Raw genomic sequence first — 57,199 nt, forward strand, 5'->3', positions numbered from 1 at the left:
GCCGAGGGCCTGACGGGTTGCCGTCGGAGGCTCGGTCGAGGGCTGCTGCAGGCTTGCCTGCTTCTCGGTGTCCTCGAGACGGCCCAGGGTGACCTGCTTGGTCATCTCCTGGCCCTTGCGGACGATCGTCACGTCGACCGCCTTGCCGACGGGCGAGGAGGCGACGATCCGCGGCAGGTCGCGAGAGTCCTTGACCTCCCTGCCGTCGAAGCGAACGATCACGTCCCCCACCTCGAGACCGGCCGGCTTGGCCGGTCCCTTGTCGTCGATGCCGGCCACGAGAGCGCCGCGCGCCGTGCCGAGATTCAGGGCCTCGGCGGTGGCGTCGTCCACGTTCTGGATGCGGACGCCGAGCCAGCCGCGGCGGGTCTCGCCGAACTGGCGCAGCTGATCGATGATCGGCACCGCCGTGGAGGCGGGAACCGCGAAGCCGATGCCGACCGAGCCGCCGGTGGGCGAAAGGATCGCCGTATTGATGCCGATGACCTCGCCATTCATGTTGAAGAGCGGACCGCCGGAATTGCCCTTGTTGATGGAGGCGTCGGTCTGAATGTAGTTGTCGTAGGGACCCGACTCGATGTTGCGGCCGCGGGCCGACACGATGCCGGCCGTCACGGAGCCGCCGAGGCCGAAGGGATTGCCGATCGCCATGACCCAGTCACCCGGGCGGATGGTTTCGGAGTCACCGAACTTCACGGCCCTGAGGGGCTTGTCGGACTTCACCTTCAGGACCGCGAGATCCACTTTGGAGTCCTTGCCGATGATCTCGGCCTTCAGTCGCGTCCCGTCGGGGAAGATCACGCTGATGTCGTTGGCGTCGCCGATCACGTGATTATTCGTCACCACGATGCCGGACGGGTCGATCACGAACCCGGAGCCGAGCGAATTCGAGCTGCGGGGACGCGAGGGGGAGTTTTCACCACCACCGGGTCCGCCGCCCTGGCCGCGACGGTTGAAGAACTCCTCGAAGAGGTCCTCGAACGGCGTGCCGGGCGGAAGCTGCGGCAGGGTGCGGTTGCGGGCTTCGACCGTGGTCGAGGCCGAGATGTTGACCACCGCCGGCGTGACCTCGTCAGCCAGGTCGGCGAAGGATTCAGGAGCCGAGCGGGCATAGGCCGGCAGCGGCATCGCCGTCGCCGCCAGGGTCAGGACCGCGAAGCAGGACGCGGCAAGCCGGCGCAGGGGACGCTGGGGCAGCACCGCCTTGGAAGGTGCCAGCGCGTTCGTGGCTGTGTTCATCGACAATCCTCTTTCGGAGTTTGTGGATATAGATTGGTTCTTGGCTCCGGCATTCAAGCGGGCTGGGCAGCGGACACTTGGCCGCCGTCTAGCCGAACTGACGCACAAGCCAGATTACCCCGAGGCCGAGCACAGCCGAAATGATGCCGACGATCCGCATCTGGTCGCTCGGGCTGTGAGCGGCCTCGTACATGGCCCGGCGCATCCCATCCGGGAAGGCTGCAAATAGAATGCCCTCGACCGCGAGAGCGAGGCCGAGGGCTGCAATCAAGTCCAGCATCAGGCAGGCTTATTGGGCCGGAGCCGGTTGAGCCGGCGCAGGCGCCGGTTGGGCCGGGGCTGGTTGCGCCGGCGAGCTTCCACGACCGCGCTGACCCGTCGGATCATTGAAATAGCGGAAGAAGTCGGAATCCGGGCTCAACACGAGGCGGGTGTCATTCCCCCTCAGTCCTGCCTCATAGGCCTGCATGGACCGGTAGAAGGCGAAGAACTCCGGATCCTGCCCGAACGCCTCCGCGAGGATGCGATTGCGGTCGGCATCGCCCTGACCGCGCAACTCCTCGGCCTGACGGTTGGCCTCAGCCCGGATGACCGTGGCCTCGCGCTCGGCTCGGGCGCGAATCGTCTGCGCCTGCTGCTGACCGTTGGCACGGATATCGGCCGCCTCGCGCTCACGCTCGGTGCGCATCCGCTGATAGACCGCCTGGCTGTTCGCGGCCGGCAGATCGACGCGAGTGAGGCGCACGTCGATCATCTCGATGCCGAGGCTTGCCGCCTGCCGGTTCACGTCATCCTGGATGCGGTTCATCAGAGCGGACCGATCCGTGCGCACGATGGCATCGCGCGAGGCGCTGGCCAGAACGTTACGCATGGCCGAGTTGGTGAAGCTCTGCAGCCGCTGGTTTGCCAGAGCGACGTTGCCGACAGCCTGATAGAAGCGCAGCGGATCGACAATCCGGTAGCGGGTGAAGGCGTCGACCTCCAGGTTCTGCCGGTCGGCCGACAGAAGGGTCTGGACCGGCAGATCAAGATCGAGCACCCGCTTCTCGAAATAGGTGACGTTGTCGATCAGCGGCATTTTGAACTTCAAGCCCGGCTCCGAGATCGCCGACTGCACGGCACCGAAGCGCAGCACCAGGGCATACTGGGTCTGCTGCACGATAAAGATCGAGCTGTAGAGGACGATGGCGATCAGGCCCACCAGGATGAGGAGGCCTGTGCGAAGAGTCGAACCGTTCATCGCGTGGCTCCCTGCTGCGGATTGGCGGCATTGCCTTGTGGCTGCAGCCGTTGCTGCATCTGGTTGAGCGGCAGGAATGGCACAACACCCTGCCCGTTCTGATCCACGATGATCTTGTCGACGCCGCCGTAAACGCGCTCCATCGTCTCAAGGAAGATGCGCTCGCGGCTGACGTCGGGAGCCTTGCGGTACTCCTCATAGACCTGACGGAAGCGGGCAGCCTGACCGGACGCGTCGGCAACCGACTGCTCGCGATAGCCTTCGGCCTGCTGCACGGTGCGGGCGGCTTCGCCTCGGGCCTCGGGAACGACGCGGCTGGCGAAGGCGCCTGCCTCGTTCTGCACGCGCACCGCATCCTGCTGAGCGGCGTTCACGTCGAAGAAGGCCTGCTGGACCTCCGACGGCGGCCTGACCGCCTGGAGCTGAACGACGTTGATCAGCACGCCGGCGCCGTAGGCATCCAGGGCTTCCTGCATGATCTCGCGGACTTCCTGGGCAACGCTGGCCTGCTCGGTGGTGAGAATGGCCTGGATGTTGCGGCGGCCGATGACCTCACGCATGGCGCTCTCAGCCACCGACTTGATGGTGCCGTCAGGGTTCTGCAGGTTGAAGACGTAATCCTGCGGACGAGCCGGGTTGATCTGCCAGACCGCATCGAAATCGATATCGACGATGTTCTCGTCTGCGGTGAGCATCAGGCTCTCTTCGATGACGTCGCGGGCACGCCCCTGGCCAGTCGGGGTGGAGCGGTATCCCACCTCGACCCGTTGCTGAGCGGTGACGTTGGGCTTCACCACGCGACCGATCGGGTAAGGCAGGTTGTAGCGCAGACCCTCGCCGGAGGTTCCCGTGAAGCGGCCGAAGATCATGTTGATGCCGACCTCGTTCGGCCGCACCGTGTAGAAGCCGGTGAGCAGCCAGACGGCAATGACACCCAAGACGAGAATGATCAGACCCCGGCCTCCCATGGAGCCGCCGGGGATGAAGTCCTTCAGCCGGTCCTGGCTGCGGCGCAGAATATCTTCGAGATCCGGGGGATTCCCGTTCCCCTGCGGACCGCCCGAGCCCCACGGGCTCTTGCCGCCCCCTGATCCACCACGCTGCCCCCAGGGGCCACCGCCGCCGCTTTGGTTACTCCAAGGCATAGGACGCCTTTCCTCACTTGCGAAGAGACCGGCCGAAACAGCCGATAAGAACTCGAGACGGTTGTGGGTGTTGCCTCTTCCGCCTGTCAAGCCTGCGAATTGGGGATTGTGAAGCGCTTCGTCAACCTTGAGGCGGCTCAACGACGCCTTTCGAGATCAATAAAGGTAAACGGATGCTCGTCATCCGGGCCTTTCGGATGGTCCTCGCGCCTCACCTCGCGAAACTGTGACCGGTCGAAGGCCGGAAAGACCGCGTCGCCCTCGGGCGCCGTATGGACCTGGGTCAGGAAGAGGGTCTGCACATGCGGCAGGGCCAGGGCATAGATCTCCGCCCCGCCGGCCACGGCAACCGCATCGGCTCCTGCCTTGGCGGCGAGCTCTTCCCCTTTGGCTACGGCCTCTTCCCAGGTGTGGGCCACATGTACGCCCTCGGCTGAGAATTCGCTATCGCGGGTCAGCACGATGGTCTCCCGGCCCGGCAGGGGTTTACCGATCGACTCGAACGTCTTGCGCCCCATGATCATCGGCTTGCCCATGGTGAGACGGCGGAAGCGTCCGAGATCCGTCTTGATGCGCCAGAGCAGGCGGTTGTCCCGCCCGATCACGCCATTCTCCGCCATGGCGACCACAAGAATGAGGGGAATGGTCATGGCTCCTCCGCCAGTCGTTGCAAGGCCTCGCCGGTCACGCGCTGCACCGTCCATTCGTCCATCGGCATCGCCCCGATGGCGCGGTAGACCTTGAGCGCCGGCTCGTTCCAGTCGAGCACCCACCATTCGAGGCGCGCCAGCCCTTCCGCCATGCAGCGGCGGGCCAGATGCCGCAGCAGGGCCCGGCCGATTCCCTTGGAGCGGAGCTCGGGCCTCACGAAAAGGTCCTCGAGATAGATCCCGTGGCGGCCGCGGAAGGTCGAGAAATTATAGAACCACAGAGCAAAGCCGGCGGGCTCGCCCTCCCACTCGGCAATGTCCGCGAAGACGCGCGGATTGGGGCCGAAGAGCGCCTTCGCAACGTCGGCCTCGGTCGCATCGACCTCATGCGCCAGCCGCTCATATTCGGCGAGTTCACGGATGAAGCGGAAGATCAGGGCCGCGTCGGACGCTATGGCAGGTCGGATCGAGAGGGTCATGGTTTGTTGTGACGATTCCAGCTGGAAGTGTCGAGCTTATTCCGTTTCGTCCTCGGCCTGAACGCGCCGCGGCGAACCCCACTCCTCCAGGACGGCGTTCATGTCGTCCAGCACGAAGAAACGGGCGCTCTCCTGATCGTAGCCGTCGTCCAGAAGGCTGTCGTAATCCGTCAGCCTGTGGCGGATATAGGCGGTGAGGGACAGCCAGGCTGCGGCCTCCGGCGAGGCGCCGTGCAGGCCGCGGCTGGCCAGCGCGTGATCGGTCACAGCCTCGAACTCGTGCCGCGGAATGCGCGGAGCGAGGATGCGGACGGCGCTCTCGATGGCCTCGCGCCTGTTCATGACGGTCAGACCGCGACGGGAGCCTTGATGGCCGGGTGCGGGTCGTAATCCTCGATGGCGATGTCGTCGTAGGTGAAGTCGAACAGGGACCGCACCGACGGATTGAGCCGCAGCTTCGGCAGGGATCTCGGCTCCCGGGAGAGCTGAAGGCGGGCCTGCTCCAGATGGTTGAGGTAGAGGTGCGCGTCGCCGAAGGAATGGACGAAGTCGCCGGGCTGGAGGCCGGTTGCCTGCGCCATCATGTGCGTGAGAAGCGCGTAGGAAGCGATGTTGAAGGGCACGCCCAGGAACACGTCCGCCGAGCGCTGGTAGAGCTGGCAGGAGAGCCGCCCCTCCGCGACGTAGAACTGGAACAGGCAGTGGCAGGGCGCCAGCGCCATCTTGTCGAGATCGGCCGGGTTCCAGGCGGAGACGATCAGGCGGCGGCTGTCCGGGTTGCGGCGGATCTCGTCGAGAACCCAGCGGATCTGATCGACCGTCCCGCCATCAGGCTTGGTCCAGGAGCGCCACTGCTTGCCGTAGACGGGACCGAGATTGCCGTTCTCGTCCGCCCACTCGTCCCAGATCGAAACACCGTTCTCCTTGAGGTAGCGGATGTTGGTGTCGCCCTTCAGGAACCAGAGCAGCTCATGGATGATGGAGCGCAGGTGCAGCTTCTTTGTGGTGACGAGCGGAAAACCCTCGCTGAGATCGAAGCGCATCTGGTGGCCGAACACGGAAATCGTGCCCGTTCCGGTCCGGTCGTCCTTGCGGACGCCCTCGTCCATGATGCGGCGGATAAGATCGTGATAGGCCTGCATGCGGTACTCCTCCCCCAATCATAGGGCAGCGACAACCGCCTTCCGAGTCGCCTGTTCGCTATTCCTGTGAATCGGTTAATCCCCGGAGCTGACGGCCGAACGATCGCTTCTTGACCAATGGGGCATCTCCCCGGTGGTCATATTTGATTGCCACCCAGGCGCACCCCGCTCTTTCAAAATCCGTCCGCCCTGCCTATATTGGGGGTGCCGGTCGCAAGATCGGCTATGGCGATAAACGGCTATCGGAATAAACCCATCGGACCCGGGGGCGGTACCCGGCGCCTCCACCAAAATCCAGGCAGGATCTGGCTTTCGGCGGGGGCGAAATAGGATCGACGAGGGCGTAAAGGGTAGACTTTCGCTCGGCATGGTTCCGCCGTTATCGGGCCGAATCTATAGTTGCCAACGACAACTATGCTCCGGTTGCAGTGGCTGCGTAAGCGGTCCCTAAAGCCGAATCAAAGCCCTTGCGGTTAGCACCGTAAGGCGGGGTCCGGAGGCACCTGGCAACAGAAGCCTCCACTTTTGTCTCTGCAAGGGCTCGCGCATGGCCGGTGGTAAAGACCTGATCCGCTACGATCTTCTGGTGCAGGACGCCCTCAAGGGTGTCGTGCGCAAAGTGCTGATCGATGCCAAGGACGGGCTTCCGGGCGAGCACCATTTCTACATCTCCTTCCAGACGGATTTTCCCGGCGTTCGCCTGTCGAACCGCCTGCGCGAGAAGTACCCGCAGGAGATGACCATCGTTCTCCAGCACCAGTACTGGGACCTGAACGTCACCGAGCACACCTTCGAGGTGGGGCTCTCCTTCTCCGGCATCCCGGAGCGGCTGCTGATCCCGTTCGATGCGCTCACGGGCTTCTTCGATCCGTCCGTCCAATTCGGCTTGAAGTTCGACAGCCAGGATGAGGACGAGGAGGAAGCCCCCGAGGCCGCACCCGCGCCTCAGCCGGCGCGCGGCCCCTCCGATCCTGTGGAACTGAAGCAGCCCCGCAAGGCGCTGCCCGCAGCGGAGAAGCCGGCAGCGGCCCCCAAGGCCGAACGGGTCGAGGCGCCTGCGGAGCAGGCTCCCGAGTCCGACGCCGCCTCAGGCACTGCCGAGGTGGTCAGCCTCGACGCCTTCCGCAAGAAGAGCTGAACCTACCCTCTACGCTTCGACCAAAGCCCCTTTGCGCACACGCTGCGTCACGCGCATGGGCAGGCCGCCGCCTGGCCTCAAGGTGATGCGTTGAACGGGTTCCACAGCGTGTCCCTCCACGAGATCGAGCCGCATGGACCGGGCGATGGCCGCCAGCACGATCACGGCCTCCTGCAGCGAGAAGCTCGCGCCGATGCAGACCCGTGGACCCGCTCCGAAGGGCAGATAGGCGAAGCGGTCGATCTGCTTGCGGTTCTCAGGAAGGAAGCGCTCGGGCCGGAAGGCATCGGGCTCGTCCCACAGCCTCCGGTGGCGGTGCAGCACGTATGGCGCGATCGCCACCATCGATCCGGCCGGGATCTCGAGATCCCCGATCCGATCGTCCGCGATGGCCGTGCGGCTCATATAGGGTGCGGGCGGATAGAGCCGGACGGCCTCGTCGATCACCGCGCGGGTATAGACGAGCCGCTCCAGGTGATGCGGCTCGATCGGCCCCTCACCCAGCACCTCGTCCACTTCCTGCTCGACCCGGGCGCGGGCGTGTTCGTCCTGAGAGAGAAGGTAAAGCGACCAGGACAGGGCATTGGCCGTGGTCTCGTGACCGGCGCCGATGAAGGTGACGATGTTCGTTCGCACCTCGATGTCGCTGAGACCCTTGCCGGTCTCGGGATCCGCCGCCTCGAGCAGAAGGGTGAGCAGATCGCGGGGAGCAGGCTCGCCGCTGGCGAGCAGCGCCTTGCGCGCGTCGATCAGCGCGTTGACGGTCTCCTCGAAGAACTGGATCGACGGCCTTGCGCGCAGGCGCCCGATCCTGGGCACCCAATCCGGGAAGCCGAAGATGTCGAGCGGATCGACGCGGCCGATGGAGTTGAAGTAGCGGGTGATCGCCCGACCCAGGGCATCCGGGTCCTTCGGCACCCCTTGAGTGAAGATGGTCCGCTCCAGCACGTCGAGGGTCACGCGGGTCATGTCGAGAGCCGCATCGACCACGCGTCCGTCGGGCCGTCTCTGCCAGCGCCTGACCAGACGATCCGCCGCCTCCACCATGGCCGGAAAGAAGCCCGTGACCGTGCGCGGGGTGAAGAGCGGCGCGAGGGTGCGGCGCTGGAGCCGCCATTCGTCGCCCTCGGCCGTCACGAGGCCGCGGCCCAGCCCTGGGGCCAGGATCCGGATCTGCAGGTCGTCCTTGCGGTAGTTGGCGACATTGTCCACCAGGATGTGGCGGATGCCGGCAGGATCGCTCACCACCGTCATGCGGCCCAGGGCTCCCTCCCCCGTGACCACCGGCTCCTCGAAATGCGCCTCCATCCACATGTTCAGGGGGTTCTCGCGCACGGCGCGCAGGAAGGCCACCATGCCGAGCAGCTCGGTGCGGGGCTTGGGGTGAGGCGGGCGGAAAAGGGGCGTTTCCAGGGTGTCGCTCATGCGAATTTCCAAGGCCTCCGATGCGCGTTCGCGGTTGCGAGCGCCATCATTTGAGATAAGAACACGCAACTCCATCGAAAGAGGTCAGGATGTCGCCCTCCACCCGCATCGAAACAGATACCTTCGGCCACATCGACGTTCCCGCCGACAAGTTCTGGGGCGCCCAGACGCAGCGTTCCCTCCAGAACTTCCGCATCGGGACCGACCGGATGCCGCTGCCCCTGGTCCATGCGCTGGCCATCGTGAAGCAGGCTGCGGCCCTTGTGAACAAGGATCTGGGCAAGCTGGAGCCGCGCCTGGCCGATGCCATCGCGGCCGCCGCCGCCGACGTGGTGCAGGGCAAGTACGACGACGAGTTCCCGCTCGTGGTGTATCAGACGGGCTCGGGCACCCAGTCCAACATGAACATGAACGAGGTTCTCTCGAACCTTGCCATCGAGCGCCTCGGCGGCGAGCGCGGCAGCAAGAAGCCCGTTCACCCCAACGACCACGTGAACATGGGCCAGTCGTCCAACGACTCGTTCCCCACCGCCATGCACATTGCGGTGGCCCGTGAAGTCCATGACCGCCTGTTGCCGGCCCTCAAGCACCTGCTGAAGGCCCTGGAGGACAAGCAGGAAGCCTTCAAGGATCTGGTGAAGATCGGCCGCACGCACCTGCAGGACGCCACCCCGGTCACCCTTGGCCAGGAATTCTCCGGCTATGCCGCGCAGGTCCGCCTCGGCATCGCCCGCATCGAGCAGACGCTGCCCGGCATCTATGCCCTGGCCCAGGGCGGCACCGCGGTCGGCACCGGCCTCAACGCCCATCCCGAATTCGCCGACCGCTTTGCCTCGAAGGTGGTTGAACTGACCGCCCTTCCCTTCACCTCGGCTACGAACAAGTTCGAGGCGCTCGCCTCCAACGACGCGCTCGTCTACACCCACGGCGCTCTGGCGAGCTTGGCGGCTGGCCTGTTCAAGATCGCCAACGACATCCGCCTGATGGGCTCAGGCCCCCGCTCCGGCATCGGCGAGATCTCCCTGCCCGAGAACGAGCCCGGATCGTCGATCATGCCCGGCAAGGTCAACCCGACCCAGGCGGAGGCCATGACGATGCTGTGCTGCCAGGTGGCCGGCAACCAGACCACCGTCACCTTCGCGGGCAGCCAAGGCCATTTCGAGCTCAACGTGTTCAAGCCGGTGATCGTGAATGCCGTGCTGCAGTCGATCCGCCTGCTGGCGGACGGCGCGGTCAGCTTCACGGACAACTGCGTGGTCGGCATCGAGCCGAACAAGGACCGCCTCAAGGAGCTGATGGAGCGTTCGCTCATGCTCGTGACCGCCCTGGCTCCGATCATCGGCTACGACAAGGCGGCCGCCATTGCGAAGTCGGCGCACAAGAACGGCACGACGCTCAAGGAAGAGGCCCTCAAGGCCGGCGTCTCGTCCGAGGACTTCGACGCCGTGGTTCGTCCCGAGACGATGCTGCAGCCGGGCGAATAAGGCAGCGCATCGTGCGGAAAAGTGGCTCCGGTTTTACGCACCGAACGATGCGCCGCTTAGAAAAGGCAGCATCGCCTGAGTCCCAAAAGTGCATTCCACTTTTGGGGCCGATGCTGGCGTCGCGCCATGGCTGAGATCATCAATCTGCGCCAGGCGCGCAAGAACAAGGCGCGGGCCGACAAGGAGGCCCGCGCCGAACAGAACCGTGTCAGCTTCGGCCGCACAAAGGCCGAGAAGACGCTGACCAAGGCCGAGCAGGACATGGCGAAGAGCCGCCTCGAGGCCCACAAGCGCGATCCCGACGAGACGCCGTGAATGGGCTTTGCGGTTCTCAAGCGCTCCGTCTCCATTGCCGGCCACCGGACGAGCATCTCCCTTGAGGAGCCGTTCTGGGAGGGCCTGAGGGAAATCGCCGAGCGGGAGACAATCTCCGTTCAGGCCCTGATCGGGCGCATCGATGCGGAGCGCGGCGAGCAGAACCTGTCCTCAGCCATCCGGGTCTTCGTGCTCAATGACGTGCGAAGCCGGTTGGAAGCCGCCGATCAGCGTACCGGCGGCGCCCCGTAGACCGACGGCGGGGGAGCCACTTCGACCGGCGGATTGAGGGGCGGCAGCGAGGTCTGCGACGGGGTCGGCTCAGGCTCCTCCGGCTGTCTCCGCTGCTCCGATTGCAGACGCTCCGCCTCCCGGCGCACCCGCTCCGCCTCGGCCCGAGCCCTGGCTTGGCGAAGCGCCTCCTCTTCGGCCGCCTTCACCCTCTGGCGCTCGGCCTCGCGCTGCGCATCGATCTGGCGCTGGCGCTCCGCGGCCGCGCGTTCAAAGGCCTCGATCTTCTCCAGCTCCCGCTTGAGCACGATGGCGGCCAACCCGTTGCGGAACGGTCCCGCGTCGATCTGGCGAACGGGAGCCGTCAGGGAGCCCTGCCAGTTCAAGCCGATCGACGGCGGGGCGCCGACCCATTCGGCAGGCGCCGTCTTGGCCGTGAGAGCCCCGCGGGCATCGAGTTGGAGATTCTTCAGGTCGTAGGTGATGCCGCCCTGCCAGACGGCCGGTCCGCTCTCGGCCACGAAGGGCGAAAGCCGCAGCACCCCGCTCACGAGGGCCGCCGAGGTTCGCACCAAACCCGTGCTCAAGGGTGCCCGTCCAAGCTCCATGCCGAGGATGGCCTCTGCCTTGCCCTCGACCAGGGGATCGGTCTCCGCGAGAGCACGCCTGAGCGCGCGGTCGAAGACGTTGGGGTCGGCCGCCGGGATGCGGAGATTGCTGACCTGCCATTCGCCGGCGCCGCCGAGATTCGCGACGAGCTCCGAGATGCTCGACCCCGCTGCCCCGAACCGGAGCGGACCGGATAGAACGGCCTCGAAAGGCGTGGATCCTGTCAGGGCCCACAAGGGGACCCTATCCAGGGCTCCCTCGCCCACGACGGTGGCAACCGCTCCCTGCCGGGTGATCGTTGCCGTGCCGGTGATCCTGCCTGGGCCGATCGTCGCATCCAGATTGCGGATGGAAATCCCATCCGGCTGGGCTCCGACGACGAACGCCGCCCGCGTGGCCTGGAGACCGCGGCCCAATTCGAGGGCCCCGACCCGGAAGGTGACCTGCCCGCCGGTGACGAGGCGCCCGCTCTGGCCGAACTGGGCCGTGGACCAGATCGCGTTTGTGGTTTGATCGCCCGGCACGTTGAGTGCCAGGGCCGCCGCCAGCCACGGCATGGAGAGACGGCCCAGGGAGACCTCGCCGCCGATCTCCGATCGCGAGGCGGCCACAAGGCGCGCCTGCACGGGTTCGTTGGAGACCTTGGCGTTGATATCGAAAAGGGTCGCGCCGCGCTCCCGGCCGAGGGTCACGCGCCCGCTCACCGGTACCGGCGGGGCCACGCCCGCCCCATCGCCAAGCAGGCGCAGGAAGGGCGTGATGTCGGGCGTTGCGATTTCCGCCTCGCCGCTGTCCACCACGTCGTCGCCCTCGCTCAGGGCGAACGGCTTCGTCGTCGCCACCTTCACGCCGGCGACATCTCCGGTAAGGGCAACGCTGAACCGGCCGGATCCGGCGCGGGAGCCGCGGAGATCGAGTTTAGACGGCTGGTTGAGGCCGGCCATGTTCGCGCGGTTCACCCATCGGCCGGTATTGTCGGTGGAGAGGCTGAGGGTCAGGCTCTCAGTTCGCCCGTCGATGGATTCGACCTGCCCCTCGAACGGCCCGCCGGCCATGCGGCCCGTAGCCGTCGTGCGCAGGCGCAGCTCGGTCGAGCCAGGGGCAGGCGCCACCCGCTCGGAAGCGACGTCGAGATCGAGCGCCCCTTCGCGAACGAAATGCGGCACGAGCTTCGAGATCCCGCCGATCCAGACGCTCCCGAGGAGATCGACCAGGGGATCGGCACGCTGAGCCGTGACCTTGCCGGAGATCCGACCAGAGCCGTCCGGGGCGATCCGCCCGCGCACCCGGGCATTAGCCCCGGCAAGATCCACGATGTCGAGGGTCTCGACCAACAGTGCCGGACCGTCGGAAAGGATGCGCGCCGTGATCCGCCCCGTGGCCGGGCTCTTGCCGGCGCTGACACCGCGCGCATCCAGGATGAACCCGATATCGAGTTTCTCGGTTGCCTGGAACATGCTCGAGACCTGGGGCAGATCGTCGAGATTCAGGCCTTGAAGGCCAACCTGCGCTTCAAGCCTGCCGCGCTCGTTCGCCTCCGGGGCCGTGTATCGGACATTGCCGGTGAGCGTGGACTCGCCCATCTTCAGCCGCAGCCGGTTGAAGGACAGAACGGGGTTGGAGAAGGCGACCTCTGAGGAGAGTTCCACGGGGCGCCCATCCAGGGCCTTCAGAAGCGGCGAGTTCAGGTTGATCTTGGCAAGGTAGCGCGCGAGACGGTCGGACGCTTTCGAGGCCAACGCCACCTTGCCGTTGATGCCGCCCCTCGTGGTCAGGCCGAGCTGGCCTTCGAGAGCCACCTTGGTGTCGCCCGGAGCCGTGAACTCGATGCGGTCGAGCCTTGCCCGCCCGGTATCGAGGGAAAGGCGCAGATTGGCATTGGTCAGATCCTCCTGGCCCAGGCCGATGCTGTCGATCTTGAGATCGAGATCGATGGGCACCCGGATCAGCGGCAGGGACCATTGCTGCATGCGGCTGGCAAAGTCCTGCCCGTTGCCGGACAGGATGAAGCTGTCCGCATCGAGCCTGCGCCCCTCGAGACGCAGCGATATGCGCGGATCGTTGAGGCCGACCCGTCCCTCGCCGGTCATCCGCAGGCTCGCCCCGCCCTCCCCCGCTTCCAGGCTGACGGGACCGAGCTCGACGGCGCCCGGCACAGTCTTGAACTCGGTCTCGACGGTGACCGGGATCGGGATGCCGGCCGCGGCAACCTGCGCCGGAGGGCCGAACAGGATCTTGGCCTTGCCCGAGACATTCGGGGTCGCAGCCTCGCCGGTGCCCCCATCCAGCCCGAGCCGGGCATCGAGATCGAAGCGCGGATAGATGTCGCCACCGCCGGAGAGCTTGACCTGGATGGTCTTGTCCTCGGCCAGTTCTCCGGTCACGAGCCGGAAGGGAACGCCGGATGTGGTCCCCTCGACGCGCCAGGGGCCGATGAGCTTCTGGCCCTCGATGAGGACGTTCTCGGCAAAGGCCTGATTGGTGCGGCCGGTGCTCGCGCTTTGCGTGGTCACCAGGAGCTGACCGACGGCAAGGTTCTCGATGGCCCATTCCCGGGCCCGGCCGCTGCCCGAGACCAGCTCCGGCGGCAGGCGCCACTCGCCGTCTCCGGAGACCGGGATGCGAATATCGGCGCGTCCCACCCGCGTTTCCGTGAACCGCACCTCGCCCCGCAGCAGGGGCGTGAGGGCAACCTCGGCCCACACGTTGTCGGCGGTCAGGACCGGGGAGTCCGGGGTCTTCCCGCCGAGCCTGAGCCGGTCGAGGATGATCCTCGGTTCAGGCAGCAGGCGAATGCCGATCTCGCCTTCGGTCTGCGCCTCCGTTCCCGACGCGCGCGCGATCATCTGGTCGATCGTATCGCGGTGGGCCTCCCAGGAGATGAAGGGAGGCGCCGCCACGGCAATCGCCAGGATCAGGATCACGATGGATGCGATGATCGTCAGGATATCGCGCAAGAAGCCGCCTTTTCTCCGTTACTCTGACACGTCCTTACCCCATGAAGGCAAGGACCGGGAGCGCTGTTCACCGTGTTCCACCGTCAAAGCGCGATGATCTTGCCCGGATTCATGATGTTGTGAGGGTCGATAGCCTGTTTCAAGACGCGCATGAGGCCGAGCGCCGCCGGTCCGTGCTCGATCTCCAGGTATTTCATCTTCTTCTGGCCGACCCCATGCTCGCCCGTGCAGGTGCCCTCCATGGCCACCGCCCGCCGCACGAGCCGGTCGACAAAAGCCTCGCAGGCCTCGATTTCCGCCGGATCGTCCGTGTTCACGAGGGGCTGGACGTGGAAATTGCCGTCGCCCACATGGCCCACGATGGGGGCGATGAGCCCGCTTTCGAGAATATCCTGCTTCGTGGCATCGACGCATTCGGCCAGACGCGAGATCGGAACGCACACGTCCGTAGCCACCGATTGAGCCCCCGGCCGCAGGCCCTTGGCGGCCCAATAGGCGTCATGCCGGGCCTGCCAGAGGCGCGAGCGCTCCTCGGGCTTCGTGGCCCACTCGAACGGCCCGCCACTGAACTCGGCCGCGATCTCGCCGAAGCGCTCGGCCTGCTCCTGCACCCCGGCCTCGGAGCCATGGAATTCCATGAGCAGCAGCGGGCTCTCCGGCAAGGTAAGCTTGGAATGAAGGTTGACCGCCCTCACCTGCACCTCGTCGAGCAGCTCGATGCGGGCCACCGGGATGCCGGACTGGATCGTCATGATCACGGCGTCGCAGGCTGCCTTCACGGATGGGAATGGGCAGATGCCGGCCGAGATCGCCTCGGGGATTCCATTGAGCTTAAGGGTGATCTCGGTGACGATGCCCAGCGTTCCTTCAGAGCCGATCAGAAGCCGCGTGAGATCATAGCCGGCCGAGCTTTTCTTGGCGCGGCTTGCGGTCTTCACGATCTCGCCATTGGGCAGCACGGCGGTGAGCGCCAGCACCACGTCCTTCATGGTCCCGTAGCGCACCGCGTTGGTGCCGGAGGCCCGTGTGGCGACCATGCCGCCGATGGAGGCATCGGCGCCGGGATCGATGGGGAAGAACAGGCCCTTGTCCCGCAGGTGCTCGTTGAGCTCCTTGCGGGTCACGCCGGCCTCGACCACGCAATCCAGATCCTCGTCATGAACGGCGATGATGCGCTTCATCAGGCTCAGGTCGATGGAAACGCCGCCGTACGGGGCGTTGACGTGCCCTTCCAGCGACGTGCCGGTGCCGTAGGGGATGATCGGGATCTCGTGCGCGGCGCAGAGCTTGACGACCTCCGCCACCTCTTCCGTCGTCCGAGGATAGACCACGATGTCCGGCGGCTGGTTCTTCACCCAGGTCAGGGAATGCCCATGCTGCTCGCGCACGACGGCCGAGGTGGCGACCCTGTCGCCGAGGCGCCCGGACAACTCTGACTGCAAGGAGGCAAGGGCGGTATCCGTCGCCTTCTGGCGGACGGCAGCGTGAGGCGCATTCATGGAGGCTTCAGATCCGGTTGTGATGTTCAGGTCACCCATAGCTACCAGAACCGTTGCAAAGGCAACACTGCGATGAGAAAGATGCCGCACCCCTCATGCACAAGCCGCCAGCTCGTGCTAACATTGTTTCTTCCGGCGCCAAGGGATGAGCCTCTGAGAAGCACCGAGGGACAAGACTGATCATGGAGAAGCGAACTCCCGTCTTTTTCTTCGCACCCTTCGTGTCCTCCACGATGCGGGTCGAGCCCGCTTGGATCGACTACAACGGCCATATGAACATGGCCTATTACCATGTGCTCTTCGACCGGGCGGTGGAGGAGGGCTTCAGCCTCGTCGGCTTGGGCCACGACTACCTGGAGAAGCGCAAGGCCTCCTTCTTCGCGGCCGAGATCCACACGGCCTACAAGCGAGAGCTGAAGATGCACGACAGCGTGCGCGTCACGCTCCAGCTGGTCGATTTCGACGAGAAGCGCATCCACTACTACATGGAAATCCGCCATGCGGGCGAAGGCTGGGTCGCCGCCACCATGGAGGGACTGTCTCTTCACGTGGAGATGGAGACCCGGAGGGTCAGCCCCTTCCCGGACGACATCATGGCCAATCTCACCGTGATGAAGACCACCCATGCCCGCCTGCCCCGGCCATCGGCCTTGGGGCGCGTGATCGGCATTCCGCATAAGGCAGAGGTTCAGGAGGCTCTGTCAGCCTCGGGCACCCGGCATTAGCGCAGGTAATGAGCATCGGATGAATCCCAAAAGTGCACATCCACTTTAGGGTCCGAGGCTCTAGCAGCTGATCGAGCCGCGCGGGCAGGCTCCGCGAGAAACAGGGGGCAGCGGACGGGGTGCAAAGAGGCGCTCCCGCTGGATGTCCTGGCGGATCTGGTTGTTGTCCATCCGGATCCGCTCCTCCAAGTTCAGCAGCTGCTGGTCCTGCCGGATTCGCCGGTTGATGTCCTTCGTGGCCCGCTCGGACGGGCTCACGCGGGGCAGGCGCGTCTGACCCTCCGCCGGCATGGATAGGGGCAGGACGAAGCTGGAGACGATGGCAAGAGCCACCATGAAACGCATGGCACATTCCTCTTCAGGCCAGTCATTCCCATATGGGAATGAGGCCTCCCGTCAACAATGACGGTTCAGGTTTGGAGTTCACGCCTGCGGCAGGAGCGACAGGCATTCCGGGCTCGACGCCGTTCGCCTTTTGATCCATGGTCCCGCGGATGAATCAGTCCGATCCCAGACCCGATCCGCAGGACAGCCTGGCCCATGAGCCGGCGTCCGGCTCGCTGAGCGCCCGCGCCCGTGCGGCGGTCGCGCCGCAATCCCCTTATCTGAACGGCCTGAACCCGGAACAGCGCGCCGCCGTGGAGGCGACCGAGGGCCCGGTTCTCGTGCTGGCCGGCGCCGGCACCGGCAAGACCCGCGTGCTGACGACCCGGATCGCCCACCTGATCGCTACCGGAAAAGCCTACCCGTCCCAGATCCTGTCCGTGACCTTCACCAACAAGGCCGCACGGGAGATGCGCGAGCGCATCACGGCCGTCATCGGCCCGGTGGCCGAGGGCATGCAGTGGCTCGGCACGTTCCATTCCATCGGCACCAAGATCCTGCGCCGCCATGCGGAGCTCGTGGGCCTGCGCTCCGACTTCACGATCCTAGGGACGGACGACCAGCTTCGCCTGATGAAGCAGGTGATCGAGATCGAGGGCATCGACGAGAAGCGCTGGCCGGCCCGGCAGCTCGCCGGCCACATCGACGGCTGGAAGAACCGGGGCCTTGGACCCGATCAGGTGCCGGCCGGCGAAGCCGGAGCGTTTGCCAACGGCAAGGGCGGCCGGCTCTACCGGGCCTACCAGGAACGCCTCAAGACTCTGAACGCCGTCGACTTCGGCGACCTCCTGCTCGAATGCCTGCGCCTGTGGCGCGAGCACCCGGACATTCTGGAGCAGTACCAGAACCGCTTCCGCTACATGCTGGTGGACGAGTACCAGGACACCAACGTCGCCCAGTATCTCTGGCTGCGGCTTCTCGCCCAGGCACGCAAGAACCTGTGCTGCGTCGGCGATGACGACCAGTCGATCTATGGCTGGCGCGGCGCCGAGGTCGACAACATCCTGCGCTTCGAGCACGACTTCCCGGGCGCGACCGTGATCCGCCTGGAGCGCAACTACCGCTCCACCGGCCACATCCTCTCCGCGGCCTCGGGCCTCATCGCCAAGAACCAGGGCCGCCTCGGCAAGACGCTTCGCACCGAGGACGAGCCCGGCGAGAAGGTGACGATCACCGGCGCCTGGGATTCCGAGGACGAGGCCCGGCTGATCGGCGAGGAGATCGAGGCGCTGCACGCCAAGAAGCATCCGCTCTCCGAGATCGCCATTCTGGTGCGCATCTCGGCGCAGATGCGCGAGATCGAAGACCGGCTGGTGACACTCGGTGTGCCCTATCGCGTCATCGGCGGCCCGCGCTTCTACGAGCGCGCGGAAATCCGCGATGCGCTCGCTTACTTGCGCGTGGTGAACCAGCCCGCAGACGACCTCGCCTTCGAGCGCATCGTGAACACGCCGAAGCGCGGCCTGGGCGATGCGACGATTCAGGTGCTGCACAATCATGCGCGCGCGGCCCGCGTGCCGCTGATGGAGGCGGCGCGGTTCATTGTCGAAACCGACGAGTTGAAGCCGAAGCCCCGCGGCACCCTGCGCGATCTGCTCATCTCCTTCGGGCGATGGGCGAAGTTGTCCGAGACCATGTCTCAGTCCGAAGTTGCCCAGACGGTGCTGGAGGAATCCGGCTACACGGACATGTGGCAGAAGGACAAATCGGCGGATGCTGCGGGACGGCTGGAAAACCTCAAGGAGCTCGTGCGCTCCATGGAGGAATTTCCGGACCTGCAGAGCTTCCTCGAACACGTATCGCTCGTCATGGAAGCGAACGAATCCGACACCGTCGAACGGGTGAGCCTGATGACGCTCCATGCGGCGAAGGGGCTGGAATTCGACACCGTGTTCCTGCCCGGCTGGGAGGAAGGCCTCTTTCCGAACCAGCGCGCCCTCGACGAGAGCGGCCGTGCCGGCCTGGAGGAAGAGCGCCGTCTCGCCCATGTGGGCCTCACCCGGGCCCGGCGCCGGGCAAAGATCTTCTTCGCCTCCAACCGGCGCATTCATGGCTTGTGGAACTCGACGGTGCCGAGTCGCTTCGTCGACGACCTGCCTGAATCGAACGTGGAGATTGCCGAGGCTCCGGCCAACTTCTCCTATGGCGGGTCTCGCTTCGACCGCATGCAGCCCTTCAGCGGCTCGTCCTACCAGACCCCTGGCTGGCAACGCGCCCAAGCCCATCGCGCAACAACCGACGACGGGGGCTACTCCGCTCGTCGTTCCGGCGAACGGCGTGGGTCCATGCTGATCGAGGGCGAACTGGTGGCGAAATCCACCGGCGGCTCGGGCTTCAAGCTCGGCGGACGCGTCCTGCACACCAAGTTCGGTCCCGGCACCATCGAGGCCGTGGACGGCAACAAGCTCACGGTCGAGTTCGACAAGGCCGGGCGGAAGATGGTGCTCGACAGTTTCGTGGAAGCGTTGGGCTGAGACACGACACACCTCGATTGTCATTCCGGGGCGAGCGCCAGCGAGAGCCCGACCCGAAGGGCCGCGTCGAAGGCGTGGAAATCCATAAACACGACGTCTCAGGAACGAGCAGCATTGCGCCTCTTCTTCCATTGTTGGCGGTTATAGATTCCGGGCTCGGCTCTTGCGAGCCGCCCCCGGAATGACAGTGGAGCGCATAAATGCAGATGGCCGGGGCAAGCCCGGCCATGACGTGATGTAGAAATCGAAGCGACTACTCAGCCGCAGCAGGCGGTACGGGAGCCGGCGGCGTGCCGTAGGTGCGGGGATCGACCGGGTTGAGGTTGCCCTCGTCCTCCGTGTAGGCCGGCGGGCGATCGATGTAGGTGAAGGTGCCCTTTCCGTCCGGGGCAGGTCCTTGAGCCCAGCGGCCCTGCTCGCTTTCCGTGCCTTCCGAGTGGTTGAGGAACTGGTAGGCGACTTCGCTCTTCTCCAGCTCCTGCGGGAAGTTCGACGGACAGGGCGTCATCTCAAGGCCGTCCTCTTCCAACTCGCGGATGGCAGCCAGCCACTGGTTCTGGTGCATGGTGTCTCGCGCGATGAGGAACGAGAGCATGTCGCGCACGCCCGTATCATTGGTCAGGTTGTAGAGACGGGCAACCTGCAAGCGGCCCTGGCTTTCCGCCGTCACGTTGAAGCGGAAGTCGGCCAGCAGATTGCCGCTCGCCGTCATGAAGCCGGCGTTCCAGAGATTGCCCGAGCTGTCGACCGGACGGGAGCCGGAACCGGCCACGATGACATGCTGCGGGTTCATACCCGCCATGATGGCATCCTCGACCCGCGCCCCGCCCATGATGGCGCCAACGAGGGAGTTCTGAGCCGCTCCTTCCTGAGTCTCGACAGGTGAGGTTTCGAGCAGGCGCGCGATCATGGTGGCGAGCATCTCGACATGGCCGATCTCCTCGGTGCCAATATCCATGATCATGTCCTTGTACTTCTGCGGCCCTCGGCAGTTCCAGCCCTGGAACAGATAGGTCATCATCACGCTGATCTCGCCCCATTGTCCGCCGAGGGGCTCCTGCAGCATCTTGGCGAAGTTCGGATCGGGTTTCTCGGGCTTGGCGTGATACGCCATCTGCTTCTGGCGGAAGAACATCGGCTGCTCCTGTCTGGTGGATCGAGTAGCGACTCTCAGCCCCGCAAGAGTCAGCCTTCCAACCGGAGCGTCTCCCGGTTGTTCCCAAATTAGGCTGTTTGTCCTGTACTTTAGACGAGTTCTGATCTGGCTTTTCTCCCCTCTAGCCACCCGCCCGCAACTGTGGAACCATCCGGCCCCGACGAATGACCGCGAGAGGTGCCGATGTTCCCCCTGTCCAACATGCTGAGATCCTTCATCCGCGCCGGAACCCTGAAGGTGATCGATGCAGAGGGCGGCACCCATACCTTCGGCGGGGAAAAGCCAGGACCGAGCGTCACCATGCGACTGACGGACCGGTCGCTCTATCACAAGCTCTTCCTCAATCCGGAACTGCACGCTGGCGAAGCCTACATGGATGGCCGGATGAGCTTCGAGGAAGGCTCGAGCCTGCGGGACTTCCTGAACCTGTTCTCGATGAACCGCTCATCCCTGGCGAGTTACCCGCTGCAGAGCGTGCTCAAGCGCATCTCGCGCGGGGTGAAGCGCTTCCAGCAGGCGAACCCCGTGGGCAAGGCGCAACAGAACGTGGCGCACCACTACGATCTGGGGAACGACTTCTACAAGCTCTTCCTCGACAAGGGCATGCAGTATTCCTGCGCCTATTTCGTCGACGATGATGAAACCCTCGAAGAGGCACAGCAGAACAAGCTGCGGCTGATCGCGTCGAAGCTCCGGCTGAAGCCTGGCATGAGGGTGCTCGACATCGGCAGCGGCTGGGGCGACCTCGCGCTATATCTCGCGGCCATGGAGGATGTGGACGTCACCGGCGTCACACTGTCCAAGGAACAGCATGAACTCTCCAACGAGAAGGCGCGGCGCGCGGGCCTGTCGGATCGTGTGCGCTTCGAGCTTCTCGACTACCGCAAGGTGGACAGAAAGTTCGACCGCATCGTCTCAGTGGGCATGTTCGAGCATGTGGGCGTGCATCATTACGGCGAGTTCTTCGCCAAGATCAACGCGCTGCTCGACGATGACGGGCTGATGGTGCTGCATTCCATCGGCAAGATGAGCCCTCACGGCACGGCAAGCCCATGGCTCAGGAAATACATCTTCCCCGGCGCCTACTCGCCTGCCCTCTCGGAGGTATTTCCCGTCGTCGAGCAGAACCAGCTCTGGGTGACGGATCTGGAATTCCTGCGCCTGCATTACGCGAAGACGCTCAACCATTGGCACCGTCGCTTCGAGGCCAACCGCGAGAAGATCGCCGCCATGTACGACGAGCGCTTCTGCAGGATGTTCGAGTTCTATCTCATCAGTGCCGAGACCATGTTCACCACCGGCAGCCAGCTGGTGTTCCACATGCAGCTTGCCCGCAAGCGCGATGCTGCACCGATCGTGCGCGACTACGTCACGGATGTGCAGCGTGAATACAAGGCGAAGGAGGCGGAGCGCCTCAAGGTTCTTGAGCCGGCAAGGGAGCTGACGCCGGTTTGAAGGATCGGCGTCAGCTCCATTTCAAGTCTCGATCAGCGTCGTTCGCCGGCGAGATGCCGCGACGTGATCGTCGGATCGACGGCACCTGAACGACCGCCGAACCAGCCCGCGAGAGCACCGACGATCAGACCGAGCGCACCGAGAAGTGCGGCAGTCGAGACACCCGTGGCAGCCGTGTCGGCCGCCTGCTTCGCGCGATCCAGGGTCTGGCGGTACTGCTGCTCGTACTGCGTGACCCGGTTTCGAGCTTCCTCGGGCGGAATGTTCTGCGCGCGCGCCAGAGCAGCTGTCGCACGCTCACGGGCCTGCTGGGCCTGCGCCTGATCGCCGGTCAGCATGGCACGCAGGCTCGAGATGGCCGTGTCCCGCAACTGGGCAGGATCGTTCCCGCCTGATGCATCACGCACTTGCTGCTCGATGGAGGCGAACGGATCCGGGTTCTGTGCCAGGGCCGGGGCTGCCGTCTGCACGGCCGTCCGGCCCAGGCCGCCCACAGCGCTGGACAGGGTGTTGTAGGCACCACCCAGCAGGCTGCCGAGGGTCGAGGTCAGCAGGTAGAAGATGATCAGAGTCGTTGCGGCCCAGGCAATCAGGCCATGAAACCCTGCCGTCGACTCCTTGGGACGTCCCGAGAGCCGGCCCGCCAGATAGCCGCCCGCGAAGGAGGCGATGATCCCTGACAGCGTCCACCAGATGCCGGCCGCGATGGAGAAGGTCGACGCCTGCGGGTTGTCGCCCGTTGCCGGATCGAGGGTCGCAACGCCGATGCCGATGCCAAGCATGTTGAGGATGAGCTGGGTCACCAGTGCCGTGACCACGCCGGCTAAGACCGCACCCCAGGAGATGCGGTTCAGCATGATGGTGCGTGCATCTTCGGCCGGAGTGACTGGAGACATGTGCGGCGCGTCTTTATCGCCAAGATTGCGAGGCGTCGCTGGGTGGTCCACCATGGTGTCCTCCTATGGCTGTCATGGCAAAGAGCAGCCCGTCGTGACACGGACTATTTTCACGCCCTTAACCAGAGGGTCAGCACATAGGTTCCATGTTTTTGCCATGAATCGAGAAGGCGGGGCGCGTTATCGCTTGAGCCAGGGTCTCGCAATCGCTGCTTTTACAAGCCATGCAGGCTGAAAATCCCCTGACGGGAAAAGTGCCGCGGCTGCCAAGCCGCCGAATAGCAGCTGACAAATGGGCCGCCTATGACGGTTCCAGCATTCCCGACCTTACAGACAGGTGACCTGCGCTCCGAGCAGTGATAAGGCGACCGCATGCTTGAAGGTCTGCACCCCAACCGCCCCACCCACGTCTTCCGCATCACCACGGACGAGCGCTCCGCACGCGCCATGACCGACATGATCGGCGAGATCTTCGATCCCGCCGAGACCGCCGTCGCGTCCTTCGAGACGGAGGACGACGGCCCCTGGATGCTGGAGGCCTATTTCGCGCACCAGCCCGATGAGGCGGCGATCCGCAGCCTGCTGCGGCCCATCGTGGGCGCCGAGGCCGACAAGGGTGTCTTCCTGCCCCTGGAGCAGAAGGATTGGGTGAAATCGTCGTTGGAGGGCCTCAAGCCGGTTCGCGCCGGGCGCATCTTCGTCCACGGCTCCCATGACCGCGAGCATCGCCTTCCCAGCGACATTGCCATCGAGATTGAGGCGGGCCTCGCCTTCGGCACCGGCCACCATGGCACCACCAAGGGCTGCCTGTTAGCCTTCGTGGATGAGCTGAAACTGCGCACGCCGCGCCATGTGCTCGATGTGGGCACCGGCACGGGCATTCTCGCGTTTGCTGCGGCGAAGGTTCTGAAGCGCCCCGTCGTGGCGGGCGATATCGACCCGGAGGCTGTGCGGGTGGCGCGGGAAAACGCGCGGCTCAACGGAATTGCGGCTTGGATGAAGCTCTATGTCGGCCCAGGCGTCCGCCATGCGGAGGCGGACCGTCCAGGACACTTCGACTTGGTCTTTGCCAACATCCTCGCCAAGCCCCTGCGGATGCTGGCGCCGGCACTGGCGCGGGTGGCGAGCGATGACGGGACGATCATTCTGTCGGGGCTTCTCTACCGCGACGTCCCTGGCGTTCTGTCAGCCTATGCGCACCAGGGCTGGTACCTGCAGCGCCGGTACAATCTGGACGGCTGGGCAGCCTTGGTCATGACGCGAGGCAGCGCGCGGGCGCTGCCTCAGCGATAATCCCTGTTACTCGGCCAGGACGCCCGGGTAACGCTTGGCGAGTTCGCGGCGGAGCTTGAGGGTCTCGGTCCAGACTTCGCGGATGGCCTTGAGGGCGGTGATGATGATCATTGTCTTATCTTTCTTCGCAAATGAAGTGATCAAAGCTTGAAGGGCAAATCGTCGGACTGGTCGAGGAACAGGGGCGAATGATCCTGCCGGCGGCCGAGATCGGACATGAGGGCCTCGTGGCGGCGCAGTTCCCGTGCGGCGCTCCGGGCGCGGCTCTCGATGAGAGCGTTCATCACGCGGGTCGCGACCTGCGAAAGCCTGGACGGGGCGGTCACAGGGGCGGCGAGGTGGGAGGAAAATACGGCTGCGGTCATGGGCTCATCTCCAACAGATCGGTGCTGAAACCCCTCAGCGCTCCTCCGTTCTTATGGTCAGGAACATAGGCCCTGTTCGACTTTGGTAGAAGTCATAGGATCACATGTGAGCCATGCACTGTCCGCAGAACGGCACTAACAATGATTAAGATCCAGTCATCTGACGCATAATGCTTAGGCAGTTCGCCCAGGGATGCGGCGCCCCTTTTTAGAAGCCGTTGGAGTTGCAGCCGCGCTCGCTCCGGTTTGGCGCATCGTGCGGAAAAGTGGTCCCGGTTTTCCGCTCAATGCGATGCGCCACTTCATAAACTGGAGCATCGGGTTGATCCCAAAAGTGGTTTCCACTTTTAGGCCCGATGCTCTAGCGTGCAGACCTCTCCATTTCCGATCTCCGGTGCTGCTTTCCATGGCTCAGTTCCAGTTCTTCGATGACACGACCTCCCCGGCCCAAGGCCCCAAGCATATCGCCAAGCTGCGGGATGAGATGGCCCGCCGGGGCTTCGACGGGTTCATGGTGCCCCGCTCCGACGAGCATCAGGGCGAGTACGTGCCGAAGAGCGCCGAACGCCTGGCATGGCTCACAGGCTTTACGGGCTCCGCCGGGACGGCCGTCATCCTCCAGAACAAGGCCGCTCTCGTGGTCGACGGACGCTACACGGTGCAGGCCGCCGAGCAGGTGGACACCTCCGTCATCACGCCGGTTCAGCTCGCCGACTTTACCCCCGAGGACTGGATTGCCGAGAACCTGCCGCAGGGCGGCACCTTCGCCTACGATCCCTGGCTGCATACCAGCGACGGTCTGAAGCGTCTGGAGCAGGCGGTCAGCCGGGCGGGCGGGCGGCTCGCCCCCGTCGACATGAACCTGGTCGACGTGATCTGGATCGACCGCCCGGCGCCTCCGCAGGCACCGGTGCGGCCGCATCCGCTCGACTATGCCGGCGAGACCGCGCCGGCGAAGCTCGAGCGCATCCGCCGCAAGATGACGGAAGCCAAGATCGACGCCCTCGTCATCTCCGACCCGCACAACCTCGCCTGGGCCTTCAACCTGCGCGGCGGCGATGTGGGGCATACGCCCCTGCCGCTGGGCTATGCCATCCTGCCTCGCGAGGGCCGCGCGAGCCTGTTCTTCGATCCCGCGAAGGTGACGAACGAGGCCGGCGACGCGGTCGGCGATCTCGCGGCGTTCGCGCCGATCAGCGGCTTCCAGGGCGCCCTCGACGAGCTGGGGCAAACGGGCGGCAAGATCCGCATCGATTCCGCCACCGGCGCCGTCGCCCTGATCCGCCGCATCGAGGCAGCGGGCGGCAAGGTGGATGTGGGGGCCGATCCGATCGCTCTCATGAAGGCCGTCAAGAACGAGGCCGAGATCGCAGGCTCGCACGCGGCACATCTGCGCGACGGCGTGGCGGTGGCCCGCTTCCTCGCCTGGCTCGACCGCGAGGCGCTCTCGGGCAAGCTGACCGAGATCGACGCGGTGGAGGCCCTGGAGGCGTTCCGCGTCGAGACGGGCGCGCTGAAGAACATCTCGTTCCCGAGCATTTCCGGCGCAGGCCCCAATGCCGCCCTGCCCCACTACCGCGTGACGAGTTCGAGCAACCGCTCCATCGAGCGCAACCAGATTTTTCTCATCGATTCCGGCGCGCAATACGAGGACGGCACTACGGACATCACGCGCACGATCATCGTGGGCGAGCCGACAGCGGAGATGAAGGACCGTTTCACCCGCGTGCTGAAAGGTCATATCGCCATCGCCCAGGCGGTGTTTCCGAAGGGCACGACCGGCGCGCAGATCGATGCCTTCGCGCGCAAGCCCCTGTGGGAGGCAGGCCTCGATTTCGATCATGGCACCGGCCACGGCATCGGCAGCTATCTCTCCGTGCATGAAGGCCCGCAGCGCATCGCCAAGACCGGCCACACGCCACTCGAGATCGGCATGATGCTGTCCAACGAGCCCGGCTTCTACAAGCCCGGCGCCTACGGCATCCGCATCGAGAACCTGATCCTCGTCGAGCCGCGCACGATCCCCGGCGGCGACCGCGAGATGATGGGATTCGAGACGCTGACCTTCACGCCCATCGATCTGCGCCTTGTTGAGCCTGCGATCATGACGGCGGACGAGATCGCATGGCTCAACGCGTATCATGCAGCTGTGCGCGAGAAGATCGGCCCGAAGCTCGATGCCGACACGCGGGCTTGGTTGGAGAACGCGACGCAGGCGATCGGCTAAAGAACAACCACTGTCACTCCGGGGCGCCGCAGGCGAGCCCGGAATGACATGGAGACGTTCAATCAAATCAGGTTCCGCAGCACCACGACGGCGACCACGCCGACCGCCACCGTGCCGAGCAGCGGGAGCCGGAATGCCGCCACCGCCGTGATGGCGGCGGCAATCGCTTCCGCCCATCCGGTGGTGAGCGCGGTCGGGGCGATCACGGCGACGAGCACGGCGGGTGGAATGGCGTCGAAGGCAGCCTTGGCGCGTCCCGTGAGCACGAGGCGGTCGGCCACGAACAGGCCTGCGATGCGCGTGAAATAGGTCACCACCGCCATGGCCAGGATGGCGATCAGGGTCGTCGTGTCGAGGGTCATGAGCGCGCCTCCTCGGGTGCTGCAAGATAGGCGGCCGCGATGCCCGCGAGGGCGCCCGACGCGACGTGCCAGGGCGCGCCGATGAAGTAGTGCACGAGGGCCGCGACAGCGGCGCTGGCGGCAACGGTGACAAGCGTCACGCGACTCTTCCCGAAGCCGGCCACGAGCCCGATGAACAAAGCCGTGAAGGCGAAGTCCGCGCCGATGCGCTCAGGGTCGCCGAGGAAGGAGCCGAGGATCGCACCGATCGTCGACGACAGCGTCCAGTTCGCCCACAGCACCACGGCCATGGCAAACCAGTAGGCGCCCGTCACGGGCCGCTCCAGGGCGCGGCGCTCGGACAGAGCCCAGGCCTCGTCGGTGAGGAAGAAATAGGCCAGCAGGGTCTGGACCCGCGACATGCGGACCTTCGGCGTGAGCGATGCGCCCATCAGCACGTGCCGCGCATTGATCAGCAACGTGGCGAAGGCCAGCGTCAGGATCGGCGCGGGACTGATCCAGGTCTCGATGGCGGCGAACTGCGCGCCGCCTGCAAAGACGAGCGCGGACATCAACATGACCTCGAGCGGCGTCATGCCTTTGGCGGCAGCCACCGCGCCGAACAGAAGCCCGATGGGAAGCGCCGCCACGGCCACCGGGGCGATGTCGCGCAGCCCTGCCTGGATGTCCCGGCGCGGTGTGGAGACGAAGGGGTTGGCCTGATCCATGACATTCCTCATTGTCCCGGCCTTATGCAGGACGAACATCTCGGCGTCTTGGATGAAAGTGCTGTTCTAGGACGTGGAGCATCGGATGGGTCCCAAAAGATGCAATCCACTTCTGGGTCCGATGCTCTAGGCAGTTCTATAAGCCCCCGGCGTCACGCCCATGCGGGCCTTGAACACCCGGTTGAGGTGGCTCTGGTCGAAGAACCCGCAGGCGGCCGCCACGTCGCCCGGGGCCTCGCCCTGCCCCAGCAGCCGGGTCGCGGCCCGGAAGCGGCGGTCGAGGAGATAGGCGTGCGGCGTCAGCCCGGTCTCCTTGGCGAAGGCGCGGATGAAATGGCTGCGCGACAGCCCCGCCAGGTGGGCGAGGCCCGCGAGATCCGCCTCCTCGCCGATATGGGCGTCGAGATAATCCCGCACCCGCAGGATGCCGGTCGATCCGTAGCGGACGCTCGGCAGCGCATCGAGATCGGCCCAGCGGGCGATCAGACGGCTCAGGAAGTCGATGAGCCGGGTGTCCTGCTCCATCTCGGAGGCCCAGCTGTCCTCCTGGCAGAGGCAGGCATGGAGCCGAACTTGAGCCTGGAACAGCTCGGGATCGTCGATGACGGAATGCCGGAACCAGGGCGGGCGGGAGAGCGGACGCCCTGCCACGTCCTCGGCGATCTCCTGCATCAGCTCCGGCGAGGGATAGAAGGTGCGGTACTCGAACCCGCCGCCATAGGGCTCGCCGTCATGGATCTCGTCGGGGCACACGACTGCCACGCAGCCTGCCGGAACATAGCGCTGCTCGCCGCGGTGGAAGAACGTCTCGCAGCCGGCCAGCACGGCCGCGATGGCATAGGTGTCGTGGCTGTGGCGGGCGTAGGCATGACGGCGGAAGGTCGCGCGCAGGCAGTCGAGGCCGCGATAGCGCGGCACCCGCCAGAAATGCGTTACGTCGCCCGCTCCGACCTGGGCAGGATCGAGCGAGACCTCCGGGGTGATCACCGTCATGGGCGCACCATGCCACATGAGGGCCTGCCTGTCTTGGACAGGAGTCTCACCCCCGCCCGACAAGGGCGAACCAGCCGTCCTCGTCCATGACCTGGAGGCCGAGCTCGGCCGCTTTGGCGAGCTTGGAGCCCGCGCCGGGGCCGGCCACCACGATGTCGGTTTTCTTCGACACGGAGCCCGCCACCTTGGCCCCGAGCCGCTCGGCCATGGCCTTGGCCTCCTCGCGGGTCATCTGCTCCAGCGAGCCGGTGAACACCACGGTCTTGCCGGCAACCGGGGAGTTCGTGGTGGCAGGAACCTCCATGGGCTCCGTGGTGACCTCGGCCAGCAGCGCATCGAGCATCTGCTCGTTGTGCTGCTCCTTGAAGAACTCGACGATGGCCTCCGCCACCACGGGCCCGATGCCCCCGATGGCGGTGATCTCCGCACGGGCTTCCGATGTCTCGTCGGATGCGGCCCTGGCGGTTTCGCGCAGATGCTCGAAGGTGCCGAAATGGCGCGCCAGCAGCCGCGCGGAGGTCTCGCCCACATGCGGGATGCCAAGCGCGAAGATGAAGCGATTGAGGGAGATGGAGCGGCGCGCCTGAATCGCGGCGAACAGGTTCTTCGCGCTCGTCTCGCCCCAGCCTTCCCGATTCTCCAGCCGCTTGAGGCTGCGCGCATTGCGCGCTTCAAGCGTGAAGATGTCCTGCGGGCGCTGGATCAGACCTTCCTCGTAGAACTCGTCGATGCGCTGAAGGCCGAGACCTTCGATGTCGAAGGCATTGCGCGACACGAAATGCTTCAGGCGCTCGCGGGCCTGCGCCGGGCAGATGAGGCCGCCGGTGCAGCGGCGCACGGCATCTTCCTTGCCGGTGCGCGGATTGACCTCGCGCACCGCGTGGCTGCCGCAGGCCGGGCATGTGGTGGGAAACTCGTAAGGCTTCGCATCGGCAGGGCGCTTCTCCAGCACCACGTCGAGCACTTTCGGGATCACGTCGCCGGCACGGTTGATGACGACCGTGTCGCCGATGCGGATGTCGACACCGCCCCGGATCTTCTCGCCGTTGCCGCCAATGCCCTTGATGTAATCCTCGTTGTGCAGGGTCGCGTTCGACACCACCACGCCGCCCACCGTGACGGGCTTCAGGCGGGCGATGGGATTGAGCGAGCCCGTGCGGCCCACATTGATCTCGATGCCTTCCAGCACCGTGACGGCCTTCTGGGCGGGAAACTTGTGCGCCAGCGCCCAGCGCGGCGAGCGCGACACGAAGCCGAGGCGCTGCTGCAGGCTCAAGGAATCGACCTTGTACACGACGCCGTCGATGTCGTAGCCGAGATTGGCGCGGTCGGTCTCGATGGCGTGGTAATGCTCCAGCAATTCCGCGATGCTCTCGCAGCGGCGCGTCAGCGGATTGACCGTGAGGCCGAAGCTCCTGAAGCACTCCATCATGCCGTGCTGCGTGTCCGCCGGCATGGCGCTCACCTCGCCCCAGGCATAGGCGAAGAAGCGCAAGGGGCGCGACGCGGTGATCGACGCATCGAGCTGGCGCAGGCTGCCCGCCGCCGCGTTGCGCGGGTTGGCGAAGAGCGCCTTGCCGGCCGCTTCCTGGCGCGCGTTGATGGCGGCGAAATCCTCGTGCGAGAGATAGACCTCGCCGCGCACCTCGAAGACCTCCGGAACGTTCGAGCCTTTCAGCCTGTGGGGAATGTCGCCCACCGTGCGGGCATTGTTGGTCACGTCCTCGCCGACCGCGCCGTCGCCGCGGGTGGCGGCGGAGACGAGCTTTCCGTTTTCGTAGCGCAGGCTGAGCGACAGCCCGTCGATCTTGGGCTCGGCCGTGAAAGCGAGTGGCGCATCGGCACCTAAATTGAGGAAGCGGCGGATGCGCTCGACGAACTCCTCCACCTCCTCGTCGGCAAAGCCGTTGGCGAGGGAGAGCATCGGCACGCGGTGCCGGATCTTGCCGAACTTCTCCGACACCTTGGAGCCGACCTTCTGGGTCAGGCTCTCAGGGCTTTTCAATTCGGGAAACTGGTCCTCCAACGCCTCGTAGCGCTTGCGCAGGGAATCGTATTCCGCATCCGAGACGCTGGGCGCATCCTCCTCGTAATAGCGCCGGTCATGCTCCGCGATCTCGGCGCCGAGCGCCTCGTGCTCGGCACGGGCTTCATCGGGCGTCAGGGTGTCGGCGGGCTTTGAGGAGGTGTTGCGTGGGGGCATGATCGAATCGGGTTTGAGGGTGCTTGAACCATAGCGCTCGGCGCTTGAGTCTCCAGGGCGGACCGCAGAGGTTTCACCGGTTTCCGGCATTCTCCACTCTCGTGATGACCCATTCCTTAAGGCTGTGCGGGGGCGCTCCCTCCCCGGTTCGGGGTGGCGGCTGTGGGCTTTGTCGTGGCTTGTCTCGTGCCCTTAAGGGAAGCGCGGGAGGCAAGGCTGCTTCGCTGCACTCCGGTGGAGCGGGCGAAGGATCGGGTCGGGACGGGAGTTCCGCCCGGACGGGAAGCACCTTGGCCTCCCGCGCACGGCTTTTCGACCCTGAGCCTCGCACTCCGGCGGGATCAGGGACGAACCCTCAGACCCGCTTCACGGCGCATCCTGTGCGCAGCCCTTGATGAAGATCCTCGGGCTGGCGAGGCTTGGAAGGCCGGCCCATGGCCCTGCCCGAACAGCAGCCATGCGCCTCATTCTCCACGCAGAGCCCTGGCGTATGGGACCAGCGTCTTGTCCCGCAGCGGCCAGAACCGCATCCCGCCTCCACAACCGACGCCTCGGGCGCGTCCCTCGCGAGGCAGGACGGCACCAGTTATAGCCAAGGTTAGGACGATTGTCAAGAACAAATGAAGAACAAAATCTCACCCCCACCGCGTCATGGCCGGGCTCGTCTCGGCCATCCACGTCTTCGCGCGGATGAACGCCGGGATCAGCGGAACAAGACCGATGATGACAGGTCCAGAGTATTCAGACCTGCCGTTGCGGAAGTTGACCTCTCGCGAGACCTCCACCCTCATAGGCGGGTTCTCAACGTGAGTCGGGATGCCTGCGATGGATGTGCTTGTGGTCGGCGGAACGGGATTCCTGGGTGGCGCCGTTGCGGATGCGGCGCTCGAGGCCGGCCACAGGGTGGCGATCTTCACCCGCGGCCAGACCGTCAATCCGGTGGTAGGAGCCGGGTTCGAGACGATCGTCGGTGACCGGCACAGCGACCTCTCAGCACTCCGAGGCCGCAGCTTCGACCTTGTGGTCGATACCTGCGCCTTCGCGCCCGACGCCGTGGCGAGCCTGCTCGACGCCCTGTCCCCGGCCATCGGCCGCTATGCGCTGGTGACGAGCGCTTCGGTCTATGCGGGTTTCGCCAAGCCCGGCCTGACGGAACAGGCGCCGACGAGCCGGGCAACGCCCGAGCAGATGGAGCTCGCGCGCTCGCTTTCCGTGGAGCAGCGCTCCAGCGCCGGATCGTACGGCACGGCCTACGGTCCGCTGAAACGGGAATGCGAACTGGTGGCGCTCGAACGTCTCGGCGACCGGGCGCTCGTTCTCCGGTCGGGCCTCCTGGTGGGAGCGGGTGATTATACGGACCGGCTGACCTATTGGGTGCGCCGCGCGGATCAGGGCGGCTCCATCCCGGCTCCCGGAGATCCGCAGCGGCTCGTCCAGCTCATCGATGTTCGCGATGCCGCGCGCTTCATCGTCGAGGGTGCCGAGAAGGGGTTGGGCGGTGTCTTCAACCTCACCGGTCGTCCCTTCCCGATGAGCACCCTCCTCGACTCGTGCCGCCAGGTCGCGGGATCGGATGCGCGGTTCGTCTGGTGCCCGGATGAAGCTGTTCTGGCTGCGGGCCTCGAGCCCTGGAGCGAGGTTCCCCTCTGGCTGCCGTATGCTGATGAGCCGTTCCGCCATTTTCTGGAGATCGATACGGAAAAGGCACTCGCCCATGGGCTTCAAACCCGGCCGTTGAGTGAAACGCTCGCGACCATTCTCGCCTGGGACAGGACCCGCCGTGCAACGCCCCTGAAGGCCGGGATGCCTCTCGAGAAGGAGGCTGCGCTGCTGGCGGCGGTCGAGGCAGAAGCAGCCGTGTGAACCTGCAGCGCCTTCCCAGGCTGCGTGCCTACCGGTCCGGCACGATCGTGCGCGCACTCAGCAGCACATGGGTCAGCGCATCGGTCATCTGCCCCAGCACCGCGCGATCCACGTTCTCGGCATTGTCGCAGGCCTTGTGGTAGCAGGGATCGTAGGGCTGCCCAGCCTGCCCGCCGAAGCGCGCGGCATGCTCTTCGCTCTTCGCATTGCCGGCGCCGGTGAAGAGGCCGAGTGTCGGGATGTCCTTGGCCGCGAAGGCCGCATCGTCGGAGCCGAAGCCGCGCTGGTTGCGGGACCGCTCCTCGACGGCGAGGTTCCTGGACTCGAAGTGATCGGTGAAGGCCTGGATGATGCCGGCGGTCCCGGCGGTGCGCTCCGTCTGCGACAGCTGCACGAAGCGTCCGAAATTCGGCGAGCCGACCATGTCGAGGTTGATGTAGAACCGGATCCGCCGCCGCTCCTCCTCGGAGAGCGCATCGAGGTGATGGCGCGAGCCGATGAGGCCGCGTTCCTCCGCGCCCCAGAAGGCGAAGCGGATCGGCGTGCCGGCGGCAGCCTCCTTGGCAAGACGCAGGGCCGTCTCCAGAACGGCCGCCGTGCCGCTGGCATTGTCGTTCATGCCGGGGCCCTCGGACACGCTGTCGAGATGGGCTCCGACCACGATGAAGCGGCCGCTCGTCTCGCCGCGATCCGCAAGCACATTCCGGGTGGAGCGGGTGCCCGTCTCCACATCGACCTTCAGGCGCACCCGATTGCGGGATGGATCCTGCGCTACCTCGGCAAGTCTGCGGCCCAGTTCCGTGGTCACGCCCAGCACGGGGATCGCCGCCTGGGTCGACAGACGCCCGCCGAAGGTGCCGGTCTGGTCGCCGGTGCCCTGGTTCATGATGATGAGGCCCGCGGCGCCTGCCGCCTGGGCCAGCTCCGCCTTGGTCTGGAACGGACAGGTGCCGCGCCGCACGAGGGCAATGTGGCCTGGAGTGAAGCCCGCGAAATCCTCGCGCTCGCAGCCGCTGGTGGATGTCTGCAGGGGCTCCTCGCTCAGGGCCAGATCCACCGCTTGGACCGGTGCCGTCACGTCGCCGGAGCCGGAGCTCATCAAGGTTCGCAACGCCTCCCGAGGCGGCGTGAGTACGTCGGGCTCTTCGGGCCTGGACACGAGAACCGGCGGAGACCGCTCGTCGAAGAACGGAAAGGTGAATTCCTCGAACCGGACCGTGTAGCCGGCGGCGCGCAGCCGATCGGCCACGTACTCGGCGGAGCGGTCATAGCCGGGCGTGCCGGCCGCCCGATTGCCGCCGTTCGCCGTGGCGATGTCCTGCAGGGCCTGGACGTGACGGAAGGGGTCGGTCTGGGCGCCGGCTGCGGGCAGGCCGACATCGGCATGGGACGATGCTGCGCCCGTCAGGACGACACAGGCGGCAAGCGCGGTTCGGCGGATGTTCGGCTGCAATCGGGACACGCGGGGCTCGCCTCCATGGCCGCACCTCGTGGTGCGCCCGAAGGACATCGGGTTTGCGCGCGCCGCAACAAGTGCGACAGCCTGGCCCTCACACAGACGTGAGACTTACGCGTCTAATGCGCCGCCGCTTCGAGAAGGCGCGCGGCGGCCGCGCGGGCTTCCTCGGTGATGGTGGCGCCGGCGAGCATGCGGGCGATCTCCTCGCGGCGCGGGGTGGCCTCCAGCGGGATGACCCGGGTGGCGACCCGGTCCTCGGCGCCGCGCACGCCCTCCTTGGCGATCAGGAAGTGGCTTTCGGCCTTGGCGGCCACCTGCGGCGCGTGGGTGACGGCCATCACCTGGACCTTGCGGGACAAGCGCGCGAGGCGCTGGCCGATGGCGTCCGCCACAGCACCGCCGACGCCGGTGTCGATCTCGTCGAACACGAGGGTCGGGGCCGAGCCCTTGTCCGCCAGCACCACCTTCAGGGCCAGCATGAAGCGCGAAAGCTCGCCGCCGGAGGCCACCTTCATGAGCGGGCCGGCGCGGGTGCCAGGATTGGTCTGGGCCCAGAATTCGACGCGCTCGAAGCCGCCCGCGTCGCGGCTCGCCTCGTCGGTGGTGATCTCGGTGATGAAGCGCGCCCGCTCGAGCTTGAGCGGCGGCAGCTCGGCCTGCACGGCGGCGTCGAGAGCCTGGGCGGCCTTCCTGCGGCCGGCGGACAACGCCTTGGCGGCCTTCACATAGGCGGCGTCGGCTTCGCTCAAAGCCTTCTCCAGGCCGGCGAGCTTCTCCTCGCCGGCATCGATGGCGGCCACATCCTCCTCGAAGCGCTGGCGCAAGCCAGCGAGCTCGTCGGCGGGTACGTCGTACTTGCGGGCGGCGGCGCGAAGCGCAAACAGGCGCTCCTCCGTCTGCTCCAGCTCGCGGGGGTCGTATTCGGTGGCGCGGATTGCATCTTCCAGAGCAGCGCGTGCCTCGTCGATGGCGACCAGCGCGGCGTCGAGGGCCTTGACGCTCGGGTCCACCAGGGCCGGCGCCTGGGCGCCGCGGCGCTCCAGCTTGCGCACGGCGGCGGACAGCTCGTTGACCGGGGAGGCGTTGCCGGCCACCACCTCGTAGGCTTCGTTCAGGTCCGTCGCCACCTTTTCGGACTGCATCATGACCACGCGCCGCTCGGCGAGGCTCTCCTCCTCGCCGGCCAGCGGGTTGAGCTTGGTCAGCTCTTCGACCGCATGGCGCAGGAAGTCGGCCTCCTTGCGGGCTTTGGCGATGCGGTTGCGGTGATCCTGCAGGGCGGAGCGCGCGTCGCGCACTTTTCGCGCGGCATCGGAAACAGCCTGAACCTCGGACGACAGGCCGCCGAAGGCGTCCAGGATGGCCCGGTGAGAGACGGGGTCGACGAGGGCGCGATCGTCGTGCTGGCCATGGATCTCGACCAGGGTCGCGCCGATGCCCTTAAGGACCTGGACGCTGACCGGCTGGTCGTTGACGAAGGCGCGGGTGCGCCCGTCGGCCACCTGCACGCGGCGCAGGATCAGATCGCCGTCGATGTCGATATCCGCATCCGCCGCGATGCGACGGGCCGGGTGATCCATGGGGCAGTCGAAGACGGCCGTCACCTGGCCCTGGTTCTCGCCATGGCGCACGAGGCTGCCGTCGCCGCGGCCGCCGAGGGCCAGGGCGAAGGCGTCGAGCAGGATCGACTTGCCCGCGCCTGTCTCACCCGTGAGGACGCTCAGGCCCTCATGGAAGTGAAGCTCAAGCCTGTCGATGAGGACGATATCGCGAATCGCCAGCTGGATGAGCATGGATGGTGAGGCTTAGCCCGTCCGCTGACCGACCTGGGGAACGCCGCGGAAGGCCTTGCTGATCCAGGACTGGGAGTCCTCGCGAGGCTCAACGCCGCCTTTCGTCAGAAGGGCGTGGGCGTCCCTGTACCAGGGAGAGTCGGGGAAGTTGTGGCCGAGAACGGCGGCGGCGGTCTGCGCCTCGCCCACGATGCCCATGGCCATGTAGGCCTCGGTGAGGCGCTGAAGAGCCTCTTCCACGTGGCGGGTCGTCTGGTAGCGGGACACGACCTGGCGGAAGCGGTTGATGGCGCCCGCGTAGTTGCGCTTCTGCAGGTAGAAGCGGCCGACCTCCAGCTCCTTGCCGGCGAGCTGGTCGCTCGCGACCTGAATCTTCTTCTTCGCGTCGGCCACGTACTCGGAGCTCGGATAGCGCTGGACCAGTTCCTGCAGGGCCAGGATGGCGCGCTCGGACTTCTCCTGGTCGCGGGTGATGTCCGGGATCTGGTCGTAATAGGACGACGCCATCAGATACTGGGCGTAGGCCGCGTCCGTGGTGTTCGGATAGCTCTGAAGGTAGCGGCGCGAGGCCGTGATCGCCTCGTCATAGAAGCCGCCCTCGTAATTGGCGTAAGCCTCCATGATCAGGCCTTTGCGGGCCCAGTCCGTGTAGGGGTACTGCTTGTCGAGGCTGCTGAACTTGGTGACCGCGCCGTCGAAGTCGCCCTTCTGCACCCGCGCGAGACCGTCGTTGTAGATCTCCTCGGCGGGCAGGTTGGAGACGATCTCGGGCTTGTAGCTCGTATCCTTCTCGAACGGGTTCATCGACGAGAGAGTGTCGCATCCCGCAAGCCCCAAGCCGCAGACGCCAAGGATCAGGGCGCGGGCAGCCGCACCTTTCATACCCGAATAAGCCTTCGCGAATGACATGCTTCGCGGTCCTCCAAAAACCGTGCCCGAAATTTTAACGGTGCATCAAAGGTTCTTTAGCCCAAGCACATGGGCAGAGCCAAGCCCATAGCACAGGGTTTACCCAATAGGAATTAAGAAAGCCTGCACGAAATCATGCGGCCAATGGGCGCCTTGAAGCTAGGGAAGCCGAAGCAGTGCCTTAAGGAAAGAATTCAGTGCACTTCGGGAGCGAAAACCGAAGCGACCGCGCTGCCGATTTCGGCATAGCCCGTCTCGCGGCGCGGCGTGGCGTCGACGATGGCGTAGTTGGAGCGGCTCGAGAACAGGGCTTCCAGCACCGAGAAGTTCATGCGGTGACCGCCGCAATAGGACCGGTAGGTGCCCAGCAGCGGCAGGCCGGCCAGCGACAGGTCGCCGATGGCGTCGAGGAGCTTGTGCCGGACGAACTCGTCGGCATAGCGCAGGCCTTCCGGGTTCATGATGCCGTCGTCGCCGATGGCCACGGTGTTGTCGAGGGAGGCGCCGAGCGCGAAGCCGGCGCTCCAGAGCTTCTCCACGTCGCGCATGAAGCCGAAGGTGCGGGCGCGGGAGATCTCGCGGCGGAACACGGAGGGGGAGAGGTCGATGGCCTTGCGCTGACGGCCGATCACCGGGGTCGGGAAATCGATCTCCACGTCGAGGCGGAAGGCGCGCTCGTTCGGGAGGAGCTCGGCGAAGGCCCGGCCCTGCGTGATGCGAACGGGCTTGAGAACCTTGATGTAGCGGCGGGTGACGCCCTGAGCCGTGATGCCGACCTGGTCGATGGCATCGATGAACGGCGCCGAGCTGCCGTCGAGGATCGGAACCTCCGGCCCGTCGATCTCGACGAGCACGTTGTCGATGCCGAGGCCAGCGAGAGCCGCCATGAGGTGTTCGATGGTGGCGACCGCGCCCGAGTCGCGGTCGCCGATGACCGTGCACAGCTCGGTGGCGGTCACCGCCAGATGCCGAGCATCGATCAGACGGTCCAGGCCGCCCGGAAGGCCGGTGCGGAGGAAAGCAATGCCATGGTTCGCTTCAGCCGGGTGAAGGATCATCTTCACTTCATCTCCGGAATGGACTCCGGTTCCGATGAGGGTCACGGCGGCGCGAAGCGTGGTTTGCTGGCTTTGCTTCATGTGTCCTGGACCTCAATTACCCTTGTCGCCTGACAGAGCCTGTTTCGCCGGAGGAAGGTGCATTGTCTGCGTTGTGCTTCCCGCGGCAGGCTTCTTGTAGCGGTGCCCCTTTTGATGTCAGGCACCATAGTCCCGCTGTATGGCCAGGCCAAATCACGCTTTCTTACCGTGTGTTACAAAGAGGATGAGTTCCAAGTCATTGATGTTAATGGTTTTTTAACGAAGAAGGCTCCCAGCCGGTGCGGGCTGGGAGCCTTTTGTAACAGCTGTAACAGCGCTGCTAGGCTTGCTTAGTTCGCCTGGCGGCGGAGGAAGGCGGGAATCTCCAGCTGGTCGTCCTCCGAAGCAGCCCGGGGAGCCGGAGCCGGCTGGCCCTGCGGCGGCCGCTGCGCCTGGGCCGGCATGGGCCGGCGGGCGTATTCGGCGTGAACCGAGGACATGGGCTGGCGCGGGACCTCCTGACGGGGCTCGGCGGGGGCCTGCTGCGGCTCCTCGCGGCGGCCGAAGCCGATGGTCGCGAGACGCTGGATCAGCGAAGGCTTGTGCTCCTGGGCCGGCTCCTCGCCGCGGCTGGCGCGCAGGGCGACCTGCCCGGGCATGGGCAGCTCGTCGATGCGGGGCATCCGGGCCGGACGCATGGCGCGCTCGGCCTGCGGCGGGATGAAGGCGCCCTGGTCCATCGGCTCCTCGTAGACCGGCTGCTGCGGAGCCGGAGCCTCGTAGGCAACCGCCTGCCGCGGCTGGGCCGGGGTGAGAACCACGTCGTCGCGCACGATCGGCTGGGGAGCGGGCTCCACAGGCTGGGCCGCAGCCACGGGAGCCGTCATCGGAGCCGGAGCCAGAACAGGCGAGCCCTGGGTCAGGATCGGAGCCGCCTTCACCGGTTCGGCTTGGGCGGCGGAGCGAAAGGTCGGCGTGGCCTGAGTGGCGCGGGCGCGGGCCTCGGCCCGCAGGCGCTCGGCAACCTCGGAGATGCGCTGCTCGGTGGCCGTGAGGTCGCCGCCGTTCTCCATGATCGCGTGATCGATGCCGGTCGCCACGACGGACACGCGGATGATGCCCTCCAAGCTCTCGTCGAAGGTGGCGCCGAGGATGATGTTGGCATCCTGGTCCACTTCCTCGCGGATGCGGGTGGCCGCCTCGTCGAGTTCGTAGAGGGTGAGGTCGTTGCCGCCCGTGATGGAGATCAGCAGGCCGCGTGCGCCCTTCATCGACACGTCGTCGAGGAGCGGGTTGGCGATGGCTGCTTCAGCGGCCCGGATGGCGCGCTTCTCGCCGGAGGCTTCGCCGGTGCCCATCATGGCCTTGCCCATGCCGCGCATGACGGAGCGCACGTCGGCGAAGTCGAGGTTGATGAGGCCTTCCTTCACCATCAGGTCGGTGATGCAGGCCACGCCCGAGTAGAGCACCTGGTCGGCCATGGCGAAGGCGTCCGCGAAGGTCGTCTTCTCGGTGGCGACCCGGAACAGGTTCTGGTTCGGGATCACGATGAGGGTGTCGACCGCCTGCTGCAGCTCGTTGATGCCGGCTTCCGCCAGCTTCATGCGGCGTACGCCTTCGAACTGGAACGGCTTCGTCACGACGCCGACGGTGAGGATGCCGAGCTCGCGTGCCGCGCGGGCCACGACCGGGGCAGCGCCCGTGCCGGTGCCGCCGCCCATGCCGGCGGTGATGAACACCATGTGCGAGCCAGCGAGCTGATCGCGGATCTCGTCGATCACCTCTTCGGCGGCCGCGCGCCCGACTTCCGGCTGCGAGCCGGCGCCGAGACCTTCGGTCACCTGAATGCCCATCTGAACCACGCGCTGGGCTTTGGAAGAAGCCAGTGCCTGTGCGTCGGTGTTCGACACCACGAACTCGACGCCCTCCAGACCCGATTCAATCATGTTGTTCACGGCATTGCCGCCGGCACCGCCGACGCCGAAAACCGTGATGTGCGGCCTGAGTTCCCGGATGTCCGGAGCTTGCTGATTGATAGCCATGACCTGTGCCTCTTCTGGCCTTGTAGTGATGAGCGTTTGGCGGACGCTGACCTTTGTTTACTTGAACTCTTCACGATGGCCCGCCGCGCCAACGCGTTACTCGTCTTAGAAACTATCGCGAATCCACCGGCCCATCCGAGAGAAGTAGCCGTCGGTTCCCGTACTCTGGAACAAGCCGCTGGACCGCGGCTCGAAATACTCGATGTGTGCCACCTGCGGATAAACCAGGAGGCCGACCACCGCCGAAAAGGCAGGGCCCTTTGCCGCTTCCGGCAGGCCCTTGATGCCGAGCGGACGCCCGACACGAACTTGGCCCTGCAAGATGCGGCGCGCCGTTTCCGGCAGCCCGACGAGCTGGCTTGCGCCGCCCGTCAGCACGACCCGCCGTCCGGCCTGGGCCGCAAAGCCCGCGCCCTTCAACCGGTCGCGCACGAGTTCGAGAACCTCCTCGACCCGCGGCTTGATGATGCGAACGAGATGCGACTTCGGCAGATGATTCGGAACGTCCCGTTCGTCCTCATCGACCTGCGGCACCGCGATCATGTCCCGGTCATCCGCGCTCGAAGCGATGGCGGAGCCGTAGAAGGTCTTGAGCCGTTCGGCAGCGGACACGCGGGTCGTGAGACCGCGCGCGATGTCCATGGTCACGTGATGACCGCCGACCGCGATGGCATCGGTGTGCACCAGATGCCCGTTGGAGAAGATGCCGACGCTCGTGGTGCCGCCGCCCATGTCGACCACCGCGCAGCCCATGTCGGCCTCATCGTCGACGAGGGCGGACAGGCCCGCTGCATAAGGGGTTGCGATCACAGCCTCGATTCCGAGATGGCACCGCTCGACCGCCAGCATGAGGTTGCGCGCGGCAGCCGCCTCGGACGTCACCACATGCAGATCGGCACCGAGGCGCTCGCCGATCATGCCGCCGGGATCCACGATATGGTTCTGCGCATCGAGCGAGAAGCCGGTGGGCAGGGCGTGCAGCACCGTGCGGCCGCGGCGCAGATCGTAGCTCGACGCCGCATCGAGCACGCGATGCACGTCGCCCTCGCTCACCGCGCCGCGCACGGGAACATGCGCCTCGAAATGCTCGGACGCGAGACGCCCGCCGGTGAGGTTCACGATCACCGACTGGATCTCGACCTTCGCCATCCGCTCGGCGGCATGCACGGCCTGTCGGATCGCAGCCTCGGCCGCTTCCAGATCGACGACCACGCCGCCCTTCAGACCCATGGACCGCTGATGGCCGATGCCGAGGATGCGCGCCACATGGGTGCGGCTGCGCAGCGACTCGACCTCGTCGGCCGGCTTCAGTTCCGCCACGACGCAGACGACCTTGCTCGTTCCCACGTCGAGCACCGAGAGAATGGTGCTCTTGCGTGCGGAGAGTGGCTTCAGGCGAGGCGTCAAACCGTGACCCGAGAGACTCATGTATCGACCCCCTTGCCGCGCATTGGTTTTTTCTTGAGTGCCTCGGCGCGGGCCAAGGCGGCCTCTTCCGTCAAGCGGACGACGACGCGATCCGCCATGCGCAGATCGATCGCCAGCACGTCCTTTTCCAGAATCTTCTGCTCGTGTTCGAGCTTCACGAGACGGGCCAGCGCCTCGGTGGCCCCGATCTCCGGCAGGCGCACGTCCATGCCGTTGTCCATCTTCAGCGTCCAGCGCCGCCCGGCCACGAGCGTGCCGGCGCGGATGCGCTGTTTCAGCGGGCCGGCTGCCTCGACGAGAGCGAGATAGTCCTTGCTGCGGACATTGGCGCCCTCGCCCACCACGAAGGGCAGTTTGAGATAGCGCTCGTCCTGCATGAGGTCGATCACCGTGCCGTCGGCCGCAACGACGAAGAGCTCGCCGTTGTTCTGCCAGATCGCATGAGCTTCGCGCTCGGCCAGCGTGATGACGAGTTCGTTCGGATAGAGCTTGCGCACGGTCGCCGACTTGACCATCGGGACGCGCTCGAGGCGCTCGCGCAGGTCGTTCACGTCGAGGAAGGCGAGGGACAGCCTGCCGTTGATGCCGGCCGCCGCGAGAACCTCTTTCTCGCCCATCTGCGAGATGCCGGAGATCGTCACCTGCTCGAGGCCGAGACCCACGGTGCGCGCCAGCGCATGGTGCGGCTCGCCGTGCTGGCGGATGAAATCGTCGATATGCCCGCCCTGCCAGAGGCCGTAGCCGACGACCGCCGAGAAGAAGGCGAGCGTCAGGCCGGTTCCGAGGAAGCGTGGGAGGCGTTGCTCGATCGGCGCGACGGAGCGGCGGCGCACGCTGCCGGAGGATCCAAAGAGCTTTCTGATTCGGGAGGGCTGCTTGAACGGGGAAGCGGGCCTCCGGCCCCCGGAGGCAGCGCGCGCAACGGCGAATCCGGCCGGATAGGCCGTCATCGGTTGCAGGTAGCGTCCTCCACCATCCATTGCACAAGCTCGCCAAACGTATAGCCCGCATGGGCTGCCAGTTCTGGCACCAAGCTCGTCTCGGTCATGCCGGGTTGCGTGTTGACCTCCAGAACGACGAGTTCCCCGGTTCCCCCAGGAGTATCGTCGTACCGCAAGTCGGCGCGGCTGATTCCCCGACAGCCGAGCGCTTGATGCGCCGTTAACGCCAACTCTTGGACCTTTTGGTAAATATTCGGTTTAATTTCTGCCGGGAGGACGTGAATGGAGCCCCCCTTCACATATTTCGCATCGTAATCGTAGAAGACCCCGGTGGCAGGCCGGATGTCGATGACCCCGAGCGCCTTGTCGCCCATCACCGCGCAGGTCAGCTCGCGGCCCGCAACATAAGATTCCACAAGGACTTGGTCGCCGAACGACCAGTCTTCGCGCAGCAGTTCCTGGGGCGGATGGGAGCGGTCCTCGCGGACGATGATGACCCCGTAGGACGAGCCCTCGCTGATCGGCTTGATCACATAGGGCGCCGGCAGGACGTGGCTTTTCGCCGCCTCGAAACGGTTAACGACCAGCCCTTTGGGAACCGGCACGCCGGCCGATTCCATGACGATTTTCGCCTTTTCCTTCTGCATGGCGAGCGCCGAGGCGAGGACGCCGGAATGGGTGTAGGGAATTCTTAACAGTTCGAGCAGGCCCTGAATGGTCCCGTCCTCGCCTACCCGCCCGTGCAGCGCGTTGAACACCACGTCCGGGGCAACCGCCTGGAGAACGGTCGCAATATCGGATTGCACGTCGATGGGAGTGACCTTGTAGCCCTGGCCTTCGAGGGCCTTGCAGCAGGCCCGGCCCGACGCCAAGCTGACCTCGCGCTCCGCCGACCAGCCGCCATAAAGGATGGCAACATGCTTCGCCATGGGTGTCTCCCGTCATGCGCCCGGCGACACCGGGTCAGAAAGTGATTCGTGTCAGGACCGGATCATCGGACCCAAAAGTGGATTTGCACTTTTGGGATCAATCCGATGCTCCTTCTCTTAGCTGGCGCATCGTTCGGAGCGGAAAACCGGATCCACTTTTCCTTACGATGCGCTGGGCAACCCGACCCGCTTGATCTCCCATTCGAGCTCCACGCCCGACATCTCGCGGACGCGGCGGCGGACTTCCTCGCCCAGGCCCTCGATATCGGCCGCGGAGGCGGAGCCATGGTTGATCAGGAAGTTGCAGTGCATCTCGGACACCTGGGCATCGCCCACCCGAAGCCCCCGGCACCCGGCGGCATCGACCAGCTCCCAGGCCTTCTTGCCCGGCGGGTTCTTGAAGGTGGAGCCGCCCGTGCGGGTGTTGACCGGCTGGGTCGAGGAGCGCGCCTCGGTGATGGCGTTCATCTCAGCCAGAATCTCTTCCGGATTGCCGGGCCGGCCCTCGAACAGCGCCTCGGTGAAGATCACGTCGTCCGGCACGGAAGAATGGCGGTAGGTGAAGCCCATCTGGGCGTTGGTGAACGTCACCGCCTCGCCCGTACGGGTCACGCCTTTGGCTTCGACGAGCACATCCTTGGTCTCGCCGCCATAGGCGCCTCCGTTCATGCGCAAGGCTCCGCCGATGGTGCCGGGAATGCCGCGCAGGAAGGACAGGCCTGCAATGCCAGCCTCGGCGGCCGCGCGCGCCACCTTCACGTCGGGAGCGCCGGCGCCGGCGCGCACGCGCAGGCCGGGCTCCACTGACATCTCGGCAAAACCCTTGCCGAGACGAATCACCACGCCTTCCCAGCCGCCGTCGCGGATGAGCAGGTTGGAGCCGAGCCCCACCACGAGAACCGGCACGCTGCGGTCGAGGCGCTGCAGGAAATACGCGAGGTCGTCGGCGTCCACCGGCGTGAACAGCACCTGCGCCGGGCCGCCCGTGCGGAACCACGACAAAGGCGCCGTCGGGGCATTCGCCTCCAGCTTGCCGCGCAGTTCCGGCATGCGGGATTTCAGGTCGGGCGTGACGTCCGCGAACATCAGGCTGCCTTCTCGCCCAGATGATCGAGTTCACCCGGCAGGGCATAGGCCCATTGCGTGATGTTGCCGGCGCCGAGGCAGATCACGTAATCGCCCGGCTTCGCCACGCCCTTGACGAGGTTGGCGAGGTCTTCCGACTTTTCGAGCGCCATCACGTTGCGATGACCGCGGGCTTTCAGGCCCGACACGAGGCCGTCGCGATCCATGCCGGGGATCGGCTGCTCGCCCGCCGCATAGACCGGCGCGACGATGACCGCATCCGCATCGTTGAAGCAGGTGCAGAACTGATCGAACAGGGACGACAGGCGCGAGTAGCGATGCGGCTGCACCACGGCGATCACCTGCCCGTCCGTGGACGCGCGCGCGGCCTTCAGCACCGCGGCGATCTCGATGGGATGGTGGCCATAATCGTCGAACACGGTGACGCCGTTCCACTCGCCCGTGCGGGTGAAGCGACGCTTGACGCCGCCGAAGCCGGCAAGCGCCTTGCGGATCGCATCCGGCGAGACGCCGAGCTCATGCGCGACGGCGATGGCCGCCGTGGCGTTGAGTGCATTATGTGCGCCCGGCATCGGCAGCACGAGGTCTTCGAGCTCGAGACGGAAGCCCGGGCGGCGGTCGCGGATCATTACGCGGAACTTGGTCTGCCCGCCGCGCGGGTCCACATCCATGATGCGCACGTCGGCCTGCGGGTTCTCGCCATAGGTGATGATGCGCCGGTCCTCGATGCGGCCCACGAGGTCCTGCACGGTCGGATGGTCGATGCACATCACGGCAAAACCGTAGAACGGGATCGAGTTGATGAAGGAGTGAAAGGAATCCTTGATCGCGTCGAAGGTGCCGAAATGGTCGAGATGCTCGGCGTCGATGTTGGTCACGATGGCCACATCGGCCGGGAGCTTCAGGAAGGTGCCGTCGGATTCGTCCGCCTCCACCACCATCCACTGGCCGTCGCCCATGCGGGCATTGGTGCCATAGGCGTTGATGATGCCGCCGTTGATGACCGTGGGGTCGAGCCCGCCAGCGTCGAGGAGGGTTGCGACGAGCGAGGTCGTGGTGGTCTTGCCGTGGGTGCCGGCCACCGCCACGCAGGACTTGAAGCGCATGAGCTCGGCCAGCATCTCGGCGCGGCGCACGACGGGCAGGCGCTTCTCGCGGGCGACGACCAGTTCTGGGTTGTCGCGCTTGATGGCTGTCGAGACCACCACGATCTCGGCTTCCTCCACGTTCTCGGCCTTGTGGCCGATGAAGGTCTTGATGCCTTTGTCGGCCAGGCGCTTGACGTTGTAGTTGTCGGCGGCGTCCGAGCCCTGAACCGTGTAGCCCAGATTGTGCATGACCTCGGCGATGCCCGACATGCCGATGCCGCCAATGCCGATGAAGTGAATGGGTCCAAGCTTCGGCGGCAGTTTCATGGGCTTTTTCCGTTATGACTCGAAGGAATGAGGGTGAGGACGGCCTGAGCCAGGCGCTCGGCCGCATCCGTGATGCTGGCGCTATGTGCGGCGGCGGCGGCCTGGGTCAAGCGGTCAGGCTCTTGAAAATAGGCTTGAATCTCGCCGGCCAGCCGCTCAGGGGTGAAGTCCGATTGCGAACAAACGATGGCGGCGCCCAGATCTCCGAGGGTTTTGGCGTTGGCCGCCTGGTCTTGATCGAGGGAGCCCGGCAGGGGCACGAGGATCGAGGGACGGCCGATCACGGCCAGTTCCGCCACGGTTGAGGCGCCGGAGCGGGAGACCACGAGATGAGCCCCTGCTAGCCGGTGCGGCAGGTCCTTGAAGAACGGCTCGGCCTCGAATTCCACATTCAAGCGCCGGTAATGGGCAACGACCCGCTCCAGGTCCTCCCCCCTCGCCTGCTGGGTGACGGCGATGCGGGCGCGAAGCTCCGCAGGCAGCTTCTCGATGGCGGGCGGCACCACATCGCTCATGACCCGGGCGCCCTGGCTGCCGCCGACCACGAGAAGGCGCAGCTTTCCATCGGCTTGCAACGGAGCATAGGCCTGCTTCGCCGCCTCCAGCACCGCCGGACGGATCGGGTTGCCCGTGTGAATGACCTTTCCCGGGACGTTGGCCGGGATGCCCGTGATGCCGGCAAAGCCCGTGGCGATCACGGTGGCGCGGCGGGCGAGCAGGCGGTTGGCCCGGCCCATCACGCCGTTCGCCTCGTGGATCACCGTCGGCACCTTGAGGAGCGAGGCGGCGATGACCGGCGGGACCGTGGGATAGCCGCCGAAGCCCACGACCACGGCGGGCTTCATCCGACGGATCTCGGACAGGGACTTCAGGGTCCCCTGCCCGAGCATGAGGGCGGCCTTCGCCATCTGCGGGACGGAGCGGCCCGACGGGGTGGCGGATGGGATCTCGACGATCTCGTCGGCCGGGAACGAGCCCGCATAGGCGTTGGCGCGCTTGTCGGTGGCAAGCGCCACCCTGGCGCCGGACGCCTTCAGGGCGTTGGCCAGGGCCTCGGCCGGAAAGAGATGACCGCCGGTGCCGCCGGCGGTCAGAAGAATGAGAGAAGCGTTCATGCTCACATCCGATCCTGGCCGAAATGGTCCATCATCTCGGCACGCGGGCGCCGCCGCGTGAGCGCGATAAGAAAGCCCATGCCGAGCGCCAGCGACAGGAGCGATGAGCCGCCGTAGGAGATGAAGGGCAGCGTCATGCCCTTGGCCGGCATGAGATGCACGTTCACCATCATGTTGATGCAGGCCTGCAGGCCGAACATGAAGATGAGGCCCGTGGCGGCCAGCCGGCAGAAGGTGTCCTCGTTGCGGCGCGCGAGCATGAGGCCGCGCAGCACGATGAAGGCGAAGACCATGAGCAGCGCGATGCACACGATGATGCCGAACTCCTCCGCCGTCACGGCGAAGATGAAGTCCGTATGCGCGTCGGGCAGGATGCGCTTGACCGAACCCTCGCCCGGGCCGCGTCCGAGCCAGCCCCCGCGGGAGAACGACTCCATGGCGGTGTCGACCTGGAAGGTGTCGCCGGAATCCTTATCGAGGAAGCGTTCGATGCGGGCGCGCACGTGCGGCAGGAACTGATAGGCAGCACCGATGCCCAACAGCCCGGCGCCGCCGAGGCCCATGACCCAGAACCAGTGCAGGCCGGCGACGAAGAACAGGCCGCACCACACGATGGTGACGAGCATGGTCTGGCCGAAATCCGGCTGCAGGATGAGCGGAACGATGGTCGCGGGCAGAAGCAGGAACGCCAGCAGCGTGCCCGGCACGTCCTTGCGCCGCGCGCCTTCCGAGAAGGCCCAGGCCGAGAGCACAACGAAGGCGGGCTTCACGAACTCGGAGGGTTGCAGGCCGAGGGGGCCGATCATGATCCAGCGATGCGCGCCCTTGATCTCGGGACCGTACTGGAAGGCCAGCAGGATCAGCACCATGCCCGCCGCATAGACGATGAGAGCCAGGCGCCTGAGATGGCGCAGGGACAGGAACGACACGGTGAGGATGATGCACAGGGCCGGGACGAGGAACATCACCTGCCGGTTCACGAAGTGGAACGTGGAGAGCCCGAGCCGCTCCGCAACCGGCGGACCGCCGGCCATGAGGAAGACGAGGCCCGCCAGCATGAGGATGGCGAGGCCCGCGAGAAGCGAGCGGTCGACCGTCCACCACCAATCGCCGAAAGCCGAGCGTTCCGCGCGTGACACCATCTTCAAGCCCCCTTGGCTTCGATGCCGGGTAATGCCCGGACCAGATCGCGGAAATGGTTTCCGCGCACTTCGTAATTGGCAAATTGGTCGTAGGACGCGCAGGCCGGCGACAGCAGCACGACGGCGTGAGCGCCCAGCGCCTGTGCATCGGATGCCGCCTGCTCCACGGCCTTGTCGAGGGTGCCGCAATGAACGTGCGGGACTTGCGTGCCAAGCGTTTGGGCAAACTCGTCCGACGCCGCACCGATGAGATAGGCCTTGCGGATCTTCGAGAAGTATTCCTTCAACGGCTCGATGCCGCCTTCCTTCGCCTTGCCGCCGAGGATCCAGAAAATGTCGTCGAAGGACTTGAGCGCCTTCTCGGTGGAATCCGCATTGGTCGCCTTGGAATCGTTGATGAAGAGAGCATCGGCGATGCGGCCGACCTCCTCCATGCGGTGAGGCAGGCCGGGGAAGGTGTGAAGACCGGAGCGGATCTCGTCCGGAGAGACATTCAGCGCCAGGGCAATGGCAACAGCCGCAGCGGCGTTCTGGGCATTGTGGGCGCCGCGCAGCGAGCCGATGCCCGATAGATTGGCCACCGAAGCGGCATCGTCCCCGGTTACGCCGACCAGGGTTTCGCCGTCCGCGAAGACGCCCTTCACGTGTAGCGGCTCGACCGAGACCCGGGCGACGTTCACGCCCCGGGCTTCGCAGCGCTCGGCGATCGCACGGCTCATCGGATCGTCGACGCCGATGACGGCGAGACCTGCCTTCGCCACCAGCCGCTCCTTGATCGCCGCATAAAGCTCCATGGTCCCGTGCCGGTCGATATGATCGGGCGAGAGGTTGAGATGGACGCCGATGGTGGGCGCGAGCGAAGGCGCAAGGTCGATCTGGAACGACGAGCATTCGACGACATGGATGCGTCGGTCGGAGGGCGGCCCCAGCGACAGGATCGCCGTGCCGATGTTGCCGCCCATCTGCACGTTGCGGCCGGCTTCGCGCAGGATATGCGTTATCAGAGCGGTCGTGGTGGACTTGCCGTTGGTGCCGGTGATCGCCACGAAGGGCGCATTCGGGGCGATCTTCGCCCGCTCGCGGCAGAACAGCTCGATATCGCCGATGATCTCGACGCCAGCCTCGCGCGCGAGCTTCGCCGACCAATGCGGCTCGGGATGGGTGAGCGGCACGCCGGGCGAGAGGATGAAGGACGAAAACTGCGACCAATCCGCGTCGCGCAGGTCGGCGGCCTCGATGCCCTTGGCACCAGCTTCCGCCATCTTGGCCGGATTGTCGTCGCAGGCGATCACCCGAGCCCCGCCCTCCTTGAGGGCAAGCGCTGTCGCCAGCCCCGAGCCGCCGAGGCCGAAGAGCGCGACCGTTTTGCCTTGAAAGGAGGTGACGGGGGTCATGCGTCTTACCGGAGTTTCAGGGTGGCGAGGCCGGTGAGCGCCAGCACGACGGCGATGATCCAGAAGCGGATCACCACCTGCGGTTCGGTCCAGCCCAGCTGCTCGAAGTGATGGTGGATCGGCGCCATCTTGAAGACGCGCTTGCCGGTGAGCTTGAAGGACGTCACCTGGATGATGACCGACAGGATCTCCAGCACGAACAGGCCGCCCACGATGGCGAGCACAATCTCGTGCTTGGCCGCAACCGCAATGGCGCCGAGCATGCCGCCGAGGGCGAGCGAACCCGTGTCGCCCATGAAGATCTGCGCCGGGGGCGCATTGAACCAGAGGAACCCGAGGCCTGCGCCGATGAGCGCGCCGCAGAGCACGGCGAGCTCGCCGGTGCCGGGCACGAAGTGGATCTGCAGGTAATTGGAGAACACCGCGTTACCGGCGAGATAGGCGATGAAGCCGAAGGTGCCGGCTGCGATCATCACCGGCACGATGGCCAATCCGTCGAGACCGTCGGTGATGTTCACCGCGTTGCCGGCGCCGACGATCACGAAACCGGCGAAGATCACGTAGAACCAGCCGAGATTGATGATCAGGTCCTTCGAGAACGGCAGCGCCAGCTTGTTCGCCAATCCCGGCGTGGCCATGTAGGAGATCGCCAGGCAGGCCAGAACCGCGATGATCGCCTCGATGGTCAGACGGGAGCGGCCGGAAAAGCCCTTGTGCGACTGCTTCGTCACCTTCAGGTAGTCGTCATAGAAGCCGATGGCGCCGAAACCCACGGTGACGAACAGCACGACCCACACATAATGGTTCTCGAGGTTCGCCCAGAGCAGGGTCGAGACCAGGACGCCGGCAAGGATCATCAGGCCGCCCATGGTCGGCGTGCCGCGCTTCGTCAGCAGATGCGATTGCGGTCCGTCCTCGCGGATCGGCTGTCCCTTGCCCTGGCGCACGCGCAGGAGCGAGATGATCGCCGGACCGAACAGGAACACGAACAGCATGCCGGTCGCCGTCGCGCCTCCGGTGCGGAACGTGATGTAGCGGAAGATGTTGAGGGGGCTGAAATAGGGGCTGAGCTCAGCCAACCAGGTTAACATCGATCATCCTTTCAGCGCGTGGGCCGTTGCGCTCGCGCCGTAACGTTCTTTCAAAGCTTTGACAACCAGGGCCATCTTCATGCTGAGCGAACCCTTGACGGTGACCGCGTCGCCGGGGCGAACCGCCGCGCACACCGCATCGACCAGATCGGCGGAGGTTTGCGTGTGAGCGGCCACCATGGCTTTCGGCAGCGCATCCACGAGGTTCTGCATCAGGGCGCCGGCGGCAAAGACCTGGTCGATACCGTTTGCCTGAACCGCCTCCGCCAGTTCCGCGTGAAGCCGGGGCCCTGTCTCGCCCAGTTCCTTCATGTCGCCCAGGACGGCAATCCGCCGCGCCCCGCGCCCGAGTTCCACCGCGCCGAGATTGGCCAGCGCCGCGCGCATGGAGGCCGGATTGGCGTTGTAGCTCTCGTCGATCAGCAGAGCCTCGCCCTCCCCGACGCTCAGCATCGTGCGCTCGCCGCGCCCGACCGGGGGCTTCAGCTCGGCGAAGGAGAGCGCCACCAGGGCGATATCTGCCCCGAGGGCATGCGAGGCTGCAAGCACGCTCAGGGAATTGAGCGCGTGGTGGCGGCCCGCCGTGCCGATCCTGTAGGTGAGCGGCTGGCCGAAGATCGTGGCGTCGACCACCGAATGATCGGGTTTCACGATGATGCGGTTCGCGCGAATATCCGCTGCCTCATGCTCCCCGAAGGTGATGACGCGGCCTGCCGCGGAGGCAAGGGCGTGAGCACGCATGCGCTCGAAATAGGCGTTGTCGCGGTTGATGACCGCCGTGCCGCCGGGTTCCAGGCCTGAAAAGATCTCGCCCTTGGCGTCGGCGATGCCCCAAAGCGAGGGGAAGAACTCGATGTGGACCGGCTCGACCGTGGTGATCACCGCCACATGCGGGCGCACCATGCCGGTGAGCGGCAGGATCTCGTGGGCATGGTTCATGCCGATCTCGAACACACCGAATTCGGTTTCGCGCGGCATGCGCGCGAGCGTGAGCGGCACGCCCCAATGGTTGTTGTAGGAGGCGACCGACGCGTGGGCTGCGCCCTGGCGTGACAGCGCAAGGCGCATGGCCTCCTTGGTGCCGGTCTTGCCGACGGAGCCGGTGACGGCGACGATCCTGGCCTTCGTGCGGGCGCGGGCCGCGCGGCCGAGCTGGCGCATGGCCTCGAGCACGTCGGGCACCACGATCAGCCTGTCGGAGCCTGCGAATTCAGGAGCCTTTTCCTCGGACACGATGGCGGCCGATGCGCCCTTCTCCAGGGCAGCCGACACGAAATCGTGGCCGTCATGCACGTCGCCCTTGATGGCGAAGTAGAGATCGCCGGGCTCGAGCGTGCGCGTGTCGATGGACGCACCCGTCGCCTGCGTAAAGCCGCTGCCGATGCGGGCACCGGTGGCGGCTGCAATCTCGTCTCGTGTCCAAAGGGGCGAATTCATCCCTGCCTCGCTGCAATGGCCGCCCGGACCTCATCGTGGTCCGAGAACGGCAGGGTCCGGTCGCCGATGATTTGGCCCGTTTCATGACCTTTGCCGGCCACGACCAGAATATCGCCCCGGCGAAGCTCATTCACTGCGGTGCGGATGGCCTCGGCGCGGTCGCCGATCTCCCGGGCGCGGGGAGCGCCCTTCATGACCTCGGCCCGGATGGCGGACGGATCCTCGGAGCGGGGATTATCATCCGTGACGATGACCACGTCGGCCTTGTCGCTGGCGATGCGGCCCATGAGCGGGCGCTTGCCCTGATCCCTGTCGCCACCGCAGCCGACGATGCAGAACAGCTTTCCCGTCACGAACGGGCGCAGGGCATCGAGCACGTGGGCGAGCGCGTCGGGCTTGTGAGCGTAATCGACGATGCAGATGGCGCCATCCACATCGCCCACCTGCTCCAGGCGACCGCGCACGCCCTTCAGCCCCTTGAACCCTTCGAACACCTCGGCCGCCCGGCCCTCGCCCTCCACGGCCAGCACGAGGCCCGCGGCGACGAGCGCGTTCTCGACCTGGAAGGCCCCGAGAAGCGGAAGGGTTGTCTGGAAGGTTTTTCCGAAAGCCTCGACGGTCAGGGCTTGGGTGAAGCCCTCCGCGCGGGCCTCGACGAGACGAATGGTCTCGCCCATGCTGCCGGTGGTGATGACCTTGAGTCCGCGATTACGCACACCATGCAGGAACACATCCGCATAGGGGCCGTCCGCATTGATGATCGCGGGCGCATCCTGCGGCAGAAGCGTGTCGAAGAGGCGAAGCTTTGCCGCCGCATAGGCTTCCGTCGTGGTATGATAATCGAGGTGATCGCGGCCGAGATTGGTGAAGCCTGCCGCGTGCAGGCGCACCCCGTCGAGACGGCGCTGGTCGATCCCGTGCGAGGACGCTTCCATAGCAAGGCGCGTAACACCGTCATTGGCCAGACGATCGAAGCTCTCATGCAGGGAGATCGGATCGGGTGTGGTGAGCGAGCCATAGGCTGCGCCATCGGACGTGATGATGCCGAGCGTGCCGACGCTGGCGGACTTGTAGCCCAGATGCGCGAAGAGCTGGCGGATGAAATCGGCCACCGAGCTCTTGCCGCTCGTGCCCGTGACGGCGACCACCTTCTCGGGCTGTTTGGGGTAAAAGCGTGCGGCAGCAAGTGCGAGTGTCCGGCGCACATCCTTCACCTGAACATAAGCAACGGAGTCCGGCAGATCGGATGGACGCACCGCCTCGCCGACGATGGCGACAGCACCGGCAGCGGCTGCCTGCGGCACGAAGCTCATGCCGTCCACTTTCGTGCCGGGAACGGCGAAGAACAGGGTGCTGGGCTCCACCTTGCGGCTGTCGGAGGCGATCTTCGAGACGGAAAGAGACGCCTGAGCGTCACCTGCCGCGAGTTCAATAAGATCGCCGAGATTCATAGTCCGTGCGTTCATCGGTTGCTGCCCCAGGCGCCGAGGCGCGACATGAGCGGGAACGGCTGAGCTGGCGGCTCGAAGCGCGGCGGCACGCCGAGCAGCGGCGCGATGCGCTCGATGATGTTGCCCGTCACGGGAGCGGCGTTCCAGCCTGCGGTCGAGAAGCCATAGGTGCCTTCCACCGCCTGCGGCTCGTCCATGATGGTGAGAAACACGTATTTCGGCTTGTCGGAGGGCACCACGGCCGTGAAGGTGGTGAAGTTCTTGTTCTTGGCGTAGCGGCCGTTGATCACCTTCTCGGCGGTGCCGGTCTTGCCGCCGACGAAGAAGCCGGCGATCGAGGCGTTGCCGGCGGAGCCTTCCGGCGTCGAGGCGTTGAGGCGCATCACATAGCGCATCGCCTCGCTCGTCTCGGGCTTGAGCACCTGCAGGGCGTTCTGGCGCGCTTCTTCCTGGGTGCGCTTCAGGAAGGTCGGCTTGATCATGACGCCGCCGTTCACCAGCGCGCCCACGGCCGAGAGCGCCTGGAGCGGCGCGACCGCGAGACCGTGGCCGAAGGCGATCGTCATGGTGTTGAGCTCGCCCCAGCGCGGTGGGACGATCGGCAGGGCGCTTTCCGGCAGCTCCGTCTCGAGACGGGTCAGCTGGCCCATCTTGCGCAGGAAGGCCTTGTGGCCCTCGACGCCGATGCCGAGCGCCATGCGGGCGGTGCCGATGTTCGACGAATGCACGAACACTTCCGGCGTGGAGAGAACGCGCCGGGTCGGGTGATAGTCGCCGATGGTGAAGCGGCCGTAGCGCAGGCCGGAACGTGCGTCGAAGGTCGAGTTGATGTTGTACTTGCCGGAATCGAGCGCCATGGCGACGGTGAGCGCCTTGAAGGTCGAGCCCATCTCGAACACGCCGACATTGATGCGGTTGATCCGGTCCTTGTCGAGGGCATCGACCGGGTTGTTGGGATCATAGTCGGGCAGCGACACGAGGGCGATGATCTCGCCCGTGTTCACGTCCAGGATTGCGCCTGCCGTGGCCTTGGCCTTGAACTTCGCCATGCCTTTGGCAAGCTCGTCGCGCAGGGCGTGCTGCACGCGCAGATCGAGGGAGAGCTGAATAGGCTTCAGGTCGGCGGCCGAGATGTTGAAGCCCGCGCCGTTGAGGTCCTGCAGGCCCATGCTGTCGATGTATTTCTCGATGCCGGCGATGCCGACATTGTCCACGTTGGCGAAGCCGAGCACGTGAGCGGCGGCCTCCGCGTTGGGGTAGACGCGCTTGTTCTCAGGGAGAAAGCCGATGCCGGGAATGCCCAGGCGATGCACCTCCGCCTGCTGACGCGGCGTGATCTCGCGCTTGACCCACACGAAGCCTTTCTTCGTGCCGAGCTTGTTGCGCAGGTCCGTGGCGTCGAGGTCGGGCAGCACGGCGGTCAGCAGCTCCACCGCCTCGTCCTTGTCGACGATGTTGCGCGGCTCGGCGAAGACCGACACCATCTTCACGTCGGTGGCGAGGATCTCGCCGTTGCGGTCGACGATGTCGGGGCGCGCGGCGGAGATTTCGGAGGACGCCGCGCGGCGTACTTCGCTGGTGTTCTCGCTGGTGAGCGCGAGATGCACGAGACGTCCGCCGATCAGGCTGAACAGGCCGACGAAGCACACGGCCGCAAGGCCCACGCGCGACGTGCTCTTGTCATGGCGCAGACGAAACAGCTCGCGGGCGTGACCGAGCACGCCGCGTTTTGCGGGAAGGCTCTGACCGTGCCATTCGGTTTGGGGCTCTTGCGACACGAGGCTCACCGTTTCGGAGTTTGAGTCGTCGGGGTGCGGGCGTCCGAATTCCTGTCCTTCGGCGTCGAGGTCGGCTCGAGCAACCCGAGCGCTTCGAGCTTGCGGCCGATCTCGTCCTCGCGAGAGGGCCGGTTCGGCAGGTCGGACAGACGCGCAAGCTGCTGGATCTTCAGCGCCTGCAGATCGAGGTGCTTGTCGGCGGCCTCCTGGAGGCGGTCCGGACGGTCGAGATATTGCCACTCGGCCTGCAGAACCGCGATGGCTTCGCGCTCGCGGCCGACCTGCGACTTCAGCTTCGCCACCTGCTCCACATAGTAGAGGGTCTCGTATTTGACCGAGTAGGCGTAGCCCGCCGATGCGATGAGGGCGGAGATCGCAATGATATGGAGCAGTCGGATCACCGGCGCCCTCCCTTTTTCTCGGCTGTCTGCGGCAGCTCGGCCAGCATGGTGATGGCGCTCAGGGGCTCCTGCGGCGGCGTGTCGGTGCGAGAGCCCGCGCGCAGCTTCGCCGAACGCGCCCGCGGATTGCGCGCCATCTCCTGCTCGCTCGGAGCGATGGGACCGCGCGTGATCGCATCGAAAGTGGCCTCGGGTGCTGCTGCCGTCGGCAGATGGCGCGAGCCTGTCGGCGCGCGCCCGGTCCGCACCGAGAAGAACTGCTTCACGATGCGGTCTTCCAATGAGTGGAACGTGACGACCACGAGCCGTCCGCCGGGCTTGAGAATCCGTTCGGCCGCGTGCAAGGCGCGCACCAGTTCACCGAGTTCGTCGTTGACCGCGATGCGCAGGCCCTGGAACACGCGCGTGGCCGGGTGAATGCCGCCGGGCTCCTGCCGAATCAGCGAAGCCACGAGATCGGCGAGCTGCCGCGTGGTCTCGAAGGGCTGGCGGCGCCGCGCTTCGATGACCGCACGCGCGACGGCGCGGGCACGCCGCTCCTCGCCGTAATGATAGAAGATGTCGGCGAGCTCGGCCTCGGACGCCTCGTTCACGAGGTCCGCCGCGCTCGGACCGCTCTGCTCCATGCGCATGTCGAGCGGGCCTTCATTGCGGAACGAGAAGCCGCGCTCGGCCTGATCGAGCTGCATGGACGACACGCCGATATCGAGCACGACGCCGTCGACGCTCTCGAACCCCTGCGCGCGTGCGATCTCGTCGAGGTCGCCGAAGCGTCCCGGCAGGAGCATCAGACGTTTCTTGAATTTGACGCTAAGCGCCTCACCGCCGGCAATCGCATCGGGATCGCGGTCGATGGCGATCACCCTGTTCTGCGGATGAGCATCGAGAATGGCGCGCGTGTAACCGCCCGCGCCGAATGTGCCGTCGATGAAAACGCCTCCACGCGTTGCATCGAGCGTCGTGCCAACCTCGGCCAGGAGGACAGGAACGTGACGGGACGGTCCGCCAGCGGCTCCGGCTCCTGGGCCGTCGCCGCGTCCCATCATCGCTCCCGTACTCCTGGTGAGGTGTTCTGCACTAACCTTGGCTCCACAACCCGGTTGCCCAACGCTTTCTTCAGGTCTCGGACCTTCGTGCGCGCCTCCTCCAAGTGCGCACGGAAACGCTCGGGTTCCCAAATCTGGAACTTGTGACCAAGTCCGACGAACGTCACCGTATCGCCGATCCCGGCATGCACTTTTACTGTCTCCGTCAGGATGACACGCCCCTCCGGATCGACCTTCAGAATCTCGCTGGTCCCGAACAATGCCGTCGACAGCTGATCCCGTTCGTCCGAATAGGGCGACAGCGTCGACAAGAACGCATCGATCTCGTTCAGAAGCACGTTGCCGCCTGCGTCCAGCGCCGGCGCATCGAGCGCCGGATGTACGTAGAGCCCCTCGAATCCATCCCGGGCCAGCACGGCCCTGAAGGATGCGGGGATCGAGACGCGACCCTTCGAATCCAACTTGTTGGTGAAATTGGACACGAAGCGGTTCATTGGCCGCAGCTCGCACGCTCCTGATTGTCAGCCCCCAGGCGGATCTTGAGGATCCGCCACCCGTTCTCGGTGGTGACGCGACTTTCAAAAGCAGACCGCCAGCATTTCTTGTG

The 57,199-nt window shown here is 65.8% G+C and carries 49 protein-coding genes and 1 other RNA gene (1 of these 50 only partly in view); 11 read left to right on the top strand and 39 right to left on the bottom strand.

What is annotated here, in order from left to right; translation table 11 throughout:
• From MA07_RS12290 to MA07_RS12325, 8 genes are all read right to left on the bottom strand, one after another.
• Positions 1-1,239, bottom strand: partial view of a DegQ family serine endoprotease gene (locus MA07_RS12290; protein ID WP_036350914.1) — the 5' portion only. The gene continues 282 nt to the left of window position 1, outside the view; the window shows 1,239 of its 1,521 coding nt (coding positions 1-1,239); it begins with the start codon at positions 1,237-1,239; its stop codon lies beyond the left edge, outside the window.
• A gap of 88 nt (positions 1,240-1,327) precedes the next feature.
• Positions 1,328-1,519 (bottom strand): DUF2065 domain-containing protein, encoded by a 192-nt coding sequence (locus MA07_RS12295; protein ID WP_036350916.1) that lies wholly within the window; start codon positions 1,517-1,519, stop codon positions 1,328-1,330.
• A gap of 9 nt (positions 1,520-1,528) precedes the next feature.
• Complete coding sequence (hflC, locus tag MA07_RS12300) at positions 1,529-2,479, bottom strand: protease modulator HflC (RefSeq protein ID WP_036350919.1); 951 nt, start codon at positions 2,477-2,479, stop codon at positions 1,529-1,531.
• The gene (gene hflK, locus MA07_RS12305; protein ID WP_036350922.1) at positions 2,476-3,624 is read right to left on the bottom strand and encodes an FtsH protease activity modulator HflK; all 1,149 of its coding nucleotides are present in this window, start codon (positions 3,622-3,624) and stop codon (positions 2,476-2,478) included. Before hflK ends, hflC begins: the two co-directional genes overlap by 4 nt.
• 137 nt (positions 3,625-3,761) lie before the next feature.
• Positions 3,762-4,274, bottom strand: coding sequence for a dihydrofolate reductase (locus MA07_RS12310; RefSeq protein ID WP_036350926.1), 513 nt, complete (start codon positions 4,272-4,274; stop codon positions 3,762-3,764).
• On the bottom strand, positions 4,271-4,753 hold the full coding sequence (locus MA07_RS12315) for a GNAT family N-acetyltransferase (RefSeq protein ID WP_036350927.1): 483 nt from the start codon (positions 4,751-4,753) through the stop codon (positions 4,271-4,273). Before MA07_RS12315 ends, MA07_RS12310 begins: the two co-directional genes overlap by 4 nt.
• Before the next feature lie 36 nt (positions 4,754-4,789).
• Complete coding sequence (locus tag MA07_RS12320; protein ID WP_052003115.1) at positions 4,790-5,095, bottom strand: DUF2293 domain-containing protein; 306 nt, start codon at positions 5,093-5,095, stop codon at positions 4,790-4,792.
• Between the two features lie 5 nt (positions 5,096-5,100).
• Entirely contained in the window at positions 5,101-5,895 is a 795-nt protein-coding gene (locus MA07_RS12325; RefSeq protein WP_036350930.1) for a thymidylate synthase, read from the bottom strand.
• 167 nt (positions 5,896-6,062) lie between these two features.
• On the opposite strand from MA07_RS12325, the gene ssrA reads away from it, so the two are divergent.
• Positions 6,063-6,419, top strand: a transfer-messenger RNA (tmRNA) gene (gene ssrA, locus MA07_RS28970).
• Between the two features lie 23 nt (positions 6,420-6,442).
• Complete coding sequence (locus MA07_RS12330) at positions 6,443-7,033, top strand: ClpXP protease specificity-enhancing factor SspB (RefSeq protein ID WP_036350932.1); 591 nt, start codon at positions 6,443-6,445, stop codon at positions 7,031-7,033.
• 9 nt (positions 7,034-7,042) lie between these two features.
• Here the strand turns inward: MA07_RS12330 and MA07_RS12335 are convergent, their stop codons facing one another.
• The gene (locus tag MA07_RS12335) at positions 7,043-8,458 is read right to left on the bottom strand and encodes a cytochrome P450 (RefSeq protein WP_036350934.1); all 1,416 of its coding nucleotides are present in this window, start codon (positions 8,456-8,458) and stop codon (positions 7,043-7,045) included.
• 89 nt (positions 8,459-8,547) lie between these two features.
• On the opposite strand from MA07_RS12335, the gene fumC reads away from it, so the two are divergent.
• From fumC to MA07_RS12350, 3 genes are all read left to right on the top strand, one after another.
• Positions 8,548-9,942, top strand: a complete 1,395-nt coding sequence (gene fumC / locus MA07_RS12340) for a class II fumarate hydratase (RefSeq protein ID WP_036350936.1) — start codon at positions 8,548-8,550, stop codon at positions 9,940-9,942.
• A 126-nt stretch (positions 9,943-10,068) separates the two neighbouring features.
• Entirely contained in the window at positions 10,069-10,257 is a 189-nt protein-coding gene (locus MA07_RS12345; RefSeq protein ID WP_036350938.1) for a DUF4169 family protein, read from the top strand.
• The gene (locus MA07_RS12350; protein ID WP_036350940.1) at positions 10,258-10,509 is read left to right on the top strand and encodes a ribbon-helix-helix domain-containing protein; all 252 of its coding nucleotides are present in this window, start codon (positions 10,258-10,260) and stop codon (positions 10,507-10,509) included. It begins immediately after the preceding gene.
• Here MA07_RS12350 and MA07_RS12355 read toward each other — a convergent pair.
• Positions 10,485-14,054, bottom strand: a complete 3,570-nt coding sequence (locus tag MA07_RS12355; protein ID WP_052003116.1) for an AsmA family protein — start codon at positions 14,052-14,054, stop codon at positions 10,485-10,487. The two genes, MA07_RS12350 and MA07_RS12355, sit on opposite strands and share 25 nt — an antisense overlap.
• Before the next feature lie 83 nt (positions 14,055-14,137).
• Positions 14,138-15,553 (bottom strand): FAD-linked oxidase C-terminal domain-containing protein, encoded by a 1,416-nt coding sequence (locus MA07_RS12360; RefSeq protein ID WP_036351339.1) that lies wholly within the window; start codon positions 15,551-15,553, stop codon positions 14,138-14,140.
• 182 nt (positions 15,554-15,735) lie between these two features.
• Between MA07_RS12360 and MA07_RS12365 the strand changes: the two genes are divergently transcribed.
• Positions 15,736-16,278, top strand: coding sequence for a thioesterase family protein (locus MA07_RS12365; protein WP_036350942.1), 543 nt, complete (start codon positions 15,736-15,738; stop codon positions 16,276-16,278).
• Between the two features lie 60 nt (positions 16,279-16,338).
• Here the strand turns inward: MA07_RS12365 and MA07_RS12370 are convergent, their stop codons facing one another.
• Positions 16,339-16,623, bottom strand: a complete 285-nt coding sequence (locus MA07_RS12370; RefSeq protein ID WP_036350944.1) for a hypothetical protein — start codon at positions 16,621-16,623, stop codon at positions 16,339-16,341.
• 149 nt (positions 16,624-16,772) lie between these two features.
• Between MA07_RS12370 and MA07_RS12375 the strand changes: the two genes are divergently transcribed.
• A complete protein-coding gene (locus MA07_RS12375) occupies positions 16,773-19,136 on the top strand; it encodes a UvrD-helicase domain-containing protein (RefSeq protein ID WP_036350946.1) in 2,364 nt (787 codons plus the stop codon).
• A 253-nt stretch (positions 19,137-19,389) separates the two neighbouring features.
• On the opposite strand, the gene MA07_RS12380 is transcribed toward MA07_RS12375, so the two are convergent.
• Positions 19,390-20,271 (bottom strand): manganese catalase family protein, encoded by an 882-nt coding sequence (locus tag MA07_RS12380; RefSeq protein WP_036350948.1) that lies wholly within the window; start codon positions 20,269-20,271, stop codon positions 19,390-19,392.
• Between the two features lie 204 nt (positions 20,272-20,475).
• On the opposite strand from MA07_RS12380, the gene MA07_RS12385 reads away from it, so the two are divergent.
• Complete coding sequence (locus tag MA07_RS12385) at positions 20,476-21,747, top strand: cyclopropane-fatty-acyl-phospholipid synthase family protein (protein WP_036350950.1); 1,272 nt, start codon at positions 20,476-20,478, stop codon at positions 21,745-21,747.
• A gap of 32 nt (positions 21,748-21,779) precedes the next feature.
• On the opposite strand, the gene MA07_RS12390 is transcribed toward MA07_RS12385, so the two are convergent.
• Positions 21,780-22,697 carry a PhnA-like protein gene (locus MA07_RS12390; protein ID WP_036350952.1) on the bottom strand — a complete coding sequence of 306 codons (918 nt, stop codon included), beginning with the start codon at positions 22,695-22,697 and terminating at the stop codon, positions 21,780-21,782.
• Positions 22,698-23,015: 318 nt separating this feature from the next.
• Here MA07_RS12390 and MA07_RS12395 point away from each other — a divergent pair, with 318 nt between their 5' ends.
• Positions 23,016-23,936, top strand: coding sequence for a 50S ribosomal protein L11 methyltransferase (locus MA07_RS12395; RefSeq protein WP_036350954.1), 921 nt, complete (start codon positions 23,016-23,018; stop codon positions 23,934-23,936).
• 140 nt (positions 23,937-24,076) lie between these two features.
• On the opposite strand, the gene MA07_RS12400 is transcribed toward MA07_RS12395, so the two are convergent.
• Positions 24,077-24,301: a hypothetical protein gene (locus MA07_RS12400; protein WP_036350955.1), complete on the bottom strand. Its 225-nt coding sequence runs from the start codon at positions 24,299-24,301 to the stop codon at positions 24,077-24,079.
• Between the two features lie 406 nt (positions 24,302-24,707).
• On the opposite strand from MA07_RS12400, the gene MA07_RS12405 reads away from it, so the two are divergent.
• Positions 24,708-26,528 (top strand): aminopeptidase P family protein, encoded by a 1,821-nt coding sequence (locus MA07_RS12405; protein WP_036350957.1) that lies wholly within the window; start codon positions 24,708-24,710, stop codon positions 26,526-26,528.
• Positions 26,529-26,590: 62 nt separating this feature from the next.
• On the opposite strand, the gene MA07_RS12410 is transcribed toward MA07_RS12405, so the two are convergent.
• The 4 genes from MA07_RS12410 to ligA all read right to left on the bottom strand — a co-directional run bounded on the left by MA07_RS12410 (position 26,591) and on the right by ligA (position 30,793).
• On the bottom strand, positions 26,591-26,890 hold the full coding sequence (locus MA07_RS12410) for an AzlD domain-containing protein (RefSeq protein ID WP_036350959.1): 300 nt from the start codon (positions 26,888-26,890) through the stop codon (positions 26,591-26,593).
• Complete coding sequence (locus MA07_RS12415) at positions 26,887-27,597, bottom strand: AzlC family ABC transporter permease (protein ID WP_036350961.1); 711 nt, start codon at positions 27,595-27,597, stop codon at positions 26,887-26,889. The genes MA07_RS12410 and MA07_RS12415 overlap by 4 nt, the downstream gene beginning before the upstream one ends.
• A gap of 126 nt (positions 27,598-27,723) precedes the next feature.
• On the bottom strand, positions 27,724-28,590 hold the full coding sequence (locus tag MA07_RS12420) for an AraC family transcriptional regulator (protein ID WP_036351341.1): 867 nt from the start codon (positions 28,588-28,590) through the stop codon (positions 27,724-27,726).
• A gap of 46 nt (positions 28,591-28,636) precedes the next feature.
• Positions 28,637-30,793 (bottom strand): NAD-dependent DNA ligase LigA, encoded by a 2,157-nt coding sequence (gene ligA / locus MA07_RS12425; RefSeq protein ID WP_036351343.1) that lies wholly within the window; start codon positions 30,791-30,793, stop codon positions 28,637-28,639.
• Positions 30,794-31,618: 825 nt separating this feature from the next.
• Here ligA and MA07_RS12430 point away from each other — a divergent pair.
• On the top strand, positions 31,619-32,656 hold the full coding sequence (locus MA07_RS12430) for an NAD-dependent epimerase/dehydratase family protein (protein WP_036350964.1): 1,038 nt from the start codon (positions 31,619-31,621) through the stop codon (positions 32,654-32,656).
• A 28-nt stretch (positions 32,657-32,684) separates the two neighbouring features.
• Here MA07_RS12430 and MA07_RS12435 read toward each other — a convergent pair whose 3' ends face one another.
• The 20 genes from MA07_RS12435 to mraZ form a co-directional block, all read right to left on the bottom strand.
• Complete coding sequence (locus MA07_RS12435) at positions 32,685-34,118, bottom strand: M20/M25/M40 family metallo-hydrolase (protein ID WP_160195435.1); 1,434 nt, start codon at positions 34,116-34,118, stop codon at positions 32,685-32,687.
• 113 nt (positions 34,119-34,231) lie between these two features.
• Entirely contained in the window at positions 34,232-35,908 is a 1,677-nt protein-coding gene (gene recN, locus MA07_RS12440; RefSeq protein WP_036350966.1) for a DNA repair protein RecN, read from the bottom strand.
• Positions 35,909-35,920: 12 nt separating this feature from the next.
• On the bottom strand, positions 35,921-36,790 hold the full coding sequence (locus MA07_RS12445) for an outer membrane protein assembly factor BamD (protein ID WP_152568856.1): 870 nt from the start codon (positions 36,788-36,790) through the stop codon (positions 35,921-35,923).
• A 221-nt stretch (positions 36,791-37,011) separates the two neighbouring features.
• Complete coding sequence (gene lpxC / locus MA07_RS12450; RefSeq protein WP_036350969.1) at positions 37,012-37,956, bottom strand: UDP-3-O-acyl-N-acetylglucosamine deacetylase; 945 nt, start codon at positions 37,954-37,956, stop codon at positions 37,012-37,014.
• A 290-nt stretch (positions 37,957-38,246) separates the two neighbouring features.
• Entirely contained in the window at positions 38,247-39,938 is a 1,692-nt protein-coding gene (gene ftsZ / locus MA07_RS12455) for a cell division protein FtsZ (RefSeq protein ID WP_036350971.1), read from the bottom strand.
• Between the two features lie 105 nt (positions 39,939-40,043).
• Positions 40,044-41,366: a cell division protein FtsA gene (gene ftsA, locus MA07_RS12460; protein WP_036350973.1), complete on the bottom strand. Its 1,323-nt coding sequence runs from the start codon at positions 41,364-41,366 to the stop codon at positions 40,044-40,046.
• On the bottom strand, positions 41,363-42,346 hold the full coding sequence (locus tag MA07_RS12465) for a cell division protein FtsQ/DivIB (RefSeq protein WP_036350975.1): 984 nt from the start codon (positions 42,344-42,346) through the stop codon (positions 41,363-41,365). Before MA07_RS12465 ends, ftsA begins: the two co-directional genes overlap by 4 nt.
• Complete coding sequence (locus MA07_RS12470; RefSeq protein WP_036350978.1) at positions 42,313-43,236, bottom strand: D-alanine--D-alanine ligase; 924 nt, start codon at positions 43,234-43,236, stop codon at positions 42,313-42,315. The genes MA07_RS12465 and MA07_RS12470 overlap by 34 nt, the downstream gene beginning before the upstream one ends.
• A 162-nt stretch (positions 43,237-43,398) precedes the next feature.
• Complete coding sequence (murB, locus tag MA07_RS12475) at positions 43,399-44,325, bottom strand: UDP-N-acetylmuramate dehydrogenase (protein ID WP_036350981.1); 927 nt, start codon at positions 44,323-44,325, stop codon at positions 43,399-43,401.
• On the bottom strand, positions 44,322-45,737 hold the full coding sequence (murC, locus tag MA07_RS12480) for a UDP-N-acetylmuramate--L-alanine ligase (RefSeq protein WP_036350983.1): 1,416 nt from the start codon (positions 45,735-45,737) through the stop codon (positions 44,322-44,324). Before murC ends, murB begins: the two co-directional genes overlap by 4 nt.
• On the bottom strand, positions 45,734-46,858 hold the full coding sequence (murG, locus tag MA07_RS12485) for an undecaprenyldiphospho-muramoylpentapeptide beta-N-acetylglucosaminyltransferase (RefSeq protein WP_036350985.1): 1,125 nt from the start codon (positions 46,856-46,858) through the stop codon (positions 45,734-45,736). Before murG ends, murC begins: the two co-directional genes overlap by 4 nt.
• Complete coding sequence (locus MA07_RS12490; protein ID WP_036350986.1) at positions 46,855-47,994, bottom strand: putative peptidoglycan glycosyltransferase FtsW; 1,140 nt, start codon at positions 47,992-47,994, stop codon at positions 46,855-46,857. The genes murG and MA07_RS12490 overlap by 4 nt, the downstream gene beginning before the upstream one ends.
• Before the next feature lie 2 nt (positions 47,995-47,996).
• A complete protein-coding gene (gene murD, locus MA07_RS12495) occupies positions 47,997-49,388 on the bottom strand; it encodes a UDP-N-acetylmuramoyl-L-alanine--D-glutamate ligase (RefSeq protein ID WP_036350987.1) in 1,392 nt (463 codons plus the stop codon).
• A 5-nt stretch (positions 49,389-49,393) separates the two neighbouring features.
• The gene (mraY, locus tag MA07_RS12500) at positions 49,394-50,479 is read right to left on the bottom strand and encodes a phospho-N-acetylmuramoyl-pentapeptide-transferase (RefSeq protein ID WP_036350988.1); all 1,086 of its coding nucleotides are present in this window, start codon (positions 50,477-50,479) and stop codon (positions 49,394-49,396) included.
• 3 nt (positions 50,480-50,482) lie between these two features.
• Positions 50,483-51,916: a UDP-N-acetylmuramoylalanyl-D-glutamyl-2,6-diaminopimelate--D-alanyl-D-alanine ligase gene (locus tag MA07_RS12505; protein ID WP_036350989.1), complete on the bottom strand. Its 1,434-nt coding sequence runs from the start codon at positions 51,914-51,916 to the stop codon at positions 50,483-50,485.
• Entirely contained in the window at positions 51,913-53,382 is a 1,470-nt protein-coding gene (locus MA07_RS12510; protein ID WP_036350992.1) for a UDP-N-acetylmuramoyl-L-alanyl-D-glutamate--2,6-diaminopimelate ligase, read from the bottom strand. Before MA07_RS12510 ends, MA07_RS12505 begins: the two co-directional genes overlap by 4 nt.
• Positions 53,379-55,088, bottom strand: a complete 1,710-nt coding sequence (locus tag MA07_RS12515) for a penicillin-binding protein 2 (RefSeq protein WP_244445243.1) — start codon at positions 55,086-55,088, stop codon at positions 53,379-53,381. Before MA07_RS12515 ends, MA07_RS12510 begins: the two co-directional genes overlap by 4 nt.
• 62 nt (positions 55,089-55,150) lie before the next feature.
• Positions 55,151-55,546: a hypothetical protein gene (locus tag MA07_RS12520; protein WP_036350996.1), complete on the bottom strand. Its 396-nt coding sequence runs from the start codon at positions 55,544-55,546 to the stop codon at positions 55,151-55,153.
• The gene (gene rsmH, locus MA07_RS12525; protein WP_052003119.1) at positions 55,543-56,592 is read right to left on the bottom strand and encodes a 16S rRNA (cytosine(1402)-N(4))-methyltransferase RsmH; all 1,050 of its coding nucleotides are present in this window, start codon (positions 56,590-56,592) and stop codon (positions 55,543-55,545) included. The genes MA07_RS12520 and rsmH overlap by 4 nt, the downstream gene beginning before the upstream one ends.
• Positions 56,589-57,086 carry a division/cell wall cluster transcriptional repressor MraZ gene (gene mraZ, locus MA07_RS12530; RefSeq protein WP_036350998.1) on the bottom strand — a complete coding sequence of 166 codons (498 nt, stop codon included), beginning with the start codon at positions 57,084-57,086 and terminating at the stop codon, positions 56,589-56,591. The genes rsmH and mraZ overlap by 4 nt, the downstream gene beginning before the upstream one ends.
• Positions 57,087-57,199: the final 113 nt, after the last annotated feature.

Origin of the sequence: Microvirga sp. BSC39 (genome assembly GCF_000739015.1) — a bacterium.
GTDB lineage: Bacteria > Pseudomonadota > Alphaproteobacteria > Rhizobiales > Beijerinckiaceae > Microvirga.

What these genes read in the sequence shown, in the direction of transcription:
- MA07_RS12295 (WP_036350916.1), bottom strand. Translation starts at nt 1,519, where the DNA reads ATGCTGGACTTGATTGCAGCCCTCGGCCTCGCTCTCGCGGTCGAGGGC.
- hflC (WP_036350919.1), bottom strand. Translation starts at nt 2,479, where the DNA reads ATGAACGGTTCGACTCTTCGCACAGGCCTCCTCATCCTGGTGGGCCTG.
- hflK (WP_036350922.1), bottom strand. Translation starts at nt 3,624, where the DNA reads ATGCCTTGGAGTAACCAAAGCGGCGGCGGTGGCCCCTGGGGGCAGCGT.
- MA07_RS12310 (WP_036350926.1), bottom strand. Translation starts at nt 4,274, where the DNA reads ATGACCATTCCCCTCATTCTTGTGGTCGCCATGGCGGAGAATGGCGTG.
- MA07_RS12315 (WP_036350927.1), bottom strand. Translation starts at nt 4,753, where the DNA reads ATGACCCTCTCGATCCGACCTGCCATAGCGTCCGACGCGGCCCTGATC.
- MA07_RS12320 (WP_052003115.1), bottom strand. Translation starts at nt 5,095, where the DNA reads ATGAACAGGCGCGAGGCCATCGAGAGCGCCGTCCGCATCCTCGCTCCG.
- MA07_RS12325 (WP_036350930.1), bottom strand. Translation starts at nt 5,895, where the DNA reads ATGCAGGCCTATCACGATCTTATCCGCCGCATCATGGACGAGGGCGTC.
- MA07_RS12330 (WP_036350932.1), top strand. Translation starts at nt 6,443, where the DNA reads ATGGCCGGTGGTAAAGACCTGATCCGCTACGATCTTCTGGTGCAGGAC.
- MA07_RS12335 (WP_036350934.1), bottom strand. Translation starts at nt 8,458, where the DNA reads ATGAGCGACACCCTGGAAACGCCCCTTTTCCGCCCGCCTCACCCCAAG.
- fumC (WP_036350936.1), top strand. Translation starts at nt 8,548, where the DNA reads ATGTCGCCCTCCACCCGCATCGAAACAGATACCTTCGGCCACATCGAC.
- MA07_RS12345 (WP_036350938.1), top strand. Translation starts at nt 10,069, where the DNA reads ATGGCTGAGATCATCAATCTGCGCCAGGCGCGCAAGAACAAGGCGCGG.
- MA07_RS12350 (WP_036350940.1), top strand. Translation starts at nt 10,258, where the DNA reads ATGGGCTTTGCGGTTCTCAAGCGCTCCGTCTCCATTGCCGGCCACCGG.
- MA07_RS12360 (WP_036351339.1), bottom strand. Translation starts at nt 15,553, where the DNA reads ATGAATGCGCCTCACGCTGCCGTCCGCCAGAAGGCGACGGATACCGCC.
- MA07_RS12365 (WP_036350942.1), top strand. Translation starts at nt 15,736, where the DNA reads ATGGAGAAGCGAACTCCCGTCTTTTTCTTCGCACCCTTCGTGTCCTCC.
- MA07_RS12370 (WP_036350944.1), bottom strand. Translation starts at nt 16,623, where the DNA reads ATGCGTTTCATGGTGGCTCTTGCCATCGTCTCCAGCTTCGTCCTGCCC.
- MA07_RS12375 (WP_036350946.1), top strand. Translation starts at nt 16,773, where the DNA reads ATGAATCAGTCCGATCCCAGACCCGATCCGCAGGACAGCCTGGCCCAT.
- MA07_RS12380 (WP_036350948.1), bottom strand. Translation starts at nt 20,271, where the DNA reads ATGTTCTTCCGCCAGAAGCAGATGGCGTATCACGCCAAGCCCGAGAAA.
- MA07_RS12385 (WP_036350950.1), top strand. Translation starts at nt 20,476, where the DNA reads ATGTTCCCCCTGTCCAACATGCTGAGATCCTTCATCCGCGCCGGAACC.
- MA07_RS12390 (WP_036350952.1), bottom strand. Translation starts at nt 22,697, where the DNA reads ATGGTGGACCACCCAGCGACGCCTCGCAATCTTGGCGATAAAGACGCG.
- MA07_RS12395 (WP_036350954.1), top strand. Translation starts at nt 23,016, where the DNA reads ATGCTTGAAGGTCTGCACCCCAACCGCCCCACCCACGTCTTCCGCATC.
- MA07_RS12400 (WP_036350955.1), bottom strand. Translation starts at nt 24,301, where the DNA reads ATGACCGCAGCCGTATTTTCCTCCCACCTCGCCGCCCCTGTGACCGCC.
- MA07_RS12405 (WP_036350957.1), top strand. Translation starts at nt 24,708, where the DNA reads ATGGCTCAGTTCCAGTTCTTCGATGACACGACCTCCCCGGCCCAAGGC.
- MA07_RS12410 (WP_036350959.1), bottom strand. Translation starts at nt 26,890, where the DNA reads ATGACCCTCGACACGACGACCCTGATCGCCATCCTGGCCATGGCGGTG.
- MA07_RS12415 (WP_036350961.1), bottom strand. Translation starts at nt 27,597, where the DNA reads ATGGATCAGGCCAACCCCTTCGTCTCCACACCGCGCCGGGACATCCAG.
- MA07_RS12420 (WP_036351341.1), bottom strand. Translation starts at nt 28,590, where the DNA reads ATGACGGTGATCACCCCGGAGGTCTCGCTCGATCCTGCCCAGGTCGGA.
- ligA (WP_036351343.1), bottom strand. Translation starts at nt 30,793, where the DNA reads ATGCCCCCACGCAACACCTCCTCAAAGCCCGCCGACACCCTGACGCCC.
- MA07_RS12430 (WP_036350964.1), top strand. Translation starts at nt 31,619, where the DNA reads ATGGATGTGCTTGTGGTCGGCGGAACGGGATTCCTGGGTGGCGCCGTT.
- recN (WP_036350966.1), bottom strand. Translation starts at nt 35,908, where the DNA reads ATGCTCATCCAGCTGGCGATTCGCGATATCGTCCTCATCGACAGGCTT.
- MA07_RS12445 (WP_152568856.1), bottom strand. Translation starts at nt 36,790, where the DNA reads ATGAAAGGTGCGGCTGCCCGCGCCCTGATCCTTGGCGTCTGCGGCTTG.
- lpxC (WP_036350969.1), bottom strand. Translation starts at nt 37,956, where the DNA reads ATGAAGCAAAGCCAGCAAACCACGCTTCGCGCCGCCGTGACCCTCATC.
- ftsZ (WP_036350971.1), bottom strand. Translation starts at nt 39,938, where the DNA reads ATGGCTATCAATCAGCAAGCTCCGGACATCCGGGAACTCAGGCCGCAC.
- ftsA (WP_036350973.1), bottom strand. Translation starts at nt 41,366, where the DNA reads ATGAGTCTCTCGGGTCACGGTTTGACGCCTCGCCTGAAGCCACTCTCC.
- MA07_RS12465 (WP_036350975.1), bottom strand. Translation starts at nt 42,346, where the DNA reads ATGGATGGTGGAGGACGCTACCTGCAACCGATGACGGCCTATCCGGCC.
- MA07_RS12470 (WP_036350978.1), bottom strand. Translation starts at nt 43,236, where the DNA reads ATGGCGAAGCATGTTGCCATCCTTTATGGCGGCTGGTCGGCGGAGCGC.
- murC (WP_036350983.1), bottom strand. Translation starts at nt 45,737, where the DNA reads ATGAAACTGCCGCCGAAGCTTGGACCCATTCACTTCATCGGCATTGGC.
- MA07_RS12490 (WP_036350986.1), bottom strand. Translation starts at nt 47,994, where the DNA reads ATGGTGTCACGCGCGGAACGCTCGGCTTTCGGCGATTGGTGGTGGACG.
- murD (WP_036350987.1), bottom strand. Translation starts at nt 49,388, where the DNA reads ATGACCCCCGTCACCTCCTTTCAAGGCAAAACGGTCGCGCTCTTCGGC.
- mraY (WP_036350988.1), bottom strand. Translation starts at nt 50,479, where the DNA reads ATGTTAACCTGGTTGGCTGAGCTCAGCCCCTATTTCAGCCCCCTCAAC.
- MA07_RS12505 (WP_036350989.1), bottom strand. Translation starts at nt 51,916, where the DNA reads ATGAATTCGCCCCTTTGGACACGAGACGAGATTGCAGCCGCCACCGGT.
- MA07_RS12510 (WP_036350992.1), bottom strand. Translation starts at nt 53,382, where the DNA reads ATGAACGCACGGACTATGAATCTCGGCGATCTTATTGAACTCGCGGCA.
- rsmH (WP_052003119.1), bottom strand. Translation starts at nt 56,592, where the DNA reads ATGATGGGACGCGGCGACGGCCCAGGAGCCGGAGCCGCTGGCGGACCG.
- mraZ (WP_036350998.1), bottom strand. Translation starts at nt 57,086, where the DNA reads ATGAACCGCTTCGTGTCCAATTTCACCAACAAGTTGGATTCGAAGGGT.